This is a genomic window from Empedobacter sedimenti (assembly GCF_030005555.1).
In the GTDB taxonomy this organism is placed as follows: Bacteria; Bacteroidota; Bacteroidia; order Flavobacteriales; family Weeksellaceae; genus Empedobacter; species Empedobacter sedimenti.
Window position 1 is genome coordinate 1 of record NZ_JASCQG010000017.1, and the last position, 47,820, is coordinate 47,820.

Consider the following 47,820-nt stretch of genomic DNA (forward strand, 5'->3'; position numbering starts at 1 on the left):
AAATTGCTCTGTTTCATAATTATCCCTAAGTTAATAAACTATATTTTTAAACGGTCCGGTTTTTAGGGAAGATTACACTTGCTTACTACAAAACTTAGAAGCTGAGTTAGTTTTATATAAAACATGTAAAATAATTGCTAAAAATAGACCTGATATTCCTATTTTCACTTTACATGATGCTATTATCACTACAGAACCAAACAAAGAGTATGTTTATAGTGTACTTCATAAAGTTCTAACAGAAAATATTGGTATTGAGCCTACTATAAAATTTGAATCTTGGGTTTAAATAACAAAAATGAGTAGTATATACTACTCATTTTTCATTCAGTTTTATTTCTAATGTATTAATATGTTCACTTACTTTTGATTGAACTACTTTAGCATAACTTTCTTGTGTAGTACTAATTTTACTATGACCCAATAATTCAGACACTATTTCCATAGGTATGTCATTGTATAATAGTATTGTAGTTGCAAAAGTTTTCCTTGCTACATGATGAGTAAGATTCTTTTCAAATCCTACTACATCAGAGATTTCTTTTAGATAAGAATTAAACTTTTGATTACTGATAATAGGCAAAAGCTTGAGATTTTCACTTTCCTGGTATTTCGCTAAAATTTCTTTTGACTTAGCTAATAGTGGAATTGATATTTCTCTTTTTGTTTTCTTTCTTGTCATCTTAATCCAATCATTACCATCAAAACCTTTGTGTATATGAGAACTCTCAAGACTTGCCATTTCATTATATCCTAAACCTGTATAACAGCAGAAGATGAACATATCAGCTACTTGTTGTATTCTTTTTTGGATAAACTTATGATTTTCTAATTCTGTCAATTCTTCCTTTGTTAAATAAACAATCTTCTTTTCAACTCTTTTTGGATGATAAAGTATAAAAGGATCTCTTGACAAGTAACCTTCACCAAGAGCAAGTTTGATGATTTTCTTTAATCTCTGAATAGTTTTATTGATTGTAATTTGTTTGTGATTCTTTTCTGTTTTTAGATAGAAATCAAAATCATCAATAAAATTGAGCTTTATAGATTCAAGTAAAATATCATTCTTATTGAACTTAAACTTGATAAATTCATAAGTATGTTTCCTTGCTTCTTTTAACTTGATGTATGTGGACATTGAATATTCTTTGCCTACCAATTTGAGAAATCTCTGATTGTGAATATCAAACACTTCTAATAAATATTTTATTTTCCTGGTATGGTCACCTGAGTACTGAATGTATATATCTTCTACATCAAATTGCTTCTCATTCATTTGCAGGTACAAAAAAGCCTGATTAATTTTAGATTTAATCAGGCTGAGTTGATTGTTTACATAATTACAATCTTTATCTGTGGATTTCATTTTTTGAAGCTTAGAGTTCCATTTTTTAGGGTTTACATTCAAGCTAATAGAAAAAACTTTTCTTTTTTGTTGGTAAGTCAACCTACATCTAATAGGAGACAAACCTTTCTTATTTGTTTTAAGTATATCCAAAACAAATAATATATATAATTTACTGTTATTCATTATTTTAAACTTAATTTTTGGGGTACTTTTAATTTGAATAGTATGCCTTTTTGTATGCCTTTCACATTTAGTGTATATGCCTTAAAGTATGCCTCAGAAGTGGAGATGATTAATTTATTGAAGTTGAATAGAATAATCTATATTTTACTATCATAATGAAGAAAGGATAGTATTTTATCAATAGTTTATCCAATCTTAATTCTCAGTTAAAGACATAAAAAAAGAGAGCTTCTTGTTAGAAACTCTCTTTGTAGTAGCGAGGACCGGACTCGAACCGATGACCTTCGGGTTATGAGCCCGACGAGCTACCTACTGCTCCACCTCGCGATTTAGTAGCGAGAACAGGACTCGAACCTGTGACCTTCGGGTTATGAGCCCGACGAGCTACCTACTGCTCCATCTCGCGTTATTGGACTGCAAATATACGTTCATTATTTAAAATACCAAACTTTTTACAATTTTATTTTATATCAACCAGATATAAAATAAACAAAACACATATAAAAAACTGTATCAAAGCCTTTTATACGTGTTTAATTATTTTAAAAATAATTCAGAAGCTACTTTAATTAGCTTTTATTGGAGGATGACTTTCAATAAAATCGATTGCCAAATCTGCACTATCCGTTAAAAATAATAACTCTTTATATGGTCTTCCTGTTGCTAATTGATGCAAGACAGAGTAAATCGCTGTATCTTCTACATATCGCTTCTTACTCAAAAATATCATTGGACTATAATACCCCGAAGTACCATAATGGTTTTGCGCTGCTTCCTGAAAAATTTCTTGAGTTGTTCCTGCACTTCCAGGCGCATAAACCAAACCAAAAAGACTAATTGTTAGCAACATATCTTCTCTGATACTGTTCGAAAAATATTTCGCAATATTCGTCGCAAATAAATTACTCGGTTCGTGACCATAAAACCATGTCGGTATAGCCAAGCTCTCTGCTCCATTCGGATAAAGCTCCAAAACTTTTTTGGCATTCGTCATATAATTCGTTGCTAAATATTCGGTTTTATTTTCATCTATAAAATCTAAATCAGCCAAAATATTAATCGCATTCATCAAATCTTCTTCCGAATAATTTGCCATATAAGCTCCTAAATTAGCAGCTTCCATAATTCCAGGACCTCCACCAGAAACAACAAAATAACCTTTCGCAGTTGCTAATTTCGCCGCTTTCGCCGTTTCGTTATAAAACTCGGAATTGCGCGCAGTAGAATGACCTCCCATAAAGCCAACTACTTTTTTCTTCGTCATTCCATTATCATCGTACTCCAAAATTCGACGCAAACCATCATCAATAGACAAATCATGTAAACGTTGCGCCAAAGCTTCTGAAACTGATGGATTATATTTATGTTTTTTAAAATGTTTATAAATCTTAAGATCAATACTTTGATCATCAATGGGATCATAACCTTGCATCAACTCTTGCCAAGTGTACAATTTTCCTCGATAAGGATTATAAGGAACAGCTTCGAATTTTGGATAAACAAATGCCCCTTTTTCGATTAAATATATCGCTTCATGTTGTTTAAACTTACATCCCAAAAAAGATGTATTGCACAAATTGTATTCTTCCCAATTAATTTCTTGACGTAAAAAATTAATATCTTGAACAACTTTATTGGTTAAATCTTTGGTTTGACAGACCAATTCATTCCATTCTGATAGATTATGAACTAGATCTTTGATTGGTTTTATTTTCATCCTTATTTCTTACTTCATTAAAAATTCTGAAATTGAATTTACACGAATTATTCCAATTGGACGAATTCGCGACAATAAATCTTAAAATTTCACTTTTCTCATTTATATTTGCAGAATATTAGAACTCAAATTATTGGGGAATCGTGTGCAAATCATGAGCTGTCGCGCAACTGTAAATCATTTTTTGATAAGCCAGAATGCCATTAGATTGAGTAATTAAGAAAAATCACTTTCGCGGAAAAAGTTAAAATTATGTTCTATGAAATCATCAAACCACCACAAAAAACATTATCAAAACAAAGAATAATTAAGAAAAGTAACGTGTAAATATATGATAATGGAAGTGGAAAAAACACCAAGAGAAGAGTTGATCGAACAACGTATCATCAATTCTGAAACTCGCATTTTTAAAGCTGTTTTTCCTGGAGATACAAACCACCACAACACCATGTTTGGAGGATCGGTAATGTATTTGATGGACGAAATTGCTTTTATGACAGCAACTCGTTTTTGTCGTAAACCTATTGTTACAGTAAGTAGTGACAAAATTGATTTTAAGCATTCTATTCCCGCAGGAACAATTGTTGAATTTGTAGGAAAAGTTGTTCGTGTAGGACGCACAAGTTTGGACGTGCAAATTGATGTTTATATCGAAAGTATGTACCGTGATGGTCGCGATAAAGCAATCTCTGGAACTTTTACGTTAGTTGCAATCAACGAAAATAAAAGACCTGTTCCTGTTATTGATTAATAGCGGACTATAGAAATTTTTATAATCCTTTATCTTTTTGATAGAGGATTTTTTTATGAATTTCAATTAATAGTTGATAATATTCTAAAGGTTTTCTTAGTTTTACACTAAACACAAAAAAATGGAATTACCTTTTGCCGAACCATTTCGCATAAAAATGGTCGAAGAAATTTATCAATCTACTCGTGAGGAACGCGAAAAGTGGATCGAAGAAAAAGATTACAACCTATTTAACCTAGAAAGCCACAAAGTATTTATTGATTTATTAACTGATTCGGGAACTGGAGCAATGTCCGACAAACAGTGGTCTGCAATGATGACTGGAGACGAAAGCTATGCTGGTTCTCAATCTTTCTTAAAACTGAAAGAAACCATTAATACCATTACTGGATTTGAGTTTCTTTTACCTACGCATCAAGGTCGTGCAGCGGAAAATGTATTATTTTCAGCTCTTGTAAAAGAAGGTCACGTTGTTCCTGGAAATTCGCATTTTGATACCACAAAAGGTCATATCGAATTTAGAAAAGCGCACGCAATTGATTGTACTATTGATGAGGCTTTTGACAGCGAATTGATTCATCCTTTCAAAGGAAATATCGATTTACAAAAGTTAGAAAATGTCTACAAAGAATACGGAAAAGAACAAATTCCGTTCACATTGATCACTGTTACGTGCAATTCTTCTGGCGGTCAACCTGTATCGATAGAAAATATTCGTCAAGTTCGTGAATTGTCTAATAAATATGGAATTCCAGTTTTTTTTGATGGCGCTCGTTTTGCGGAAAATGCGTATTTCATCAAAGAAAGAGAAGAAGAATTCAAGACGAAAACGATTAAAGAAATTGTTTTAGAAATGTTTTCTTACGGTGATGGAATGACAATGTCTGCGAAAAAAGATGGTTTGGTAAATATTGGTGGATTTATTGCACTGAATAACGAAGAGCTATATAAAATTTGTGGAAATTTCGGAATTATATACGAAGGATATTTAAGCTATGGCGGTTTAGCTGGACGTGATTTAGCGGCTTTAGCACAAGGTTTACAAGAATCGACAGAATATTCTTATTTACAATCGCGCATCAAACAAATTGAATATTTAGGGAATAAATTAATTGAATTTGGAATTCCAATTCAGCAACCAATCGGTGGACACGCTATTTTTGTAGACGCTGTAAAATTTTTACCAAATGTAAAACGTGAAGAATTTCCTGCACAAACTTTGGGAATCGAATTGTATAAAGAAGCTGGAATTCGTGGTGTAGAAATCGGAACTATTTTGGCAGATCGTGATCCTGAAACGAGAGAAAATCGTTATCCAAAATTAGAATTATTGCGTTTGGCAATTCCAAGAAGAACTTATTTTCAAAGTCATATGGATTATATTGCAGTAGCTTTGAAAAATATTTTTGATCGACGAAATGAAATTAATTCAGGTTATGAAATTTCGTGGGAATCAGAAATTTTAAGACATTTCACTGTAAAATTGAAAAAGAAATAAATAAAAAATCCTTCAGAAATTCTGAAGGATTTTTTTGATATTACCATCTCCAATCGCCCGAAATACGAAGTGGAGTTTCTAAATTTCCTTTGATTAAGGCTTCCTTAATTTCTTGTTCGTTCCAACGTTTTGAAGGAATTTCTTTCAAATTACTCAAACGATACAACAAATAGGTTTCCAAAATCACATTATTTTTCAAACCAATTTCTTCTACATAATCAAATGTATCGCAATTTGCGTGGTAACAATTTAACGCTCCTTTTGTAAATTGACTATCCGAAAGCCCAATAATAGGCACGCCTTGCAACATAAACGGTTGATGATCTGAATGTAAATCTACACTCGCAAATGTTTTCAATTTAAAATCTGGAATCACTTTTTGTACATCATTCGCATAATCAGTTAAAATAGGCAAATTACTTTCCATTGTCGAATAATACGACTTTGGATTTGTTGTCATATCCATATTCGACATTGCTTTGATTTGATTGATAGAACCATCTTTCAGTGCTTGATTGACGTAATACTTAGAACCTATCAAACCAACTTCTTCGCCCATAAATAAAATAAACTCAATAGTTCGATCATTTTGAAGATTTAACTTCTTATATGTTCTCGCAATATCCATCACAGAAAAACTACCAACACCGTTATCAATCGAACCTGTAGCCAAATCCCAACTATCTAAATGTCCTCCAAGAACTATTTTCTCGTTTGGAAATTTAGAACCGATTTTTTTTGCAATAATGTTGCGACCCTTCATTTGTCCAACATCATTTTTCATTTCGATTTTAGCGATTTCTTTTCCTTTTGATAGATTTTCTTTGATTTTCAATCCATCTTCTAAACTGATATTAATTGCAGGAATTTTAATAATTTCTCCCGTCACAGAGGCCGTTCCTGTCAATAGAATTCCTCCAGCAGGACGATTAAACAAAATAATTCCTTTCGCTCCGTACTTTTCTGCTAAAGCTGTTTTTTCGGAACGATGCAGATTCTCGATTTCTTTTGGCGTTCCTTCCAACAAACCAAGCGCAGCAAAAACAATCTTTCCTTTTACTTTATCACCAATCTTTTTGTAATCTTCTTCCAGTCCATTTCCTAAATCAATCAATTCTCCCGAAAGACTAACATTAGCTGGCGAATGTGCCAAAGCAACTGCTTTTATAAGTTGATTATTGATTTTTAGATCTAAACTTTTGCGATTCCATCCACTAAATGTAAATTCTTGAAAAGACACATCATAACCATACGAACGCAACAAATTAGCAGCATATTCTTCTGCTTTTCGTCCATTTTCTGTTCCTGTAGCACGATGTCCAATTGTTTCGGTTGCTTTTTTTAATTGTTGATAAGCTTCAGAATTTTGTTGTACTTCGTTGTTAATCAAGTCTAAAACTTGTTGATTTGTTTGAGCTGACAAGCTAAGACTTGCTGTAAATAAACCTAGTGTTAATAAAAATTTCGATTTCATGTGTGAGTATTTCTATAAACTTAAAAATGTTTTGTGAATTTTTCTCCATCAACACTAAAAAAATTGATCAAAAAAAATAGTCCTCAAAAATTGAGGACTATTTATATGAAATGATAAATTATTTCTTAGTGAGCTGGTACAAAACGCTCTCTTGCATCTTGTAATAATTGTTCCGCTTCTGCTTTATCACCGTACCCTTCTATTGTTGTTGTTTTATTTTCTAAGTCTTTATAAACTCTGAAAAAGTGCTCAACTTCTTTCAATGTATGAGGATTCATATCAGTGATGTTTTCTAATTGGTTCCATGTTGGATCAGCAACTGGTACACAAATTAATTTTTCATCTTGACCTTTGTCATCAGACATTTTAAGAACACCGATCGTTTTTACCTCGATCACACATCCAGGAACTGTAGGTTCTGTTAAGAAAACTAATACGTCAATTGGATCTCCGTCTAACCCTAATGTATTTTCTACGAAACCGTAATCAGCTGGGTAAAACATTGGAGAGTATAAAACACGATCAAAACGGATTCTTCCTGTTTCGTGATCCATTTCGTACTTGTTGCGAGATCCTCTTGGGATTTCGATGATTGCATCAAAAGTCATTGTAATATTCTTTTTTTTATTATTTATTTTCTAAAAATTCCAATCTAATCCGATTGTGATGCCAAATTTACGAACATCTGGCAAATTATTATAATTTCCGCGCCAATTAAAATCAACTCGTATTGGTCTAATGTTTCCAAAACCAATGTTTTCGATCCCAAACCCGTACTCATAGTAGATTTGTTGATTAGGGGCAAAATATTGAATTGTCGAATGATTGATTGCTTTGCTTTTCTCCGAAATATCTCCGTAAGCAGCTCTCAAAAATCCTACTTCTCTTAATTTTAATTTTTTGATTAAAGGAATTTTGTTCAAAATCCAACCATTAAAGTGGTGCTCCCAGTTTAAAGTTGCATATTCGTCTGTTACAAATTCATAATAATCTAATTGTGAAAAAGTTCCATAAACTTGTCCGTAACTCTCATTTCCAGGAATTGCGCTCATTAATGATAAAGGAACACCTTGAAATGTTTTTCCAGCTTCAACTGTCACCAATGATTTACCAAAAGATCCAATTAAAATTGGTTGCGTATATAAAAATTGTAATTTATCATATTCAAAATCTGAATTAATTACACCTTTCAACCCTTTTGTATAACGTAACATCAACGTTGGTGCGAGTGTAGACATTTCGTAACGATCAATCCCATATTGCGAATATTTCGCACCTGGACGCGCAATTACTGAAACACTAACGCTTGTGTTTGTCAACGTTTCTTTTATTTGTCCATCTTTTTCGTAACCAATTGAGAAATGTGAAGTATCAGCAGGTTTAATCAATTGATAGTTCCCATCAACACGAAATGTTACATTTTTCCATGGTTCTATCGACGCATAGACATTTGTCAAATTATTATTACTCAAAAATGTATTATCTCCTTGATTGATGATTGATGACGAAGCAAAACTACGCGTCATAATTCCGTCCGAAGCTGTTAAAGTAGCTGCTAATTGTTCAACATCTCGTTTTGTTCCTATACCGACTTGAAAACGATTGTATTTATTGAACATATAACGAAAATCTGCTCCATATTTGAATTTATCGTCTCCAAAACCATACGCCAAGAAACCTTGCGCACGCCACATATCATTTTGTGAAAAATAGGTACGAGCTCCAGCTCTTAAACGTAAACCTTCAATCTGGTTGTATCCAAAAGACGAATATAAATTTCCGATATCAATTGCGTTTCCGACATTGTAATATCCAGAACCAAAAATCTCAATTGCTTTGACGATATTATTGAATTTTGGAACTTTATTTAATTGTTCTAATGTTTCGTAAATCCCTTCTTGATCTTTTGTTAAAGCTTCGGGACGATTTTCTGCCCAAAACTGATTGTCTTTCTCGTTAAGTGCAGCTTTTGCAGGATCTAATTTTTCGTAATAAAACGCTTCGGGATGAGTAGAGTCAAAATCGTAATTGTAATAATTGACGGTTTTATGGGCAAAAATTCCTTTTGCACTTTCCTTTTTACTCAACAACGACATATCCAACATGGCGTATTCTTTCTTTGGATAGAAGATAGAATCGTTTGGAATATCATATTGTAAACTCATGAAAATGTTTCGTACAAAATTTACGTTGATTTCTTTCGTTGTTTCCATCACAACTTCTTTCACCGCGTAAGCATCTTTCGAAATGTATAATTCTCCTTTAAACGTCAATTCTCCTTCGCGACGAGGATAATATTTGATTCGATAAGATTCTACTCCATCAACATCAACTGTATCTTTCAATTCGTAATCATAAACAGCGAAACCGTCTGTCGCAATTGGACTCACAAATTTGATGTCTAAAATATTAACACGGTTATCGTAAATATCAATGTCTCGGAAAAGATTTTTCACTGTAGAAGCAACTACTTCATTTTTCTCAAAACCAGATGTTTTATTTGCTAATAATTCGCGACGCTCTTTAGTAGAAGGCTGATTAATCCCAGCAACTTTATAAATTGACTCGTTCAAGAAAGCGGGTAAATATGTTTTCCCGTTAATAGAAGAAGTATCTACTTTCTCAAAAACGAACTCCATTCCTTTAAAGATCTTACGTTTCATAAAAGTTGAATCGATATTACTGATATCAAATTGCAACTTTTCATATTCATCGTACTGATAGTGAGGAACTAATTTTAATCCATTTTTCTTTTTACGTTTCCAAACTTCGCGCAAAATAGCATAAGCAGGATTTTCTTTCTTTTTAAGACGTTTTTTCTTTGCCGAAACAACTGCTGTTTCTAAATCAACCGTACCATTATCATCTGTTGTTTCTTCTTCAGCTACAAATAATTGCGCTTCAAAATTATAGTCAACTTTGTTTTCTAACACAAAGTTCGCTACTTCGTAGCCCGATTTTGATACAACTAATTTTGTTGAATTTCCTTGAGATTCTATGTAAAATGTCCCATCAGAATTTGATGTTGCACTTACTTTTAATTCGGGTAATTTAATATCCGCGTACGGAATTGGCTTCAAGGTTTCAGAATCAATTACTTTACCTTGTATTTTTACTTGCGCTTGAATAAACACACAAACAACTAATAATAAAGCTGTTATATAAATTTTCATTGTTGAGATATGGTTAAAAAAATAAAGCCTAGCAAATTGTGTGCTAGACTTTACAAATATAGTTTATAAATCTTAATTATTTATACATCACTGCTTTTACAGCTTCAACTACATCTTTTGCATTAGGAATCCAAGTCTCATACAAGTTTGGAGCATAAGGCGCTGATGTATCTTTTGTTGTGATACGTTTGATTGGTGCATCTAAATAATCAAATGCTTTTTGTTGAACCATATACGTAATTTCTGAAGCAACTGAAGCGAATGGCCAAGCCTCTTCTAAAACTACCAAACGATTTGTTTTCTTAACAGATTTGAAGATTGTATCATAATCTAATGGACGAACTGTACGTAAGTCGATTACTTCTACAGAAATTCCTTCTTTTGCTAATTCATCAGCAGCAATGTAAGCTTGCTTAATGATTTTCCCGAAAGAAACTAATGTTACATCTGTACCTTCTCGTTTAATTTCTGCTTTACCAATTTCGATTGTATATTCTTCATCTGGCATCTCCATTTTATCTCCATACATCTGTTCAGACTCCATAAAAATTACAGGATCGTTATCACGAATTGCAGATTTTAATAAACCTTTCGCATCGTAAGGATTTGAAGGAACAATTACTTTAAGACCTGGTACGTTTGCATACCAATTCTCGAAAGCTTGTGAGTGTGTTGCACCTAATTGTCCCGCAGAAGCAGTAGGTCCTCTAAATACGATTGGACAGTTAAATTGTCCTCCCGACATTTGATAAATTTTTGCAGCGTTATTGATAATTTGGTCAATAGACACTAATGAGAAGTTGAATGTCATGTATTCTACGATAGGACGACATCCTGTCATTGTAGATCCAATAGCAATACCAGAAAAACCAGCTTCTGCAATTGGCGCATCAATTACACGCTCAGGTCCAAATTCGTCTAACATTCCTTTCGAAGCTTTGTAAGCTCCATTGTATTCTGCTACCTCTTCTCCAATTAAAAATATAGATTCATCGCGACGCATTTCTTCACTCATTGCCTCTGCGATTACTTCTCTAAATGTTTTTATAGCCATTTTATGCGATTTCGTTCTTTATTATATTTTTCCTAAAGCAAATGTAATAAAAAACTTGCTAATTATTTGAACCGAATTTGTTCAATAAAAAAATCTCAAAATAAACAGATGTATTTTGAGATTTAAAAATATTTAAAAGAATGTAATTTCTACTTAAAACCAACCTTTGTGTCCTTTTACATAAGTTTCATCAAATTCTTCATCAGATTTTGTTAAATACATAATTCCTTCAATTAATCCAATAAGTCCCCCTGCTCCACACGTAACAAGACCAATGATTAACTGAATAACACCTTCTTTTGTGTAGCCTAAATAAAATTTGTGAACACCTAAAGTTCCTAATACTATCGCTAAAATTCCGGCAATAAGTTTTTTCTCTGATTTGTATGGTTGATTGTTTTCCATAGTCTTTAAAGTTTGAATAATTAATTGTTTTTCTTGATTACAAATTTATATACTGTAACATTTATAAAAATCACTAGATATAATGATTTTGAATATTGTACAAATAAAATAAATCTGATCTTAATTTAAGGTTAACGATTTAACAATCTACTTATTATATTTTTAAGTGCTTTTCTTTACATTTGCACAAAATGGTGCTCAACGAGTGAGTTAAAAGGGAATTTGGTTCAATTCCAAAACTGTCCCCGCAACTGTAAATTCTAAATTACTTTTTGTACAAGAATAAGTCAGGAAACCTGCCATTGCTAACAAATTAATAGAAAATGTTTTCGGAGGAAAAACAGATCTTAGTATGAAAAAACTTTTTCTTTGTTTTAATCTTATCGCAGGAATTGCCTTTGCGCAGACAGATACAATCAACTTGAAACCTTTGACTTTGAATGATGCTTTTCTCAAAAATCATTACAAATCTCAAAGTATTATCAAACTTAATGATAGTATTTTAGAGCAAAATCCTAATCAATTGACGCAAGTTTTACAAGCGCAAACGCCAATATATTTTAAAGAAAATGGACGAGGAATGGTTTCTTCACCTTCGTTTCGTGGAACTTTAGCTTCGCATACAGCGGTAATTTGGAACGGAATTAATGTCAATTCGCAAACAACAGGACAAACTGATTTTAATTTATTTGCAAGCAATTCGTTCGATGGAATTTTGGTAAAACCAAGCGGTGGAAGTATTGCGTACGGAACAGGTTCTATCGGTGGTACAATTCATTTGTTAAATAAATTTGAGTATGATAAAGGTCTGCAACAGAAAATTAATTTAGGATACGGAAGTTACGATACATGGTCGGGAAAATATCAGTTAAAATATAGTACAGAAAAATTTAGTTCTTCAATCGATTACGAACGCAATCAATCTGATAATGATTACAAAATTCCGAATCATATGAAGAAGAATTTGAACGGAAAATATTATTTCAATACAATTAATGGAAATTTTGGTTATAAAATCAATCCTAAAAATGAATTGAAACTTTATTCGATGTTCAATTTCGGAAAGCGCGAATTTCCTTTGGTTGACATTGGTTCAACGCCTTCTGGCTACGAAAATCAGGATTATCGTTTGATGACAGAATGGAATTTTAATCCAAATAAAAAATGGCAATCACAGTTAAAATTAGCTTATATCAGAGAAGAAAGCAGTTATTTCAATAATATTCACAAATCTTATTCGGACGATTTGCAGGTTGATAATTATATTTTAAAATATTATCTGAATCATCAAATCACGAATAATTTTGAGCTTTCGCTTTTATCTGAAGCTAATTATAATCAAGGAAGCGGAAATAATTTGACCAAAAGTGATCAAAATTCAATCAATTTTGCCTTAATCGCGAAGCATAAATTATCAGATGTTTTGGAGTATGAAGCGAGTATTCGCCATGATTTTTCTGATACGTACGAAAATCCATTTATTTATTCGTTAGGTTTTAATTATCGTCCGATCAATTCGTATCAATTAAGAGGAAATGTTTCGAAAAATTTCAGAAATCCAACCTACAATGATTTGTTTTGGAAAACGGGTGGAAATCCAAATCTGAAATCAGAATCAGCTTATCAATTTGAGCTTGGAAATGATTTTATCGGCAAAAATTTAAACATTCAAACAACTATTTTTTATAATAAGTTGAGTGATATGATACAATGGATTCCCAGTTCGCAAAACAGTTATTATTGGGTTCCTGTAAACATCAACAAAGCAGAAACCTATGGTTTTGAAATGATTGGCAACTATAGATGGAATGCGTTTAGTTTCAATACAACTTATGCATACACCAAAACAAAAGATAAATTTAAAAATAAAGAATTGATGTATTCGCCAAATCATAAATGGACGGCGAGCGCACAATACACATACAAGCGTTTATCTGCTTTTGTTCAAAACATTTACACAAGTAAAGTCTTTACTGATTCGGAAGAAGAAAGAACACTTGATGGTTTTTGGCTAACGAATTTAGGTTTAAATTATACGATTTCACCACTTTATAGCGTTTCTATGAAAGTGAATAATTTGTTTAACCAAAAGTATCAAACGCAAGAAAATCGTTGGCAAACAGGCACAAATTATAACATACAAATACAAATAAAATTTTAGAACTATGACTAAATTTAAATCAATTGCACTTATCGCATTGGCTGGAGTTTTTTTACAATCTTGTTCAAATGATGATGATGGTCCAAATAATGATCCAGAAAATGGAAACTACTCGAAAGGAGTTTTTGTTTTGAATGAAGGAGATTTCAATTCAGCAAATGCAGAGATTACCTATTTTGATCCAACAAAAGATGCAAGTACAACAAATCCTATTCAAGAAATTTTCAAAAAAGCGAATTCTGGAGCACAATTAGGTTCTGTAGCGCAAAGTATGTTTGTAAAAGGAAATAAAGCATATATCGTTCTTAACGTTTCTAATAAAGTTGAAGTTGTTGACAATACAACTTTCAAAAAAATTAGTACAATTCCATCTTCAGCAAACATGAGCAATCCGCGCTATATTGTTTCTGATGATCAATTTTTATATATCTCAAACTGGGGAGATCCAGAAGTTAAGACAGACGATTTTATTGCAAAATACAAAATCAGCGATTTAACTTTTGTAGAAAAATATAGTGTTGATGAAGGTCCTGAAAAAATGGTTCTTGAAAACAACAAACTTTATGTTGCACAAAAAGGTGGTTGGGGAATTGGTAAAACTGTATCAATCATCGATCTTAAAACAAAAGACAAGAAGAGTATAAATGTAGGTGATGTTCCTACGGATTTAACAATTCAGAACGGAAATTTATTTGTGCTTTCGCAAGGTGTTTCTTGGGAAACTAGTTCAAAAGGAAAATTAGTTCGTTATAATTTAACTTCAGAAGATAAATTAGAAATGAATTTTGCTGCTGGACAATATCCTAATTTCTTAGTTGCGGAAAATAGTAAATTATACTACATTCTTAATAATTCTGTTTACTCTATGGCTACAAATGCAACAGCATTACCTACAAAAGCAGATTATATAACTGGAGCAGAAAATGTATATGGATTTAATGTAAAAGGTGACACGTTTTACGTTTTAGATTCTAAAGACAACAAATCTAGTGGGCGTTTATTTATTCAGAATGCACAAGGAGGTCTTAAATATCAAACAATCGTTACTGGTTTATTTCCAAACTCAGTTTACATCAAATAATATTTCTTGAAAATTTTTATAAAAAAAATCTGAAGTTTACACTTCAGATTTTTTTATGTTTTTTAATTTGAAAATCGTTTGTGAATTGAACACGACAATTGCGAGCAAAATCAAACTGTAACCAATCATTTGCATTGACGAAACAGCTTCTTTGTAATAGAAAATTGCCAAAACGAAATTCATAATTGGATTCAGATAAATTAAAATCCCAACCGTTGAAGAATCAATTCCTTTTAAAGCAAAATTGTTCAAAAACATTGGAATAATCGTAAACAAAACTACAATCATCATAATACATTGGTAGAAAATTGTTTCAGTCGGAATTGGTCCTGAAAAGATGAAAACCAATGGTAACATCAGAATGGCTACGATTAATAATTGCGTCATCAACAAATTAAAACTATCAAAAACATTTAAACTTCTCTGAATGATGATATACAGTGCAAATGTACACGCAACAATCAAACTATAAACCAAGTCAATCAAATGACCTATAGAAAGAACTAAACATGCTAAAAGGCTAATACCAACTGCAATCCATTTTATTTTGGTCAAATGTTCTTTCAGAATAAAGAAAGCCAAAACGGTCGTTATAATCGGACAAACCAAGTACGAAAGTGATGCAGCTTGCACGCTAATATGATTCATCACGATAATAAACATCAACCAATTTGTCATCAAAATCAACGATCCACCAACAATTAAACTTCCTAATTTTTTTTGTTTCTTTTTATCAAATGAATTAAACAAATCATAATCAGCTTTCATTTTATTGCGACGAAAACCAACGTTAATCACAACCAAAAAGAACACGGAAACATACAATCTAAAAAATAAAATATCCAAAGGTGGATATCCTGCGATTGGTTTCAATCCGAAACTAAAAAATCCCCACATAAAATAGGTGATGATGGCTGCGATGATATATTTTGATTGATTCATAAAAAGTGGCGTCAATTTGTGCAAATGTATCGAATATCCAAGTTGGAAATGATTATTTTTGCCTTAAATTTTATGGAAATGGAAAATCTTTTTACAGACGAATATTTTATGCGAATTGCTTTTAACGAAGCAATTACAGCTTTCGAGCGCGACGAAATTCCGGTTGGAGCAGTTATTGTTTGCAACAACAAAATTATTGCGAAAGCACATAATTTAACTGAAACCTTGACGGATGTTACAGCACATGCAGAAATGCAAGCGATTACGTCTGCAGCAAATTATTTGGGAGGAAAATATTTGCAAGATTGCACATTATACGTGACTTTAGAACCTTGCGTGATGTGTGGTGGCGCATTGTATTGGAGCCAAATCTCGAAAGTGGTTTATGGTGCTTCGGATGAAAAACGTGGTTTTAAAGCAAAAATTGGCGAATTACATCCAAAAACTGAAATTGTTTCGGGAATTATGGAAGACGAATGTGGTCAATTGATGAAAGAATTTTTTCTACGCAAGCGTTAAATTGATTTTAAAATTGATAAAACTTCGCCGTAATTTTCTATAAAAGCCATGTGTCCGCCATCAAATTTGTACAAATGAATGTTAGGCAAATCTGGAATTAGAGTTAAAAATAATTCTGGATTAACTGTTTCATCATTCATTCCAACAATAATATAGATTCCACCTTTGAAATCATACAAAATTGACGAACGATCTGGACGCTCTCGCATCCCTTTCAAAGCTGCACAAACGCCTTCAATTGGTGTTTTTAAAGCAATTTCTTTAATAAATTGTAGATCCTCTGTAAAATTATCGCGATGATGTGTTGCAAATAAAGCTGGCATACTAAAATTCACCAAAGCATTGAAATTTTTCTTTGCCGTTTCACAAGCACGTAAACGTTGTTTCTTCTTCGCTTCATCATCTGGCAAAGTCGAAGAATTGACCAAAACAATATTTTCTACACATTCTGGAAAAAGATCTGCCAAAGCACACGCAACATAACCACCCATGGAATGACCGATAAAAGTTGCTTGTTCAATTTTTAACTCATCTAATACTTCGATCACAGCCTCAGCCATCGTTTCCATTGTAGTTGTTTCATCAGCTACAGGCGAATTTCCATGACCTGGTAAATCAATTGTTACAATTTGTGCATCATTCTCAAGATTTTTTCTTAAATTATTCCAAATTAAATGACTCTCTAAAAAACCATGTAAAAACACAAATGACTTTCCTTTTCCTTCTACTTCAAAATACAACATACATTTTGGATTAAAATTTGCTAAGCGTACTCTACAAAATTACAACAATGAAAAAATATATTCCGCTACTTATACTAATTATTGCAATAATCGCAATTTTGAGTTATTGTCTTAAAAATAGTAATGCAATTAATTTACCTATTGATGAGGAAATAACAAATAAAGTTCCTGTTGAGTTCCCTATTCAAATTGAAAATAATAGTGTATTGAATTTTATTAACGGAAAAGGAGAATATACAACAATAAAAAAAGCAAAAGAGGAGCAAACATTTAGTTTCAGAAACAACTCGGCTAAACAAATTGAAATAGAAATTATTCCAGAAAATGATTCAGCTAACTTAAGAATCAATCAAATTATTTTACCAAACGGTGAAAGTGATGGGCCTTTTGGACGAAAATTATTGTACGATTTGAGAGGAAAAGGATTATATCAAATCAAAATTGGAGAAAGTTTGATGCAAGGCGAACCATTTGAAGGAAAATATACCTTGAAATTGCAGTTAAAATAGTTACTTTTACAACAGAATTTTTCTGTTATGAAATGGACTTTTATCGCTTTTGTTACATTAATTACACTTATTGGTTGTGAAGACAAATCTACGCCAACCATCTATCCAAGCAAAGTTGGAGTAGATTCTGCGTACAAAGATTTGATCAAAAAAGATAAACCAACAACAGAAGATGTGATGAAAGAGGAAGTAGTGAAAACAACTTCTCCTCAGAAAAAAGTTGCTATAAAACCTCAACCAAAAATTGTTTCTAATACAGATAAAATTATTCCATTAAGTGCTAATAACACAACCGAAAATTTGGAAGTTAGTTATGCAAAAGCAAAAGCGGAACCAACTAAAATAGCAGGACAAACAAATACATTTACATTTAATGCAGATTCTGCTAAGAAAGTTTGGATCAAAATTTCGGCGCAAGATTCTACAGCAAATATCAGAATTAATCATATCAAAGGACCTATGGATTCTATAAAAGGTGGACCTTTTGGTAAAGAAACTATTTTCGAATTACCTGCACGCGGTGTGTATCAATTCTCGATTTCGGAGAAACCTACAAACCCAAAACCATACGCTGGGAAATATAAAGTGGAACTGAAATTATTGTGGAAATAAATTTCTATTTGTAATAGATTTTGTAGTTGAGAGAATGATTGTTGAACGTATTAGTTTTCATCAATTTTGAATTTTCATATGACACAAAAATATATATATTGGAAGCTTCTTTCACGCTTAATGAATCAAAATAGGAATATTTTTCTTTACAAGAATTATCATCACTACTGGTTTGAATTCCCAATAAAAAACTGTTAATTTCTGATGTCTTAATTTTAATATTAACTGGAAAAATGAATTTTCCTTTATAATCTTTTTTAACACTAAATATTTTCTCTTCAATCAAATTTTCATTTGGATTTACCTCTTTTACTATTTTAGGAGAAAAATAATAAACTTCACTACAAACATTTCTTTTACCTCTTTTAGACTCAAATAAAAATTCAATTGCTACTATTTCAACTACATCTTGTTTTGGTAATTGAAAATTAGAAAGCAACATCATTTCATTTTTAGAACTCATGAAGTGCGGTATAACTTGTTTATACTTCGGTCGAAATTGTTTATACTTAGAATAGTCTACTAAAGCGACTTCTTTTAGGTTAATTGTATCAATTCCCTGGGCAAAACTAAAAATTGAAATAAAGAAAAGTAGAGAAAATAATTTCATAAATCACTTATTTATAATAAATAACGTAATTTAAAGCATAATTACCAAATAATTCTTGTTTACGAAAACCTGAGTTTGGTTGATCTTTAAAATGAACAAAAACATCTGATTTTTTCTTCGTTTCAATCAAATCAAAATAACCATTTTCTTCTGGACAAAAAGAATTTTCATAAAACGTTTCTAAGCCAATAATATAGTTTTTAGCTTCGGAAAGTTTTAGTTTTAAATGAATCGGAAAAATATATTTGCCTTGATAATCTTTATCGACCGAAAACCATTTTTCGTCAATTAAACTTGTCTTATTATCTACTGATTTTGTAATAATTGGTTTGAAATAATAATATTCGTTGCAATAATTTTTCTTCTTCACTTTAGATTCGAACAAAATTTCAATCGCAACAATTTCGATTTCTTTTTCATTTGGAAGTAATAAATTCGAAAATATTTTTAGTCCAGAACTTGTGTGATCAGTCAACTGAACAACTTTCTTATATTTTGGTCGAAATTGTTTGTACTTAGAATAATTCATTACCTCAACTTGATTGAGATTAATGGTATCCAACTTTTGAGCAAAACTCATCACAGAAAGTAAAAAGAGAATTAAAAACTTCATATTGTAAAAATAGAAAAAGTTTTCAGTAAACAATTTTCACGATTCATCATAAAAAATCAACAATTCGTAAACATATATTTATACAAGTCTTTTACTAACGATAGTTTTGATAAAAATTAACAACATGAAAACACTTATCAAAATTCTAAAAATCTTCATTATTGCTCTTATTTCAATAATTACACTTACTTTCTTGTATTTATTTATTAGCAATAAAATTTTCTTAGCATCAAAAAATCAAACAAATATTGACTATCTAAAAAATAACCAAACAACAATTGGCAATAACTTTAATACTCAGATTTTTGATAATAATGTCAACACTTCAAATGTTATTCTATTAGGCGAAATTCATGGTTTTGCTGACAATCAAAAACTAGATGAATTTATGTTTAAATATTTGAATAAAAATCTTGGTTTCAAGTATTACATTGCCGAAATGGACAGTTTAAATTCTAAAAAATTAAACACATTTCTAAGCTCTGATATTAAAAATGAAAAATTATTAAAAGAAGTTGTTTTAGCTATTAAGAAAAGAATTCCTCAACAATCAAGTCAGGAGTTACTAAAAAAATGGAATAACTTGTATGATTACAATAAAACATTAAATGATTCTTCTAAAATTGTCGTTTTGGGTATTGATACAAACTTTGATGATTCTAATGGCAAAATTTCAAGAGATTCTGCAATGATTGAGAATTTTAATCATATCATTTCAAAGAATCATCTACAAAATGAAAAATTCTATGGATTATTTGGTCTTTTTCATACTCTTCAAAAAAGTATGAATGATAAAGAAAAGCCTTTTGCAGAAAGACTTTTAGAGAATAAATATAAAGTAACAAGCATCGTAAGTTATACATTGGATAGTGAAATGTATTTACCTAAAAATGACCAATTTCCTACTCCAGAAAATCAAAAAATAAACTGGGTAAATGCTGATGGACCAATGATGTTAATAAAAGGTATTCTTGATTTTAAAGAACTTGCAGAACCTAATTCCATCTCAATTTTTAATCTTAATGTGAAAAATTCACCATATAAATCTTCTCAAAATTTAATTCAAATAAAATCAAGATTATTTGGAGAAAACTTTACGCCAAAAGAAAATTTAAAAACAACTGATTATTTTCAATACGTTGCAATTCTTCGTAATTCTGAAGCATTAACTCCAATTCAATAAATAAAAAAACGGAATCTATAAGATTCCGTTTTTTTATTTTCCTTTTATCGATTAAATCAAGTTTAAAACTTGTTCTAAATCTTCTAATAAATCATCTATATCTTCGATACCAACAGACAAACGAATTAAATCATCTGTAATACCAATTTCAGCACGTTTTTCTGCAGGAATAGATGCGTGTGTCATCGTAGCTGGATGATTTGCTAACGATTCAACTCCTCCTAATGATTCAGCCAAAGTGAATACTTTTAAGTTTTCTAAAATTTTGAACGCATCTTCTTTTTTCCCAGAAGTCAACGTAAACGTTACCATTCCTCCGAAATCTTTCATTTGCTTTTTCGCAATTTCGTGTTGTGGATGATTTTCTAAACCAGGATAATAAGTATGCGCTACTTTTGGATGAGCTTCTAAAAATTGTGCGATTTTCATTCCGTTTGAACAGTGACGATCCATACGAACAGCCAATGTTTTGATTCCACGTAAAACTAAGTAAGAATCTTGTGGTCCTAAAATTCCTCCTGTTGCAAATAAATTGAAGTGAACATCTGTCGCCAATTGTTCCGAGTTTACCACAATTGCTCCAGCAACTAAATCTGAGTGACCTCCTAAATATTTCGTAGCCGAATGCATCACGATATCTGCTCCCAACTCGATTGGACGTTGTAAATACGGTGAAGCAAATGTATTATCAACCGCTACTAAAATATCAGCTTTTTTTGCTTTTGAAGCATCATTTACAGCTTTGATATCAACCACTTTCATCAATGGATTTGTAGGCGTTTCAACCCAAACCATTTTTGTATTATCATTGATTAAAGCAACAACAGCCTCAACATTTGTCATATCTACGAAATGGAATTTCAATCCGAATTTTTCGTAAACACGTGTAAACAAACGATAAGAACCTCCGTATAAATCATCCATCGCGATGATTTCATCACCTGGTTTGAACAATTTTAATACACCATCGATTGCTGCTAAACCAGAACCAAATGCAAAACCTGCAACTCCTCCTTCGATAGATGCTAATGCATTTTCTAAAGCTGTTCTTGTTGGGTTTGCGCCACGAGAATATTCGTATCCTTTATAATCTCCTGGTGATCTTTGCGCGAATGTTGATGTTTGGTAGATTGGAGTCATTACAGCTCCTGTAGAAGGGTCATGTTGTTGACCTCCGTGTATCGCTTTTGTATTGAATTTCATTGTGAATGCTTTTAACTATAGCAAATATATGGAGTTTTATTTATTCTTTGTTTTAAAGATTTGTTAGAATTTATTTCGGGAGATTTTTGGATTCAATTAGAACATTCTCCACTACATAAATATTAAAAATAGATGGTTTAGCTTTTACAATTGCATGATTTTTATATAAATCAGCATTTTCTAATTTTTGAAATGCATCTTTATCTAAATTTATAGACTCTTCGTATCCTTTGAAATTGATATTAATATCATATGAATAACGAGATTCCTTCAATTTTAATATCTCGCAATTTTCTATAATTATTGGTTCTTTTACTAAATCATTCACAATATATTTCAATCCATAATAAAATGATATTGAGAGAAAAATCGAATAATAAATGGAAATTAAAACAATATCTTTCCAATATCCCGTTTCTACTAATTTACGTTTAAGTATTGGTATATTTAATATTACAAAAATTAAGATCAGCGAAAATGTAAATAAGATAAGATAACACCACCATCCTACATTAAATAATATTACTTCATCTTTCTTATACAAAATCAAAGCAATGGTCAATAATACAATTGAAATTATTTTAGAACTTTTAGTAGAAATAAACTCTTTTTTTGAAGTATTTATTGCTATATCTTGATTTTTTGATTTTTTATTCTTTCTTCCCATTAACTAAACAATTCGTGTAAAACTTGTAATGATTTAGGCTTTTTGAAATTATTAGTGTGAATTTGATAATACTTCACTAAAATTTCGAGTAAGAGAGAACGTTGTGATTGATTGAATGTATTTTTGGAATCTTCGGAAAAGTGTAATTCTAATAATTTTTTGAACAAAACGGTCTCATCTGCTTTCAACATATTGATGGATGAATTTGAATTGGTAAAAAATCCATTTTCTAAATCGAATAGATTTCCGTCAATTTCTAAATTTGGATAAAACCCAAGAAAATGTGATAATTGAAGTAAGAATATCAAATGAAAATCTGCAAAATCGTCTTTCTTTTGATCAAATTCTTTTAGCGAATGTTCGATGTAAAAATATAATTCTGGATTATCTGATTCTTCTTTTAACACTAAATTCAGAATCTCAGCTAAGAAAAAAACAATCGCTGATTTGATAGGATGAAAATGCAAGGATTCGTAATAATGCGAAGTCTGCGCTGATTTTAAGAAAACCAATTGTTGTTCATTAGATTTCGGTTGAAAGCTCAAATCGATTTCTGCTAGCGGAAAATACAACGAAGTATTTCGCTTTTTTTTGGAGAAAACTCCTTTTGCGATAAATGATTTTAAGCCAAAACTTTGGGTATAACAACGAATAATTAAACTCGTGTCACCATATTTTAAAGAAGAAAGGACAATAGCTTTAGTTTCTAAAATTTTCATTAACGGACAACTGCAATTTTCAATGTTTTGGTTTCTGTACCATCTGCATTTGTCATCAAAACTAAATAAATTCCTGAAGCTACTGGCTTTCCTTTTGCATTATTTGTGCTCCATTCTACTATTCCTCCATCTGCTTTTGACTCAAAAACCAAATTTCCTACAACATCTGTTATCTTAACAATTGCTCGATTAGGAAGATTCTTTATCGTGACATTTCCTTTATATTCTGGTCTATAAGGATTTGGATATGCAATCGCTTGACTAAAATCTGAAGCCTCAGAAGAAACATCACCATTATAAGCCACCACACCTTTTTCTGTTGCAAAATAAACTGTACCCGTTGTTTCGTCTACAGAAACATCGTACACAACATCCGATGGTAAAGGTGAATTTTTAGTTGTAAAATGTAATTTTGTTTGTTCTCCATTATCCGAAATATAATAAACGCCTGCTCCATTTGTTGCAATCCATTTTCGGTTTGCATTATCTACTTTTATCGAATAAATGCCCACATCTGTTAACAAAGCTTCAGGTATGCCATCTTGCATAATTACAATTGGTTCTACCTTTACATTGTTTGATTTTACTGCAGTATCAGCACCATATAAAACAACTAAACCTTGTTCTGTTCCAATCCATAAATTATTATATCGATCATTTGCAACTGTCAAAACATTATTGACAGGTAATTGATTCGCCGTTGTAATATCACTGGCTAGTTGATAGTTTTTATTCAAAACCATTACTCCTCCACCTTCTCTACCATTAGGATAATAAATATATTCATCAGAAATAGAAGGTGATAAGGTAACAACAGGCGAATTACGATCTATTCCTAGTTGTTTCCACGTTCCATTTGCATTTCTCTCTACATAGTAAGTGTACTCAAAATCTGGACTTTGTCCATCTGGGTAAGAAGCACCAATATGTAAGTTGCCTAATTTATCGTAGGCTAATCCAGAAATTCTTGAGCTTGGAAATTGATTTGAAATTATTTTTTTAGGAACTAAATCATTTCCAAATTCTAACAAATCTGTACGCCCATTTGTATCTCGTGCATATTTATTGAAAGATGAAACAATAAATGTATTATTGTCTTTATCTGGATGGGCAACAATTTTTAAAATATCGCGAACATAAAAAATATCTTGAGAACTAAAGTTATTCCACTTTTTAGCATCATAATAATAAAACCCATCATTATTCTCTAACACATTTGCATAAGCTTCTGTACCGCCTGGAGCAATCCAAACTTTACCATTTTTTGAAGTAACTGACCACGATTTGTTGTTATATGGTCCGTCAGGAAAAAATGCTTTATTCTCTTTTATACGAATAATTCCTTTTGTCGTTGTTCCTCCATAATATTCTCCATCCACAAAAATCCCTTCATTAAATCCTACAAAATTATCTTCTGCAATATTTCCTGATAAGTTTGAAATACTATTATTTTGAGTAATGATTAACTGATCATTAGAAGCTTTCAGATTCTTAATTTCAGTTGTAAAACTTCTTGAAGTTGAAGTTAAACTTTTCAATTCATTTCCAATTGAATAATATACTTCATTCTTAAACAACTCTATGTTCGAAATATCTCCAGTTGTAACAGTTGTCCAACTATTAAAATTATTGTTATTTAATTTTTTTGAAGATAATTCGCTCGAATATATTCCTTTATCCGTACCTATATAGAGTTGATTTCCTAAAACGGCCGCATCCTTTACAATTGTTCCATTTGTGCGTGTAGTTTCTTTAAACTCTTGATCTTTTATATGATACGAAACAATTCCGAAAGCACCCGAAATAAAAGCAATTCCATCATTTATCAAAATATGATTAATCTTTTTATTTCCTGCAAAACCATACCAATTTATATCCAACACCATCGTAGATTCACCTGAATGCAATAAATCTAAACCTCCATTTTCATAACCTACCAAAAGAGCATCAGAAACCGGATCATAAGCCATCGCAGAAACTCCAACGTTGTTTAAATAGTTAGTTTTATTCAGTTTTATCCAGTCAGAAGTTGGTGATTTCGGATTAAATAGAAATAATCCATTTTCGGTTCCACAATAAATCACACCTTTTACTTCTTCTAACAACTTTGCATTATTGTAAGAAAATAAATCTTTCCAACGCGCTTTATTATTTTGCGCATTCAAGCTGGTGAAAATCATTGCTATGATCAAAAACAATTTTGTCTTCATAAGTCACAAAAGTACTGTAATTTATAACAAAATTTTAGATGAAAAATTGTACAGATTACTAGATAAGATCAAAAAACTTACCTGGAAGTGTTGCAATAACTTGCTTTAACTCTAAATCGAGTAAAGTTGGCATCAACTCATACGTTTTCAAATTTAGGTCAAGAGACATTTTATCGATGTGTTGTTTCCCATTATTTTTTAGATAGTTGATAATGATTTTTTCTTCATCAGAAAACTCTAAGAACAAATCCAATTGATTCGGTTTTTTCTTAATATCAAAGTTAAAATACTCAATAATATCTTTTGAACTTTCAATTAAATAGGCTTGTTGCGACTTGATCAAATAATTACAACCAACACTTAACGAATCTGTCGTTTTTCCTGGTAACGCAAAAACTTCACGATTATATTCGTTCGCAAATTTTGCTGTTACTAAACTACCTCCTTTAAAAGCAGATTCTACAACAATTGTAACATCAGCTAAACCTGCAATAATTCTATTTCTTTGCAAAAAAGCTTCTGGAACAACAGCCTTAAAACTTGGTTGTTCTGTAATCCAGCCTCCATTAGTTAACATTTCATGGGCTATTTTTTTATGAGAAGCAGGATAAATTCGATCAAAATTTGTTCCCATCACCGACCACGTTTGTACTTTATTTTTGAGCGATTGTGCATGAGCTTCAATATCGCAGCCATAAGCTAATCCACTTATAATCGTTGTATCAAATTCAGCAATTCCTTCAATCAATTCCGTAATAAAATTCTTCCCATAATTGGTCATCTTGCGCGTCCCGACAATCGATATTTTTTTGTTATTGAATTGATTAAATTCTAAATTTCCTTTTGTAAAAAGCACAATTGGAGCATCTAAACACTCTTTTAATAAATTTGGATAAGCTTCATCGTAAATAGTTAAAATATTGATTTCATTGTTTTTACAATATTCAATTTCGTTAAATGCTAAATCTAAATACTTTTTATTGGCAAAATCTTTGCTAATTTGTAGTCCAATTCCCGAAATTTGCATCAAATCTTTTGGTTTGCAAGTCCAAGCGGCTTCAGCAGATCCAAAAAATTGGATAATTTTTCGAGCTGTAAAATCGCCAATTCCTTTCTGAAAAGATAAAGCTAAAATGTAGGGTAAATCGGTTTACATAGTGTTAAATTATTAATATTAAACCAACTAAGCAGAATTTTAAGTATTTATTTTTTGCTAAATCTAAAAAAAATGTTAATTTCGTATAATGAGGTTAGAAGAGCATATTAGTCAATTATTATTTCAGCACGATTGTGTAATCGTTCCAAATTTTGGTGCGTTTATCTCAAACACTGCAAATGTGACGTTTGATGAGCAAACGAATACATTTATTTCACCAAGAAAAGAGCTTTCATTTAATTCTTCATTAACAAAAAGTGATGGAATTTTAGTGAACAAAATTGCGCACGATGAGCCTATGGCTTTTGATAAAGCGCAAACTTATTTGGATGAACAAGTCTATTTTTGGCAAGAACACTTGAAGAATGGAAAAATCCTAACCTTAAAAAATATTGGTGAAATACAATTTAACGAAGCTGGAAAAATTGATTTCAAACCAGAAAATGCTCAAAATTATTTCATTGCTGCCTACGGACTTTCTAATTTACAAGCCAATTACATTTTAGATTCGTCTAAAACAAAAACTTCTAACAAACACATGTCAAAATTTTTAGCCGCAGCCTCTTTAATTCCGATTATTGTTGGTGGCTTCCTATATTTTAATACGCCACAACCTGTTCAACAGTTTGTAACAGAACAATGGAGTGGCTTAGTATTACCAATGATTGGTAATTCTGACGCTAAAACAGATGACAAAGCTGTGCAATATGATGTGTATAACACACCTCAAAATATTGATGAGCCATCATTAGTTGAATACCAAATAGCTGAAACAGTTACGAAAACAGACACAATTGAAACACCTAAAAAAGTTGAAATTACCGTAGTTAAAGAAACGAAGATTAATGAAAACGAAAAAGAAGTTACTGCAATTGTAAAAGAAAAACCTGCTACTAAAGAAGCTGTAAAAACAGAAACTAAAAAGATTACAAAAGTAGAAAACGCGAAGGTTGAAGAGAAAAAATCGACAAAAGTAGATGCTAAAACTACTTTGAAATCAGATAAAAAAGAACCTATCGTTATTGCTAAATCTACAGCAAAAAAATATCAAGTTATCGCTGGTTCTCTACGTCGTTCAGAAGATGCTGATCGTATGTTAGCAGATTTAAAGAAACAAGGTTATAAAAATGCAAGTGTTTCGTATGTAAAAGGTCGTTATTATTATGTCAACTACGGAAGTTTTAATGATATGACAGAAGCGCAAAAATACATGAACGAAATGAATAAAAAGAACCCTGGAACTTGGGTTAGAACTGAAAATTAAACGATTTTAAGTTAATATAAATCGAAATAAGCTGTCCAAATTGGACAGCTTATTTCTTTTGTTAGAATGAAATATGAAAACTACTTCCAGCCTCCGCCTAAACTTTTATATATAGCGACAACTGTACTTAATTGTTTTTCTTTTGTTTCGATTAATTGCATTTTCGTTTCCAATAAATCGCGTTGCGTCATCAAAACTTCAAGATAATCTGCACGATTATTTTTAAATAATTGATTAGCAATATCAATCGATTGTACTAATGCATCAGATTGTTTTTGTTTAAAAGCATAACTTTTCTCCAAATTATCAATCTTCGACATTTGATTTGCAACTTCTAAATAAGCGTTTAATACTGTTTTATCATACTCGTATAATGCCTGAATTTGTTTCGCATTTGCTGTATTAAACTCTGCTTTTATCGCACTCTTGTTAATTAATGGTGCAGCTAAATCTCCAGCCAAAGAATACAAAATAGACTCAGGCATTTTAACTAAATATGATGGTTTGAATGCATTCAATCCCAATGAAGCTGAAATATTAAGCGATGGATAAAACTCAGCTCTTGCCACCTTCACATCTAAAGCAGACGCTTTCAACTCTAATTCTGCTTGTTTTATATCAGGTCGATTAGCTAACAATTGTGATGGAATTCCTGCATTCATCGTCTGTGGAATCATATTCGTAAATTCAGAATTATCGCGTTTTATTGGTTGTGGATAACGTCCCAATAATGCATTCAATCTATTCTCTGTTTCAGTAATATTTTGACGAATATCATATTCTTCACTTTCAGATTTTAACAACTCAGCTTCAAATTTCTTCACCGCTAATTCAGTTTCACGAGCGGCTTCTTTCTGAATTTTAACTACACGCAACGCATCTTTTTGTAACGCAATATTTTGATGAATATAATCTAACTGCGTATCCAACGAAAGTAATTCGTAATAAGACGACGCAATCTCTGCAATCAAATTAGAAAGCACAAAATTCTTCCCTTCTACTGTTGATAAAAAACGAGCTACTGAAGCTTCTTTAGAATTTCTCAGTTTTTTCCAAATATCAACTTCCCAATTCGCCGAAAATCCAGCCATATAATCCATCAAAGGGTCAGGCATTTCTTGTCCAGGTTTAATTTCTGTAGACGCGTCACCAGCTCCTTGACTTGTATAACGTCCTACTTTTTCAACACCAGCACCCAATTTAGCTTCGACAGTTGGTGTAAGTTTTCCATTTTTGTACATCACTTCATTCTTCGCGATTTCAATTTCTTGAAGCGTAATCATCAATTCTTGGTTATTTTTTAATCCTTCGTCAATTAAAACAACTAAGTTAGGATCTGTAAAAAATTGTTTCCAAGGTGTTAATCCAGAGTTTAAAGACGCATCATTATTCTGAATATTTTCAAAATTCGCTGGAAGTTTTGGTGCTTGATGATTTTCAATCTCTTGACTTACTGCTGGCGCTTTACAACTCCAAATCATTGTTCCAAAAACACCTATTGCTATTATATTTTTGATTGTATTATTCTTCATCTTCTACAATTTCTTCAGTTAAAGGATTTTCATCTTCGTATTTTACCAATTGCATTTTATCCGCTAAAGTTCCGAATGCAACATACAAACCTGGCACAATAAATAGCCCGAAAATAGTTCCGAACAACATACCACCAGCGGCGGCTGTACCAATCGTTCTATTCCCAACAGCACCAGGCCCTGAAGCCATTACTAATGGAATAAGACCAGCAATAAAGGCGAACGATGTCATCAAAATTGGACGAAAACGAACTCCAGCTCCTTCAATTGCTGCTTTTACAATTGAATAACCTTCGTTATGTTTTTGTACCGCAAACTCAATAATCAACACGGCATTTTTTCCAAGAAGACCAATCAACATCACCATTGCAACTTGTGCATAAATGTTGTTTTCTAATCCTAATAATTTCAAGAAGAAAAATGCTCCAAAAATTCCGGTTGGTAATGAAATAATAACTGGTAAAGGCAGAATAAAACTCTCGTATTGTGCTGCTAATATCATGTAAACGAAAATTAAACAAATGGCGAAAATAATCACCGCTTCATTCCCACGAGAAACCTCATCCTTTGAAATTCCAGCCCAATCTATACCAAAACCACGAGGTAATGTATTTTTTGCCACTTCATTAATCGCTGCAATCGCTTGTCCACTACTGTAACCTTGCGCAGGTGTTCCACTAATTTCTGCTGCATTATACATATTGTGACGCGTAATTTCTGAAAGTCCATACACTTTTTCTATTTTCATGAAAGCTGAATACGGAACCATTTCTCCTTGATCATTTTTGACATATAATTTCAATAAGTCCTCTGGCAACGCTCTGTACTGAGGAGCTGCCTGAACCATAACTTTATAAGGTCGATCATATTTAATGAAACTTGTTTCGTAATTAGAACCAATTAAAGTCGAAAGATTATCCATTGCATTTTCTATCGAAACACCTTTTTGTTCTGCAATATCATTGTCAATTTTCAACATATATTGAGGGAAAGATGCACTATAAAATGTGAAAACAGAACTTAATTCTGGACGACGACTCAATTCTTTAACAAAATCGCGGCTCACTTCTTCCATTTTATGATAATCTCCACTACCTGCTTTATCCAATAATCTCAACTCAAAACCACCAGCAGCACCATATCCAGGAACAGATGGTGGCTGAAAATATTCGATATTAGCACCATTAATATTACCCGCTTTCTCTTCTAACTCTTTGATAATTTCATCAGCCGATTTAGATCGATCTTCCCAACTTTTTAAGTTAATCAAACATGTTCCCGAATTGGCTCCAGTTCCTTCTGTTAAAATCTCATAACCTGCAAGTGATGAAACTGAAGAAACACCATCTATACCTTCTGCAATTTTTTGTAATTTTTGCGAAATATCATTTGTTCTTTCCAAAGTAGAACCTGGAGGTGTTTGAATGATTGCATAAAACATTCCCTGATCTTCGTTTGGAATAAATCCAGAAGGTAAACTATTATTGATAAAGAAAATTCCTGCACAAAACGCCAATAAAACACCAAATGTAACCGTACGTTTATTAACTGTTTTTGTTAAAACTTTCTCGTATTTAAATGATCCTTTGTTGAATAAGTGATTAAACTTTGTTAAAAATTTATTTAACATCGTTTTCTTTCTTGGTTGATCATGATTATTTTTCAAAATCATTGCACACAATGCAGGCGTTAACGTTAACGCTACAATACCAGAAAGAATAATAGACGTAGCCATTGTTATCGAGAATTGACGATAAAAAATACCTACAGGTCCAGACATAAACGCAACTGGAATAAACACGGCAGCCATTACAAATGTAATTGCGATAATTGCTCCACTAATTTCGCGCATCGCTTCTTCTGTTGCTCGTAAAGGCGAAAGATTTTTTTCTTCCATCTTCGCGTGAACAGCTTCGATCACTACAATTGCATCATCGACAACAACTCCAATTGCCATTACCAACGCGAATAAAGAAATCAAGTTTAATGTAATTCCAAAGAAACTCATTAACGCAAAAGTTCCGACTAACGAAACAGGAACCGCCAAAGCAGGAATCAATGTAGAACGCCAATCGCCTAAGAATAAAAATACCACAATTCCAACTAAAACGAAAGCTTCAAAAAGTGTGTGAACAACTTTTTCCATAGAAGCATCTAAGAATTTCGAAACGTCATAAGAAATTTCATACTCCATTCCTTTTGGTAAATTGTTCTCTTTCAGATCAGCCATCAACGATTTTATATTTTTGATAACCTCACTTGCATTACTTCCGTACGATTGTTTGATAACAATTGCAGCAGATGGTTTTCCGTTCAAAGTTGAGTAAATATCATACATTGAGCTACCAAATTCTATATCAGCAACATCTTTTAATCGTAAAATTTCTCCATCAGGATTTGAGCGCAAAATAATATTACCATATTGATCTTTTGTATTGTATCGTCCTGAATATTTTAACACATATTCAAATGCTTCTGAACGTTTACCTGAACTTTCTCCCGTTTTACCTGGTGAAGCTTCAATACTTTGCTCATTTAGTGCGTTCATAACTTCTTCTGCAGAAATATTGTACGCTTGCATGCGATCTGGTTTCAACCAAATACGCATCGCATATTCTCTATTTCCCAAAATATCTGCGTCACCAACTCCGTTGATACGTTTCAATTCAGACAAAATATTGATATCTGCATAATTATATAAAAACTGTTGATCTGCTTTCGGATCTTTACTATACAAGTTGATATACATTAACATATTTGATTCTTCACGCGTAATTTTTACACCTTCGCGAACAACAAGCGGAGGAAGTTTATTCACGACTGAAGAAACACGGTTTTGCACATTTACAGCAGCAATATTAGGATCGGTTCCTAAGTCAAAAATGACTTGAATAGATGCTTCACCATCATTTCCTGCATCAGATGTAATGTATTTCATTCCAGGAACTCCATTTAGTGCACGTTCTAACGGAATAACGACTGATTTAATCAATAATTCGTTGTTTGCACCGGGGTATTCTGCTGTAATATTCACCTTTGGTGGCGAAATTGCAGGGAATTGCGTTACAGGTAATTTGACCAATGACAAGATTCCTAAGAAAACAATAATCAACGAAATGACAATCGAAAGAACTGGTCTTCGAATAAATTTATCAAACATAATTTTCGTCTTTAATGATTAATTGGCTTTTAATTTTAGAGAAGCAAATACCTTGCGCGGCGCCATGAATTTAGTTTTGACTTTATCGTCATCTTTCACTTTCTGTACTCCTTCTAACAAAATTTGATCGTTCTCTGACAAACCACTTTCTACAACATACAAATCGGGCATTTCTGATCCTACAGTGATGTTACGAGATTTTACTTTCCCATTTTTATCTACAACAAAAACATATACTTTATCTTGAATTTCGTAAGTTGCTTTTTGCGGAATCAATAATACATTGTGCAACGGAACTGTCATTTGAACTTTTCCTGTTTCGCCGTTTCTTAACAAACGATTTGGATTTGGGAAGCGTGCACGAAAAGCTATATTTCCAGTTTCATTATTAAATTCACCTTCTATCGTTTCTACTTTTCCTTTCTCTGGTAAAGGTTGATTATTTGCTAAAATCAATGAAACAGCATTACTTCCACGATTTTGTATATTGGTTTGATAATCTAAATATTCTGGCTCAGAAACATTGAAGTAAGCAAACATTTGAGAGTTGTCTGACAAGTTTGTTAACAACATACCTTCATCAATCAAGCTTCCTAATTTCATCGGAAGTCTATCTATCACACCCGAAAATGGCGCACGAATATCCGTAAATGATAAATGTAATTGTGCTAATTGCATTTCTGCTTTTGACTTCTCTAAATGCGCTTGTGCAATAGCTTGTTCATTTTTAGAAACAACATTATTATCTGCTAATGTTTTCGAGTTTTGTAACTCTATTTGCATTTCTTTTACTTCTGCTTTCGCTTTTAAGTATTCTGCCTGATACATTTGTGGCATAATACGAAACAACAACTGTCCAGCTTGTACATATTGCCCTTCATCCACATAGATTTTTTGTAAAAATCCTTTTTCTTGTGCACGAATTTCGATGTTGCGAACTGATTTAATTTGCGAAACATAATCCTTGTTCAAGATTGTATCCATTCTAAGCGGAGTAGTTACTGGATAATCTTTTTCTTCTTCTTTTTCCTGTTTTTTTGATGAACAACTTGTTGTCAACAAAACAGTACTCAGAGCAACAAATAATGCGACTCTTTTCATAATTCTTCTAACTATTAAATGATAATTTGGTTTTAAAAATTTTTTGGCGAAGTAGTTGTACCAAAAAATATTACATACAAAAAAGCATCAACTTACTGTTATAAACGCCTAACAGAAGTTTTGTTTGTAATGTAATTTTAAAATTTTTAAGAAAATCAAATTCTGATTGTACGTAGCAAAATGTATTTACAACTCGAAAATTTGATGGTTTTATTGTAGAAGATGTTTTTCTTTCTTAATCCTTTTAATAAAAAAGTTAAGATTAAAACAACACTTAATAGTTTTGCACAAGCTTCTAAATCAATCTGTTTTGATAATTGTAAATCGTCATCCGATTGTTCAATACTTGGGCTTAATTCTTGTAGTTGAAATGTATGTGAAGTTGCCGAAAATTTAGTTTCTACAACTTTTCCTGCATGATAAAAATGAGTATTATCGTTAGCAACAGTTTGTGATGTAAAATTTTCTTGAGAATGTTGCGTACTAGCCAACACTTTAGTTTCCGCAAAAAACAGCAGAAATAAAGCAGAAAGTAGGTATGTAACAAATGTTCTCATAATTCTGTTCAAATGTAAGATTTGATTTTATACAACAAAGCGTATTAACATTTTTTAACTATAAATTTTTTGTTAACAAATTAGTTTACTTATTTACAGTTAGTTATTACTTTTTATTAAGTTTTTCTAAATCCGAATATTTTACAGAAATTTGCAACTCAACAAACAAAAGTTTATGGCGAAAGCAAAAACAGCAAAAGAATCGTTAGCGGTAATGACAAACTTAGTTTTACCAAACGAAACGAACAACTTAGGAAATATGTTTGGAGGCGAATTACTGGCTTCTATGGATAGAATTTCTTCTATTTCTGCAAAAATGCACGGAGGAAGTTTCTTAGTTGTAACAGCAAGTGTAAATCACGTAGCATTCAACATTCCAATTCCGATGGGAAGCACAGTTAAATTAGAATCTAAAGTAACTCGTGCATTTAATTCTTCGATGGAAGTTTATGTTGATGTTTATGTTTATGATTATGATAATTGTGTTTACAACCAAACAAATAGTGGGATTTACACATTTGTAGCTGTTGATAATGATAATAAACCAGTTCAAGTTCCGGAATTAATTCCTGAATCTGAGCAAGAAATAGAACGTTATGAAGCTGCTTTGCGTCGTAAACAATTAAGTTTGATATTAGCTGGAAGAATGAATCCTGCTGATGCACTTGAATTGAAATCGTTGTTTATTACAGAGTAATTCTTTTTTGAATAAATATCACTTAACTCGTTGAATTTTATCAATTAAATCAACGAGTTTTTTATGTTTTAAATTTTTTACTAACTTTATCTTATTCTAAAACAAAGCAATATGAATATCTCTGATTTAAAATTAGAACTAATTCTTCAAATTTCTAATCTGAATGATAAAATGAAATTGGAAGAAATTTTAGAATTATTAAAATTTCAGACTGAAAGTTCTATTTATGAAGTTTCTGAAGATGAAAAACTTGCAATAATAGAAGCTAAGAATCAAATTTTAAATAACAATGTTTTGTCAAATAATGTTGTTAATGAAGAAATGAATGAATGGCTGAAAAAGTAATTTGGACAACTCAAGCAAAAAATGAATTGTTTGACATTTTAGATTATTGGAAAAATCGAAACCAATCAATTCTTTATAGTCAAAAACTTTTTCAATTAATTCAAAATCAAATCAATCTAATTGTTTTATTTCCTGAAATTGGGCGAAAAACAAATTTTGAAAATGTTAGAATTAAAATCATTAAAGACTATCTTCTTTTTTATGAAGTAAAAAACTCAAAACTCTATATTTTAACAATAAAAAGTTCAAAACAGAACCCTAGTAAATTCAGAATAAAATAAAAAAGTCGAAACTAAGTTTCGACTTTTTCTATTAATATATTTTTTTTAACCTTTACCGGCTAAACGGTCAATCACGTATTCTATTTCAGTTTTCCCGTGTGCTATTGGTTTTCCATTTTCATCAAGATTAACCATTGTAATTCGATCAACTGTAATAATCGTTTCGTGTGTCATTTTATTTCGAACTTCGCATTGTAAAATCAACGAAGTTGTTCCAAATTTCACAACCTCTATTCCAATTTCTACAATATCACCTTCGCGTGCCGAAGCCATAAAATTAATTTCGGACATATGTTTAGTTACCACATGCGAATTTTCTAACTGTATGATACTGTATAATGCTGCTTCTTCATCAATCCAAGCCAAAAGTTTACCTCCAAAAAGTGTTTTATTTGGATTAAGATCTTCTGGTTTTACCCATTTACGAGTGTGAAATTTCATAGTTCTCTGTTTTTTGTTGACGTTTATTATTTTCTGCTAAACGATTAGCTTCAGAAATAAACTTGACCAAATTTACGGCATATTTTCCTTCGAGCAAAGATTCATTTTGAAGTGATAAAGCTTCAGAAACTTCTGCAATTGCATTTGGATGGAAATTTTTTTGTTCTGTCGAAATTTTATTAGAACAACATACATTTTTGAGATCAGAATAAATCATTTGATTAAGATACTGATCACCAATCTTGATGGTTCCTTTTTCTGCAATAATGGTAATGTTACTTTCGAAATTTTTATTAAAAACGGATGTAGTATAAATCATATGTCCAATTGCTCCATCGGCCGTAAAATCGACACAACCTGAATCGTCAAATTCTGTTATTTCTTGATGTGTAAAATTGAAACTTCTTGAATTTGTACAAATAACCTCATCAAACCAAAAATTCATGATATCAACAAAATGAGAGAATTGAGTAAACAAAACACCTCCGTCTAAATCTTGGATTCCGTGCCATTCACGTTGTTTGTAATAGCTTTTATTACGATTCCAATAGCAATTAATGTTTACCATAAAAATCTTTCCTAACGAATGATTATCAAGCAAATTTTTGACATATTGAACTACGGGAGAAAAACGAAGTTGCATAGACGTAAAAACTCTTAATTTTTTTTCGTCAGCAACTTTCAATATTTCCGTAACATCTTCTATCGTTAATGCAATTGGTTTTTCAATCAAAACATTTTTCCCAGCTTTTAAGCAACGAATCGCATGTTCTCGGTGCAAACCATTTGGCGTCGCAATTATTACAACATCTGTTTCTTGATCTTCTTTCAAGAAGCTTTCTAATGTCGAATAATTTTTTACAGAAAAATCATCGGGCAAATCAAAATCAATTACTGAGATTAATTGTGCATTCTCTGTTTCTTCTATCGCTTGTTGATGTACACGTCCAATATGACCGTAGCCTAAAATGGAAAAATTTTTCATTAAATTTATTTAATAATTTTTTCTAATATCTTTTGTGTAATAAGATACGTTGGTTTTACTCCAGTTAATCCTAAACCACCAGAAGCTAATGTACTTCCTGTTTCTAAAGGATTATCAGAAGCATAATATGCATACATTACTTTAACATCTTTATCAATGTGATGTCTAATTTTTGAAGCTACTTGAATTGCTTTTTGATAATGCGCACCTTCCATTTCTAATCCAATCGCTTGGAAAGACGAATTTTTAAAATATTCTAAAACGTCTTTGTTTTGCAACGATGTTCCTAAAACCGAAATCATTGGTCCTTCGTAAACACCTAAACCTTGTCCAGCAAAATCATCAGCAGTTAACTCGTTATCAAAAACATAATTATCTGTAGTTCCTTCGAAAACATGTGCAGTAGCAATCATAATATCACCTTTGATTCCTTCTAAGATTCCAGCTTTACCCATAATTGCAACAGATTTAACATTCATTTTGAATTTTACGTCTCCAACTCTATATGGTTTCAACAATTCATCCATTGCTTCGAAAGCTTGCTCTCCAAAAGCATAATCCATCACAATAATTACCTCGTTGTTCTTATCTTTTGCATAAGAAAACGCAGAATTTGTAACATTTACCTTAGATAAATCAATAATTTGAACATCGATATTTGTTCCTGATTGATCTTTGATGTAAACTAAACCATTCTGTTGTGTGTAATCATTTAACGATTCTCGCAACATTTTGTTGTTTGCTGCACTCAAATCTTCATAAATTTCTACACCATCATTTTTGTATTTTCTTTTCAAACCATCATACGCATACAACATGTTTGAAACACTGTGCATATTAGCAGAAATGATATGTATGTTTTTATCTTGAAGATTATTTTCGAATAATACACGTTTGATTTCATTTGCCCAATGCTCACCAATCATATGATGACCAATCGATTCGCGTAAAGTTGACGTAAATGTAATTTCACGTTTCTTTGTTCCGATACGATCTTGTTGGCTTGTGTAACCCATCCAATAAACTACTCGGAAAAAATAATCTTTATCAGTAGCTTTACTGAAATAATGATGAATTTCTTGTGTTTCTTCAAACGTTCTTCCTAAAATAGTCGATAAATGCATCAAAGCAACTTCGCGTTCTTTACGGGAAATTTCAACTTCATTGAATACAACATTTTCGATGAATTCCCACGCTCTACTTTTAGAAAGTGTTTCGTTACTGAATGCTCTATTTCTAATTTTATCCGCCTCATTGTATAAAAACGTTAAGTGCGTCAAAACATCATAAATATCAGAACGACCGCGAGATATTTCGATATTCATTTGATCATCATCAATTCTATAGCAAAAACGACGACGTTTTGCAGGAATAATTGGTGTAAAAATAGAACGATCATATCCTTCGTCAGATGTAAAAGACACATAAGGTGTTTCTACAATTCCTTCTGGTAAACGATCTAAAACGTACATCAATCCGCTTAATTCTACCTTATTTGGATCTGTCATTGATCCGTAGATTTCAGGATTGATTTCGAATAATAAATTTCTTAATATTTTTCCAGGTGCACCAGATGGACGGTACACTCCTCTATGAAATAAATGACGCATTGAGATATATAATCTTTCAATAGCGTCAGTAGATCTTCTTGCTCTTGTTATTGACATAAATTTTTTACTTTTTTTGGTTGTTTAATTCTTGTTGAATGGCCATTAATTCATCGTACCATTCTTGTCCAAATTTTCGGACTAACGAATCTTTTGCAAATGTTGCAACATTCACTTTCAATTCTTTTCCTAAGGTACAAGCATCCGAGCAGATATCCCATACATCATAGTTAACAGAAGTGAAATTTGAATATTCCTTAACACGAACTGGATACAAATGACATGAAATCGGTTTTTTGTAATCGACCTTTCCGTCTTCATATGCTTTTTCAATTCCACATTTCGAAAAACCATTTTCTTCGAAAACTAAATAAGCACATTCGCGATTATTGACCAATGGAGTTACCCAATCGCCGTCAGTATCCATTGTGTATTTACCTTCTTGCTCAATCACCGCAATTCCTTCGGGACGCAAATAAGGTTTTACATCTTCATAAATATCGTCTAATACAGTTAGTTCGTCATCATTCAAAGGTGCGCCAGCGTCACCTTCTACACAACAAATCCCTTTACATTTGTTCAGATTACAAACAAAATCTTCATTCAGTAGTTCTTCAGATACAAGGGTTTTTCCTATTTGGAACATGTTACATTAAATTTTGTAACATGCAAAGGTACGGAGAATTCCTCAGAAAAATGTAATTTTGTAAAAGAATAATGGATAGTCTACTTTCAAAAATCAATCATCCTAAGGAACTTAGGACTTTTGAAGCATCTCAATTAAATGCTTTAGCTCACGAGATGCGCGAGTTTATTTTGGATACTTTGAGTGTAAAACCAGGGCATTTGGGCGCAAGTTTAGGTGTGATTGAATTAACGATTGCATTACATTATCACTACAATACTCCTCAAGATTTGTTGATTTGGGATGTAGGTCATCAATGTTATCCTCATAAAATTTTGACTGGTCGTCAAAAAATTTTCGATTCACTTCGTCAAAAAGACGGTATTTCTGGCTTTCCAACACGCATCGAAAGTGAATATGATACATTCGGAACGGGACATTCTTCTACCTCTATTTCTGCAATTGTTGGAATGGCAACTGCAGATAAAATCAATCAAATTGACCGAAAACATATTGCAATTATTGGTGATGCATCGATTACTTCTGGAATGAGTTTGGAAGCGTTAAATCATCTTGGATCAACAGATTTGGATGTTTTAGTGATTTTGAATGATAATGATATCGGAATTGACCCTTCGGTTGGTGGTTTGAAAAAACATTTTAAATCATTAGAAAATCAATCCGAAAATATCTTTACCAATTTCGGTTTAAATTTTATTGGAACAATTGACGGACACAACTTTGATGAATTATTGAATGCTTTCAATAAAGCTGACTTAATCAAAGGTCCAAAAGTTTTACACATCAAAACAATAAAAGGAAAAGGTTACGAGCAAGCCGAAATTGACCAAGTAAAATGGCATGCTCCAGGTTTGTTCGATAAAGAAACGGGCGAAATAAAATCAAAGAAGAAAGAAAAATCGTATCAAGATGTTTTTGGTGAAACCATGCATCAATTACTTGAAGATAACTCACAAATCGTTGCGATAACGCCTGCGATGATCACGGGAAGTAATTTGGTAAAATGTCATCAAGATTTTCCTGAACGAGTTTTTGATGTCGGAATTGCAGAGCAACATGCGGTGACTTTTACAGCTGGTTTGGCTACGCAAAATACCATTCCGTATTGTGTGATTTATTCCACATTTTTACAGCGTGCGTACGACCAAGTGATTCACGATGTAGCGTTACAAAATCTACCTGTTGTGTTTTGTATTGATCGTGCAGGATTTGTTGGTACAGATGGCGCGACGCATCATGGTTATTTTGATATTCCGTATTTGCGCGAAATTCCGAATATGATTGTGTCTTCGCCTCGAAACGAGAAAGATTTTAAAAATCTATTGCACACAGCTCAGTTTACAACTCAACCTTTTGCGATTCGTTATCCAAAGAATAATATCCAAACTAATAATTCTAAAGCAGAAAAAATAGAAATCGGTCAATCTGAAATTATTTTTGAAGGAAAACAATTAGCAATTCTTTCAACTGGATTAATTAGTTCTCGAATTGAAGAAATTATCATTCAAAATCATCTTCAAGATAAAATTGCTTTGATTGATTTTCCATTCATAAAACCATTAGATGAATCTCGCTTAAAAGCTATTTCATTGAAATATTCTACCATTCTAACTTTTGAAGATGGAATAAAAAAAGGTGGTTTTGGAAGTGGAATTTTAGAATTTTTAAATTCTATTCATTACAAAGGAAATATCACCATCAATGGATATCCTGACGAATTTATCGAACATGCTTCAATTTTTGAATTAGAACAAATGGTTGGTTTAGATGATTCGTCGATTTTGGAAATGATTTTTAGTTATTTGTAATTTTCGGTACGAGAGTTGTAATAGCTTTCTCTGATTTATAAACACACAACTAATGAAAAAAATAATCGGTTTATCTTTTATAGCAGTATTGTTAACATTGCAATCTTGCGGTACAACAAGCAACATGCAAGAGTTCTACACAAAATACGACAATCAATCTACTGTAATTCCTTTACCTTCTTTTGCGTTGAAATTAGCTGGAAAAGCTGGTGGAACAGATTTATTTAATTACTTAAAATCGGCAAAAGTTTTTGTTGTTACAGATGCAGGACAAGGAAAGCAAAAAAGAATCATGAATGATTTGCAATCGTCTATGCGTGGAGAAAAATACGAAAACTTGGTAAAATTCAAAGCGAAAGACAGCCGTTTGAATATTTCATTACAAGAAGATGGCGGACGAGTTAAGAAAATGATTTTTGGAATTAATGGTTTGCGAAATGTATTGGTTATCGATTCTAAATTAGATATTCCAAGAGCAGATTTAGACAAAGTTTTGGACAAAGTTTCAGCTGAAGATATTGCAGATTTAGCAGATATTTTGAAATAATATAAGAAGCCAGCTAATTAGCTGGCTTTATTTTATACACGATTTTAATCAGTTTTCCTTTAAAATTATATTCTCTATAGGAAACTATTGCTTGATGGTTTATAAATAATTTTTGATTATCATAAAAAGTTCTAAAATCAAATTTACTATCATCTAAAATGTATAAATCCTCACAACCTTTTTCTGTATAAAGTGAAGTCGTAAAATTTCTCTTCGATTTTTTAGTTGTTTCAGCTAAATAATCTTGTTCATCATAATTTAAACAAGATTTTCCAAAATCTATTACAACAATCATTTCAGTTTTGGCTTCAGGTGGCTTCACCATCAAGCAGCTGTTTAACATAAAAAAGAGGATTATAGGCCAAAAAAATCGGTAGTTTTTCATCATAACCAGATTAGAGTTATACATTAAAGATAGATAAATTTTATCTCAAAACAATTCTTCTTAACTTTGTCGTATGAGTGGAAAATTATATTTGGTTCCGACGCCAATCGGAAATTTGGGAGATATTACATTTAGAGCGGTTGATGTGCTAAAAGAATCGGATGTGATTTTGGCAGAAGACACGCGAAATAGTGGTATTTTACTGAAACATTTCGAAATTTCTACTCCAATGCGTAGCTATCATATGCACAACGAGCATCAAGCAACCGAAGATATTATTCGTCAGTTAAAAGATGGTCAAATCATTTCGATTATTACAGATGCCGGAACTCCAGGTATTTCTGATCCAGGTTATTTGTTAGCCAAAGAATGTGTGGCAAATAATATCGTAATCGAATGTTTACCAGGCGCAACCGCTTTTGTTCCTGCATTAGTTGTTTCTGGATTACCAAATAACGAATTTACTTTTGTCGGATTTTTACCTGTAAAAAAAGGTAGAAAATCTAAATTAGATTCATTAGTAGAAGAAAAGAAAACGATGATTTTCTACGAATCACCTCATAAAATTGGTCGTACGTTGAAAGATTTAGCAGAAGCTTTTGGAGCGGAACGTAAAGCAAGTTTGTCAAGAGAAATCTCAAAGAAATTTGAAGAAACATTACGTGGAACTTTGACTGAATTAGCCGAAATAGCCGAAAAAAGGAATTTAAAAGGTGAAATGGTTTTGGTTGTAGAAGGAAATCATTAATCGTTGAAGCGAATATCTTTAATATTTAATTGCCAAGTTCCTTTTCCTTGCCAATAATTCATTCCGATTGTGTAAACCATATCAAACGATTGACCTTTCTCTAAATTTGGTCCAAATTTCCCCAATTTGAAACCAATTGCAGGAAAAGTAATACGTGTATCGCGTTGATGTACGTACAAACGAGCGTGTTCTTTACCAACTAATCGGAAATCAGTTGCCAATAAATCTTTCGAAATAAAAACAGGATTCATATTTTCTGGTCCAAATGGAGCCATTCTCATCACCGATTCTAAAAAAGAACGTGTCATATCGTTAAAAGAAATCTCTTTATCTATCAGAATTGAAGGAGTAAAATGCTTTCCATTCGACATTTCTCTCACTGTTTGATCAAAATTTAATTTAAACTGATCAAAATTTTCTTCTTTCATTGATAAACCAGCAGCAGCCATATGTCCACCAAACTGCGTCAATAAATTAGCATTCTTCTCAATCGCTGAATGAATATCAAACTCTTGTATTGAACGGGCTGAACCTACAATTTCACCTTCATTATTTTTTGTAAAAACAATGGTAGGTTTGTAATAAATATCAACCAAACGAGAAGCTACAATTCCAATTACTCCTTTGTTCCAAGTAGGATCGTAAACGATTGTAGAAAATTTTTCTTTTGTATTAATTTTATTTAATTGATCTAAAGCACTTTCAGTAATATCAACATCAATCAACTTTCGTTCGTTATTTAACGAATTGATATCATTCAAGTATTTTTTACAATCTTCTTCATCAGTACTCAACATAAAACGAACTGCTTCTGAGCCGTGTTTTATGCGTCCGGCAGCATTAATTTTAGGCGCTATAGAAAAGACTACATTCGAAATATTCACATTATTCTTAATATTAACCGGAATCAATTGTTGAAAAGCCAAACGAGGCTCTGAATTTAATCTTTTCAACCCTGCATAGGCTAACACACGATTTTCTCCAGTTATAGGAACAATATCTGCTGCAATACTTACTGCAACTAAATCGAGAAGAGGATAAAGATTTTCTTTAGGAAGATTGAATTTCTCGGTATATGCTTGTGCCAATTTAAAACCAACACCACAACCGCTCAATTCTTTGTAAGGATAACGACAACCTTTTTGTTTTGGATCTAAAACCGCATAAGCTTTTGGTACAGAACGATCTGGCAAATGATGATCACAAATAATGTAATCAATCCCTTTAGATTGGGCATATTTAATTTGCTCATGTGCCTTAATTCCACAATCTAAAACGATTACAACTGAAATATCATTCTCTATAGCGAAATCTATACTTTGTTGAGAAATTCCGTAACCTTCGTTATTTCGATCAGGGATATAAAAAAAGACTTTCGAGTAGATGGAAGTCAGAAACTCATAAAAGAGTGTTACTGCAGTCGTTCCATCTACATCGTAGTCTCCAAATATTAAGATATTTTCTTCGTCATCAATTGCATTTTTAATGCGGGAAACAGCATCTGCCATTCCTTTCATCAAAAATGGGTCATGTAAATCATCTAAAGTTGGATTAAAAAATGATTTTGCTTGATCAAAAGTTTCAATTCCACGTTGGGCTAACAAAATAGCAAGTGCCTCAGAAATGTTTAGTGACTCTTGCAAACCGCTAATTATTTCAGTTGAGGGTTGTTGTTTTATTTCCCAAGTTTTTTCCATCTCTTTAATTTACATAAAATTTAATTAGAGAGAAAGGTAAAGCGAAATCTTATTTAGATTTGTTTGCTTCTTTCACGTATTTGTCTAATGCCATAGTCATAGAAGGCGTTTCTTTTGTTGGCACTTCTATATCTACACGTAATCCCATCTCTTTTGCTTGATCAACTGTCGATTTTCCAAAAACGGCAATTCTTGTATTATCTTGTACAAAATCTGGAAAATTCTCGAACAATGATTTGATACCAGAAGGTGTAAAAAATACTAAAATGTCGTATTTTACATCTGATAAATCTGATAAATCACTTGAAACAGTTCTGAACAAAGTTGCTTTCTGCCAATTTAAATTTAAACTATCTAATAATTTTGGAACATCAGGTTTCAAAACATCAGATGCAGGTAACAAGAAACTCTCGTCTTTGTGTTTTTTAAGCAATGGAACTAAATCGGCAAATACTTTTTCGCCAATGTAAATTTTACGTTTTCTATACACAATGTACTTTTGTAAATAAAAAGCAATGGCCTCTGATTCACAAAAATATTTCATCGAATCTGGAACGGTAAATCTCAATTCTTCTGCTAAACGGAAAAAGTGATCAATAGCATTTCTACTTGTAAAAATGACTGCTGTTACCTTTGTAAAATCGATTTTTTGTTGTCTAACTTCTTTAGCATCAATTCCGACAACTTGGATAAATGGTCTAAAATCAATCTTGATTTTGTTACGCTTTTCAATCTCGTAGTAAGGCGAGTTTTCTGCCTGAGGCTTAGGTTGTGATACTAATACTGATTTAACTTTCATAGTAATTTTAGATTACCTTACCTACAGTTAATAGTTTTGCTAAAACCATAATGGGTAAAATTTCTAGGGTGCAAAGGTACAAAATATTATAATACCAAATTGATTTATTGCTACTTATTTGTTTTGCGTAAATATGATAAATTTCGAATATTCTATTCAAAAACAACAATATAAAACCTCCCATCATCAAATAATCTTTGTTAATAGTGGTGTAATAATATAGAAAACAAATAACTAGTAAAAGCAAAACATTCTTCGCATTGACGAAGCTAGAACTTTTCATGAAATACGAAATTGTACTCGATTCATAAAACACTCTATAAAACGTAACTTCTATTAATAATCGGAATAACATAATAAGACTTATGAAGCCAAATGTTATTGCTACCCTGGATAAAAAATAGAACTTAAAATTAATGAAATGTCCGTATGTAATATTAAAATAGGATACCAATAACAAGCTTATTAGCAATACCGTAATTCCGTTCACAACAAAGCTGAACAAGGTAGTGTTATCATCTGTAAAACTCATATACTCCGTTTTATTATCGAGTGTTTTAAAGTTCTTTGCAAACAAATACTTTGATGCACACACCAATAACAAACATACAATCAAAACGATAAGCACGGTATCGTTTCCAAGTGTATTTCTTCCTATCGAAATTAAATCGTTTGTTTTCATAATTTTGTCAAAAATACAAAACCCTAACAATCTTATAACTATCTTTATGCCCACAAAATAATAATTATGTCGGACAAATTAGTCATCATCCCGACTTACAACGAAAAAGAAAATGTAGAAGCCATTATACGTGCCGCACTATCAGTTGACGGAACGTTTGATGTATTGATTGTTGACGATAGTTCGCCAGATGGTACAAATGATATTGTGAAACGTCTGATACCAGAATTTAACAACCGCTTACATTTAGAGATTCGTACGACAAAAGATGGTTTAGGTCGTGCTTATGTACATGGTTTTAAATGGGCATTAGCCAATCACTACAAGTTTATTTTTGAGATGGATGCCGATTTTTCTCATAACCCAAACGATTTGCCTCGTCTTTATGATGCTTTAGCTAATGGAGCTGATGTTGCAATTGGTTCGCGTTATTCTAATGGTGTTAACGTGGTAAATTGGCCAATGAATAGAGTTTTGATGTCTTATTTTGCTTCGAAATATGTCAAAATCATCACAAATTTACCTGTACATGATGCTACAGCAGGTTTTGTTGGCTATCGAGCAAATGTATTGGAAACATTAGATTTAGATAAAATAAAATTCAAAGGTTACGGTTTTCAAATTGAGATGAAGTATAAATCTTGGATTAAAAAATTTCAATTAAAAGAAGTTCCAATCATTTTTACTGACCGAACTTTAGGCGAATCTAAAATTAGCTCAGATATTATCGGAGAAGCAGTTTTTGGTGTAATTACATTACGATTAAGAAATATTTTCGGAAAATTATGAGAACACTATTTTTTACTTTCATTTTATTAATCGGAACGATTATTAGCTGTACACCAAAAAATTATGAAAAACCTGATAATTTGATTGGTAGAAGTGATATGATTGAGGTTTTATCTGATTTATATATAAGTCAACAAGGAATACAAATGTATCCTGTTCAAAACGAAGATCAAACACTTAGTTTAGCCAAAGATGCTTCGGATATCTTAAAAAAACATCAAATTAAATATTCGGATTTCGAAAAAAGTTATCAATATTACTTAATGCAACCCGAGTCATTCAAAGAAATGCTTGATGATGTAAAAAGTAAACTTTACGATCAGCTATCTGATGAAGAAAAAAAACGCCAAAAAGATCAAACCAACAACCTTGGTGTTGACAATAAAAATAACAAATAGTTCAGTCCCCAAGATTGAACTATTTTTTTTTATTAAGAATCTGAAAACTAATCGCCTTTTTAAAATTTTGTATTAGAGAAAATTTTATCTTTACGTAAATATAAATCCCTACTTATGCCATCAAAAAGAATAAGTAAATCAAAAAAGGTAGGATTTGGCTCGAGATCTATCCGATTAGTCGATATTTTTGTTCTTGCAATCATCATAATTGTTGTTGCTACAATTTTGTTAGGTTATCTGAACAAATAATCAAATCCTTTTTTACTTATTAAAGAAAGTCAACTTTTCTCAAAAGCATTTAGTAACACTACCAAGTGTAGTTATATTTTAGTATCTGTCAAAAGTCTTTCAACTTGTTTGTGAGACTTTTTTTATGAAGTTATTCGATCATTATTTTTAAAAAGGACAATCATCTTCTTCTTTTACAAAATCAAATGAAATGTATTCCTTTCCATCATTGAAATAAGCTTGAAAAAACAATTCAAAATCTTCAATTTTCCTTTGGAATTTTCGAAAAATCACATCATTACTTTTTGACTTGTTAATAAACTCTCTTAATTTAAATAATTCATTATCAAAAACAAAATCTAATATTTCTTTTCCTTTATCAACAACTCCAATACCATAAAAAGTTTTACCATTTACTTGTTTTTCATTAATTAATAAATCTAAAGTTTTTTCAAAATTATTTGCAAGAATTGTAATCTTCCCCTTGTTAGGAACATTTAAAAGTATAGTTTTTATTTAATATTATTGTATTATTATTTTGATTAATTTGAAATGTAGGAAAATCATTAGGATTTTTGACCTTACCATATTT

The 47,820-nt window shown here is 31.7% G+C and carries 45 protein-coding genes, 2 tRNA genes and 2 riboswitches; of the genes, 17 read left to right on the forward strand and 30 right to left on the reverse strand.

What is annotated here, in order from left to right; all coding sequences use genetic code 11:
• Positions 1–316: 316 nt before the first annotated feature.
• From QHG34_RS14155 to QHG34_RS14170, 4 genes are all read right to left on the reverse strand, one after another.
• The gene (locus tag QHG34_RS14155; RefSeq protein ID WP_282630884.1) at positions 317–1,531 is read right to left on the reverse strand and encodes a site-specific integrase; all 1,215 of its coding nucleotides are present in this window, start codon (positions 1,529–1,531) and stop codon (positions 317–319) included.
• 254 nt (positions 1,532–1,785) lie between these two features.
• Positions 1,786–1,858, reverse strand: a tRNA-Met gene (locus QHG34_RS14160).
• Positions 1,859–1,864: 6 nt separating this feature from the next.
• A tRNA-Met gene (locus QHG34_RS14165) sits at positions 1,865–1,937 on the reverse strand.
• A gap of 159 nt (positions 1,938–2,096) precedes the next feature.
• Positions 2,097–3,248, reverse strand: coding sequence for an LOG family protein (locus QHG34_RS14170; RefSeq protein ID WP_282630885.1), 1,152 nt, complete (start codon positions 3,246–3,248; stop codon positions 2,097–2,099).
• A 120-nt stretch (positions 3,249–3,368) separates the two neighbouring features.
• Positions 3,369–3,459: riboswitch (adenosylcobalamin-variant (AdoCbl-variant) riboswitch) on the forward strand.
• Between the two features lie 126 nt (positions 3,460–3,585).
• Here QHG34_RS14170 and QHG34_RS14175 point away from each other — a divergent pair.
• Complete coding sequence (locus tag QHG34_RS14175; protein ID WP_282630886.1) at positions 3,586–3,999, forward strand: acyl-CoA thioesterase; 414 nt, start codon at positions 3,586–3,588, stop codon at positions 3,997–3,999.
• A gap of 121 nt (positions 4,000–4,120) precedes the next feature.
• Positions 4,121–5,497 (forward strand): tryptophanase, encoded by a 1,377-nt coding sequence (locus tag QHG34_RS14180; protein ID WP_282630887.1) that lies wholly within the window; start codon positions 4,121–4,123, stop codon positions 5,495–5,497.
• A 40-nt stretch (positions 5,498–5,537) separates the two neighbouring features.
• Here QHG34_RS14180 and QHG34_RS14185 read toward each other — a convergent pair whose 3' ends face one another.
• The 5 genes from QHG34_RS14185 to QHG34_RS14205 all read right to left on the reverse strand — a co-directional run bounded on the left by QHG34_RS14185 (position 5,538) and on the right by QHG34_RS14205 (position 11,603).
• Positions 5,538–6,971, reverse strand: coding sequence for a M28 family peptidase (locus QHG34_RS14185; protein WP_282630888.1), 1,434 nt, complete (start codon positions 6,969–6,971; stop codon positions 5,538–5,540).
• A 125-nt stretch (positions 6,972–7,096) separates the two neighbouring features.
• The gene (locus tag QHG34_RS14190) at positions 7,097–7,579 is read right to left on the reverse strand and encodes an inorganic diphosphatase (RefSeq protein WP_038336778.1); all 483 of its coding nucleotides are present in this window, start codon (positions 7,577–7,579) and stop codon (positions 7,097–7,099) included.
• Positions 7,580–7,609: 30 nt separating this feature from the next.
• Positions 7,610–10,144: a DUF5686 family protein gene (locus QHG34_RS14195; protein WP_282630889.1), complete on the reverse strand. Its 2,535-nt coding sequence runs from the start codon at positions 10,142–10,144 to the stop codon at positions 7,610–7,612.
• Positions 10,145–10,220: 76 nt separating this feature from the next.
• Positions 10,221–11,198 carry a pyruvate dehydrogenase complex E1 component subunit beta gene (locus QHG34_RS14200; protein ID WP_282630890.1) on the reverse strand — a complete coding sequence of 326 codons (978 nt, stop codon included), beginning with the start codon at positions 11,196–11,198 and terminating at the stop codon, positions 10,221–10,223.
• Positions 11,199–11,351: 153 nt separating this feature from the next.
• A complete protein-coding gene (locus tag QHG34_RS14205; RefSeq protein WP_125349960.1) occupies positions 11,352–11,603 on the reverse strand; it encodes a TM2 domain-containing protein in 252 nt (83 codons plus the stop codon).
• 175 nt (positions 11,604–11,778) lie between these two features.
• Positions 11,779–11,921, forward strand: a riboswitch (cobalamin riboswitch).
• A 34-nt stretch (positions 11,922–11,955) separates the two neighbouring features.
• Between QHG34_RS14205 and QHG34_RS14210 the strand changes: the two genes are divergently transcribed.
• Both QHG34_RS14210 and QHG34_RS14215 read left to right on the forward strand, forming a co-directional pair.
• Entirely contained in the window at positions 11,956–13,764 is a 1,809-nt protein-coding gene (locus QHG34_RS14210) for a TonB-dependent receptor plug domain-containing protein (RefSeq protein ID WP_282630891.1), read from the forward strand.
• A 4-nt stretch (positions 13,765–13,768) separates the two neighbouring features.
• Positions 13,769–14,845: a DUF5074 domain-containing protein gene (locus QHG34_RS14215; protein ID WP_282630892.1), complete on the forward strand. Its 1,077-nt coding sequence runs from the start codon at positions 13,769–13,771 to the stop codon at positions 14,843–14,845.
• A 36-nt stretch (positions 14,846–14,881) separates the two neighbouring features.
• On the opposite strand, the gene QHG34_RS14220 is transcribed toward QHG34_RS14215, so the two are convergent.
• Positions 14,882–15,787 carry an EamA family transporter gene (locus tag QHG34_RS14220; RefSeq protein WP_282630893.1) on the reverse strand — a complete coding sequence of 302 codons (906 nt, stop codon included), beginning with the start codon at positions 15,785–15,787 and terminating at the stop codon, positions 14,882–14,884.
• Positions 15,788–15,865: 78 nt separating this feature from the next.
• Here QHG34_RS14220 and QHG34_RS14225 point away from each other — a divergent pair, with 78 nt between their 5' ends.
• Entirely contained in the window at positions 15,866–16,306 is a 441-nt protein-coding gene (locus QHG34_RS14225) for a nucleoside deaminase (protein ID WP_282630894.1), read from the forward strand.
• Here QHG34_RS14225 and QHG34_RS14230 read toward each other — a convergent pair.
• Positions 16,303–17,049 (reverse strand): alpha/beta fold hydrolase, encoded by a 747-nt coding sequence (locus tag QHG34_RS14230; protein WP_282630895.1) that lies wholly within the window; start codon positions 17,047–17,049, stop codon positions 16,303–16,305. The two genes, QHG34_RS14225 and QHG34_RS14230, sit on opposite strands and share 4 nt — an antisense overlap.
• Before the next feature lie 47 nt (positions 17,050–17,096).
• Between QHG34_RS14230 and QHG34_RS14235 the strand changes: the two genes are divergently transcribed.
• Both QHG34_RS14235 and QHG34_RS14240 read left to right on the forward strand, forming a co-directional pair.
• Positions 17,097–17,558: a hypothetical protein gene (locus QHG34_RS14235; protein WP_282630896.1), complete on the forward strand. Its 462-nt coding sequence runs from the start codon at positions 17,097–17,099 to the stop codon at positions 17,556–17,558.
• Positions 17,559–17,585: 27 nt separating this feature from the next.
• Complete coding sequence (locus QHG34_RS14240) at positions 17,586–18,170, forward strand: hypothetical protein (RefSeq protein WP_282630897.1); 585 nt, start codon at positions 17,586–17,588, stop codon at positions 18,168–18,170.
• A 4-nt stretch (positions 18,171–18,174) separates the two neighbouring features.
• Here the strand turns inward: QHG34_RS14240 and QHG34_RS14245 are convergent, their stop codons facing one another.
• Both QHG34_RS14245 and QHG34_RS14250 read right to left on the reverse strand, forming a co-directional pair.
• Positions 18,175–18,780: a hypothetical protein gene (locus QHG34_RS14245; RefSeq protein WP_282630898.1), complete on the reverse strand. Its 606-nt coding sequence runs from the start codon at positions 18,778–18,780 to the stop codon at positions 18,175–18,177.
• A 7-nt stretch (positions 18,781–18,787) separates the two neighbouring features.
• On the reverse strand, positions 18,788–19,393 hold the full coding sequence (locus QHG34_RS14250) for a hypothetical protein (RefSeq protein ID WP_282630899.1): 606 nt from the start codon (positions 19,391–19,393) through the stop codon (positions 18,788–18,790).
• 124 nt (positions 19,394–19,517) lie between these two features.
• Between QHG34_RS14250 and QHG34_RS14255 the strand changes: the two genes are divergently transcribed.
• Positions 19,518–20,576 carry a hypothetical protein gene (locus tag QHG34_RS14255; RefSeq protein WP_282630900.1) on the forward strand — a complete coding sequence of 353 codons (1,059 nt, stop codon included), beginning with the start codon at positions 19,518–19,520 and terminating at the stop codon, positions 20,574–20,576.
• Positions 20,577–20,627: 51 nt separating this feature from the next.
• Here the strand turns inward: QHG34_RS14255 and QHG34_RS14260 are convergent, their stop codons facing one another.
• From QHG34_RS14260 to dprA, 5 genes are all read right to left on the reverse strand, one after another.
• Complete coding sequence (locus tag QHG34_RS14260; protein ID WP_282630901.1) at positions 20,628–21,779, reverse strand: cystathionine gamma-synthase; 1,152 nt, start codon at positions 21,777–21,779, stop codon at positions 20,628–20,630.
• Between the two features lie 70 nt (positions 21,780–21,849).
• Positions 21,850–22,446, reverse strand: a complete 597-nt coding sequence (locus QHG34_RS14265) for a hypothetical protein (protein ID WP_282630902.1) — start codon at positions 22,444–22,446, stop codon at positions 21,850–21,852.
• Positions 22,446–23,165: a DNA repair protein RecO gene (gene recO / locus QHG34_RS14270; protein ID WP_282630903.1), complete on the reverse strand. Its 720-nt coding sequence runs from the start codon at positions 23,163–23,165 to the stop codon at positions 22,446–22,448. Before recO ends, QHG34_RS14265 begins: the two co-directional genes overlap by 1 nt.
• Positions 23,165–25,375, reverse strand: a complete 2,211-nt coding sequence (gene porZ, locus QHG34_RS14275) for a type IX secretion system anionic LPS delivery protein PorZ (RefSeq protein WP_282630904.1) — start codon at positions 25,373–25,375, stop codon at positions 23,165–23,167. The genes recO and porZ overlap by 1 nt, the downstream gene beginning before the upstream one ends.
• Before the next feature lie 58 nt (positions 25,376–25,433).
• Positions 25,434–26,402, reverse strand: coding sequence for a DNA-processing protein DprA (gene dprA, locus QHG34_RS14280; RefSeq protein ID WP_282630925.1), 969 nt, complete (start codon positions 26,400–26,402; stop codon positions 25,434–25,436).
• 217 nt (positions 26,403–26,619) lie between these two features.
• Here dprA and QHG34_RS14285 point away from each other — a divergent pair, with 217 nt between their 5' ends.
• Positions 26,620–27,795 carry an HU domain-containing protein gene (locus QHG34_RS14285; RefSeq protein WP_282630905.1) on the forward strand — a complete coding sequence of 392 codons (1,176 nt, stop codon included), beginning with the start codon at positions 26,620–26,622 and terminating at the stop codon, positions 27,793–27,795.
• Between the two features lie 80 nt (positions 27,796–27,875).
• Here the strand turns inward: QHG34_RS14285 and QHG34_RS14290 are convergent, their stop codons facing one another.
• The 4 genes from QHG34_RS14290 to QHG34_RS14305 all read right to left on the reverse strand — a co-directional run bounded on the left by QHG34_RS14290 (position 27,876) and on the right by QHG34_RS14305 (position 34,145).
• Entirely contained in the window at positions 27,876–29,327 is a 1,452-nt protein-coding gene (locus QHG34_RS14290) for a TolC family protein (protein WP_282630906.1), read from the reverse strand.
• The gene (locus tag QHG34_RS14295; RefSeq protein ID WP_282630908.1) at positions 29,317–32,487 is read right to left on the reverse strand and encodes an efflux RND transporter permease subunit; all 3,171 of its coding nucleotides are present in this window, start codon (positions 32,485–32,487) and stop codon (positions 29,317–29,319) included. Before QHG34_RS14295 ends, QHG34_RS14290 begins: the two co-directional genes overlap by 11 nt.
• 18 nt (positions 32,488–32,505) lie before the next feature.
• On the reverse strand, positions 32,506–33,588 hold the full coding sequence (locus QHG34_RS14300) for an efflux RND transporter periplasmic adaptor subunit (RefSeq protein WP_282630909.1): 1,083 nt from the start codon (positions 33,586–33,588) through the stop codon (positions 32,506–32,508).
• 155 nt (positions 33,589–33,743) lie between these two features.
• A complete protein-coding gene (locus tag QHG34_RS14305; RefSeq protein ID WP_282630910.1) occupies positions 33,744–34,145 on the reverse strand; it encodes a hypothetical protein in 402 nt (133 codons plus the stop codon).
• 175 nt (positions 34,146–34,320) lie between these two features.
• Here QHG34_RS14305 and QHG34_RS14310 point away from each other — a divergent pair, with 175 nt between their 5' ends.
• From QHG34_RS14310 to QHG34_RS14320, 3 genes are all read left to right on the forward strand, one after another.
• Entirely contained in the window at positions 34,321–34,842 is a 522-nt protein-coding gene (locus QHG34_RS14310) for an acyl-CoA thioesterase (RefSeq protein ID WP_282630911.1), read from the forward strand.
• Positions 34,843–34,953: 111 nt separating this feature from the next.
• On the forward strand, positions 34,954–35,187 hold the full coding sequence (locus QHG34_RS14315) for a hypothetical protein (RefSeq protein WP_282630912.1): 234 nt from the start codon (positions 34,954–34,956) through the stop codon (positions 35,185–35,187).
• On the forward strand, positions 35,172–35,468 hold the full coding sequence (locus QHG34_RS14320) for a type II toxin-antitoxin system RelE/ParE family toxin (RefSeq protein WP_282630913.1): 297 nt from the start codon (positions 35,172–35,174) through the stop codon (positions 35,466–35,468). The genes QHG34_RS14315 and QHG34_RS14320 overlap by 16 nt, the downstream gene beginning before the upstream one ends.
• A 45-nt stretch (positions 35,469–35,513) precedes the next feature.
• Here QHG34_RS14320 and QHG34_RS14325 read toward each other — a convergent pair whose 3' ends face one another.
• From QHG34_RS14325 to QHG34_RS14340, 4 genes are read right to left on the reverse strand one after another with little or no spacing between them, the layout of a single operon-like run.
• On the reverse strand, positions 35,514–35,909 hold the full coding sequence (locus tag QHG34_RS14325; RefSeq protein WP_282630914.1) for an acyl-CoA thioesterase: 396 nt from the start codon (positions 35,907–35,909) through the stop codon (positions 35,514–35,516).
• Positions 35,890–36,894 carry a Gfo/Idh/MocA family protein gene (locus QHG34_RS14330; protein WP_282630915.1) on the reverse strand — a complete coding sequence of 335 codons (1,005 nt, stop codon included), beginning with the start codon at positions 36,892–36,894 and terminating at the stop codon, positions 35,890–35,892. Before QHG34_RS14330 ends, QHG34_RS14325 begins: the two co-directional genes overlap by 20 nt.
• Positions 36,895–36,899: 5 nt before the next feature.
• Positions 36,900–38,561 (reverse strand): DUF6909 family protein, encoded by a 1,662-nt coding sequence (locus tag QHG34_RS14335; protein ID WP_282630916.1) that lies wholly within the window; start codon positions 38,559–38,561, stop codon positions 36,900–36,902.
• Positions 38,562–38,568: 7 nt separating this feature from the next.
• Positions 38,569–39,147 (reverse strand): DUF3109 family protein, encoded by a 579-nt coding sequence (locus tag QHG34_RS14340; protein WP_038336749.1) that lies wholly within the window; start codon positions 39,145–39,147, stop codon positions 38,569–38,571.
• A gap of 71 nt (positions 39,148–39,218) precedes the next feature.
• Here QHG34_RS14340 and QHG34_RS14345 point away from each other — a divergent pair, with 71 nt between their 5' ends.
• Both QHG34_RS14345 and QHG34_RS14350 read left to right on the forward strand, forming a co-directional pair.
• Positions 39,219–40,955: a 1-deoxy-D-xylulose-5-phosphate synthase gene (locus tag QHG34_RS14345; protein ID WP_282630917.1), complete on the forward strand. Its 1,737-nt coding sequence runs from the start codon at positions 39,219–39,221 to the stop codon at positions 40,953–40,955.
• Between the two features lie 52 nt (positions 40,956–41,007).
• Complete coding sequence (locus QHG34_RS14350; protein ID WP_282630918.1) at positions 41,008–41,502, forward strand: DUF4252 domain-containing protein; 495 nt, start codon at positions 41,008–41,010, stop codon at positions 41,500–41,502.
• 13 nt (positions 41,503–41,515) lie between these two features.
• Here the strand turns inward: QHG34_RS14350 and QHG34_RS14355 are convergent, their stop codons facing one another.
• Positions 41,516–41,845, reverse strand: a complete 330-nt coding sequence (locus QHG34_RS14355) for a hypothetical protein (RefSeq protein WP_282630919.1) — start codon at positions 41,843–41,845, stop codon at positions 41,516–41,518.
• A 115-nt stretch (positions 41,846–41,960) separates the two neighbouring features.
• Between QHG34_RS14355 and rsmI the strand changes: the two genes are divergently transcribed.
• On the forward strand, positions 41,961–42,635 hold the full coding sequence (gene rsmI / locus QHG34_RS14360; protein ID WP_282630920.1) for a 16S rRNA (cytidine(1402)-2'-O)-methyltransferase: 675 nt from the start codon (positions 41,961–41,963) through the stop codon (positions 42,633–42,635).
• Here the strand turns inward: rsmI and recJ are convergent.
• The 3 genes from recJ to QHG34_RS15865 are packed head-to-tail and all read right to left on the reverse strand — an operon-like array spanning position 42,632 to position 45,813.
• On the reverse strand, positions 42,632–44,332 hold the full coding sequence (gene recJ / locus QHG34_RS14365; protein ID WP_282630921.1) for a single-stranded-DNA-specific exonuclease RecJ: 1,701 nt from the start codon (positions 44,330–44,332) through the stop codon (positions 42,632–42,634). The genes rsmI and recJ overlap by 4 nt on opposite strands.
• 49 nt (positions 44,333–44,381) lie before the next feature.
• Positions 44,382–45,131 (reverse strand): uroporphyrinogen-III synthase, encoded by a 750-nt coding sequence (locus tag QHG34_RS14370; protein WP_282630922.1) that lies wholly within the window; start codon positions 45,129–45,131, stop codon positions 44,382–44,384.
• A 7-nt stretch (positions 45,132–45,138) separates the two neighbouring features.
• On the reverse strand, positions 45,139–45,813 hold the full coding sequence (locus QHG34_RS15865) for a DUF4271 domain-containing protein (RefSeq protein ID WP_407080917.1): 675 nt from the start codon (positions 45,811–45,813) through the stop codon (positions 45,139–45,141).
• Positions 45,814–45,879: 66 nt separating this feature from the next.
• On the opposite strand from QHG34_RS15865, the gene QHG34_RS14375 reads away from it, so the two are divergent.
• Both QHG34_RS14375 and QHG34_RS14380 read left to right on the forward strand, forming a co-directional pair.
• Positions 45,880–46,602 (forward strand): polyprenol monophosphomannose synthase, encoded by a 723-nt coding sequence (locus QHG34_RS14375; RefSeq protein ID WP_282630923.1) that lies wholly within the window; start codon positions 45,880–45,882, stop codon positions 46,600–46,602.
• A complete protein-coding gene (locus QHG34_RS14380; protein ID WP_282630924.1) occupies positions 46,599–47,000 on the forward strand; it encodes a DUF4296 domain-containing protein in 402 nt (133 codons plus the stop codon). Before QHG34_RS14375 ends, QHG34_RS14380 begins: the two co-directional genes overlap by 4 nt.
• Positions 47,001–47,820: the final 820 nt, after the last annotated feature.

Coding starts and splice junctions, on each gene's coding strand:
- QHG34_RS14155 (WP_282630884.1), bottom strand. CDS start 1,531: ATGAATAACAGTAAATTATATATATTATTTGTTTTGGATATACTTAAA.
- QHG34_RS14170 (WP_282630885.1), bottom strand. CDS start 3,248: ATGAAAATAAAACCAATCAAAGATCTAGTTCATAATCTATCAGAATGG.
- QHG34_RS14175 (WP_282630886.1), top strand. CDS start 3,586: ATGGAAGTGGAAAAAACACCAAGAGAAGAGTTGATCGAACAACGTATC.
- QHG34_RS14180 (WP_282630887.1), top strand. CDS start 4,121: ATGGAATTACCTTTTGCCGAACCATTTCGCATAAAAATGGTCGAAGAA.
- QHG34_RS14185 (WP_282630888.1), bottom strand. CDS start 6,971: ATGAAATCGAAATTTTTATTAACACTAGGTTTATTTACAGCAAGTCTT.
- QHG34_RS14190 (WP_038336778.1), bottom strand. CDS start 7,579: ATGACTTTTGATGCAATCATCGAAATCCCAAGAGGATCTCGCAACAAG.
- QHG34_RS14195 (WP_282630889.1), bottom strand. CDS start 10,144: ATGAAAATTTATATAACAGCTTTATTATTAGTTGTTTGTGTGTTTATT.
- QHG34_RS14200 (WP_282630890.1), bottom strand. CDS start 11,198: ATGGCTATAAAAACATTTAGAGAAGTAATCGCAGAGGCAATGAGTGAA.
- QHG34_RS14205 (WP_125349960.1), bottom strand. CDS start 11,603: ATGGAAAACAATCAACCATACAAATCAGAGAAAAAACTTATTGCCGGA.
- QHG34_RS14210 (WP_282630891.1), top strand. CDS start 11,956: ATGAAAAAACTTTTTCTTTGTTTTAATCTTATCGCAGGAATTGCCTTT.
- QHG34_RS14215 (WP_282630892.1), top strand. CDS start 13,769: ATGACTAAATTTAAATCAATTGCACTTATCGCATTGGCTGGAGTTTTT.
- QHG34_RS14220 (WP_282630893.1), bottom strand. CDS start 15,787: ATGAATCAATCAAAATATATCATCGCAGCCATCATCACCTATTTTATG.
- QHG34_RS14225 (WP_282630894.1), top strand. CDS start 15,866: ATGGAAAATCTTTTTACAGACGAATATTTTATGCGAATTGCTTTTAAC.
- QHG34_RS14230 (WP_282630895.1), bottom strand. CDS start 17,049: ATGTTGTATTTTGAAGTAGAAGGAAAAGGAAAGTCATTTGTGTTTTTA.
- QHG34_RS14235 (WP_282630896.1), top strand. CDS start 17,097: ATGAAAAAATATATTCCGCTACTTATACTAATTATTGCAATAATCGCA.
- QHG34_RS14240 (WP_282630897.1), top strand. CDS start 17,586: ATGAAATGGACTTTTATCGCTTTTGTTACATTAATTACACTTATTGGT.
- QHG34_RS14245 (WP_282630898.1), bottom strand. CDS start 18,780: ATGAAATTATTTTCTCTACTTTTCTTTATTTCAATTTTTAGTTTTGCC.
- QHG34_RS14250 (WP_282630899.1), bottom strand. CDS start 19,393: ATGAAGTTTTTAATTCTCTTTTTACTTTCTGTGATGAGTTTTGCTCAA.
- QHG34_RS14255 (WP_282630900.1), top strand. CDS start 19,518: ATGAAAACACTTATCAAAATTCTAAAAATCTTCATTATTGCTCTTATT.
- QHG34_RS14260 (WP_282630901.1), bottom strand. CDS start 21,779: ATGAAATTCAATACAAAAGCGATACACGGAGGTCAACAACATGACCCT.
- QHG34_RS14265 (WP_282630902.1), bottom strand. CDS start 22,446: ATGGGAAGAAAGAATAAAAAATCAAAAAATCAAGATATAGCAATAAAT.
- recO (WP_282630903.1), bottom strand. CDS start 23,165: ATGAAAATTTTAGAAACTAAAGCTATTGTCCTTTCTTCTTTAAAATAT.
- porZ (WP_282630904.1), bottom strand. CDS start 25,375: ATGAAGACAAAATTGTTTTTGATCATAGCAATGATTTTCACCAGCTTG.
- dprA (WP_282630925.1), bottom strand. CDS start 26,402: ATGCAAATTTCGGGAATTGGACTACAAATTAGCAAAGATTTTGCCAAT.
- QHG34_RS14285 (WP_282630905.1), top strand. CDS start 26,620: ATGAGGTTAGAAGAGCATATTAGTCAATTATTATTTCAGCACGATTGT.
- QHG34_RS14290 (WP_282630906.1), bottom strand. CDS start 29,327: ATGAAGAATAATACAATCAAAAATATAATAGCAATAGGTGTTTTTGGA.
- QHG34_RS14295 (WP_282630908.1), bottom strand. CDS start 32,487: ATGTTTGATAAATTTATTCGAAGACCAGTTCTTTCGATTGTCATTTCG.
- QHG34_RS14300 (WP_282630909.1), bottom strand. CDS start 33,588: ATGAAAAGAGTCGCATTATTTGTTGCTCTGAGTACTGTTTTGTTGACA.
- QHG34_RS14305 (WP_282630910.1), bottom strand. CDS start 34,145: ATGAGAACATTTGTTACATACCTACTTTCTGCTTTATTTCTGCTGTTT.
- QHG34_RS14310 (WP_282630911.1), top strand. CDS start 34,321: ATGGCGAAAGCAAAAACAGCAAAAGAATCGTTAGCGGTAATGACAAAC.
- QHG34_RS14315 (WP_282630912.1), top strand. CDS start 34,954: ATGAATATCTCTGATTTAAAATTAGAACTAATTCTTCAAATTTCTAAT.
- QHG34_RS14320 (WP_282630913.1), top strand. CDS start 35,172: ATGGCTGAAAAAGTAATTTGGACAACTCAAGCAAAAAATGAATTGTTT.
- QHG34_RS14325 (WP_282630914.1), bottom strand. CDS start 35,909: ATGAAATTTCACACTCGTAAATGGGTAAAACCAGAAGATCTTAATCCA.
- QHG34_RS14330 (WP_282630915.1), bottom strand. CDS start 36,894: ATGAAAAATTTTTCCATTTTAGGCTACGGTCATATTGGACGTGTACAT.
- QHG34_RS14335 (WP_282630916.1), bottom strand. CDS start 38,561: ATGTCAATAACAAGAGCAAGAAGATCTACTGACGCTATTGAAAGATTA.
- QHG34_RS14340 (WP_038336749.1), bottom strand. CDS start 39,147: ATGTTCCAAATAGGAAAAACCCTTGTATCTGAAGAACTACTGAATGAA.
- QHG34_RS14345 (WP_282630917.1), top strand. CDS start 39,219: ATGGATAGTCTACTTTCAAAAATCAATCATCCTAAGGAACTTAGGACT.
- QHG34_RS14350 (WP_282630918.1), top strand. CDS start 41,008: ATGAAAAAAATAATCGGTTTATCTTTTATAGCAGTATTGTTAACATTG.
- QHG34_RS14355 (WP_282630919.1), bottom strand. CDS start 41,845: ATGTTAAACAGCTGCTTGATGGTGAAGCCACCTGAAGCCAAAACTGAA.
- rsmI (WP_282630920.1), top strand. CDS start 41,961: ATGAGTGGAAAATTATATTTGGTTCCGACGCCAATCGGAAATTTGGGA.
- recJ (WP_282630921.1), bottom strand. CDS start 44,332: ATGGAAAAAACTTGGGAAATAAAACAACAACCCTCAACTGAAATAATT.
- QHG34_RS14370 (WP_282630922.1), bottom strand. CDS start 45,131: ATGAAAGTTAAATCAGTATTAGTATCACAACCTAAGCCTCAGGCAGAA.
- QHG34_RS15865 (WP_407080917.1), bottom strand. CDS start 45,813: ATGAAAACAAACGATTTAATTTCGATAGGAAGAAATACACTTGGAAAC.
- QHG34_RS14375 (WP_282630923.1), top strand. CDS start 45,880: ATGTCGGACAAATTAGTCATCATCCCGACTTACAACGAAAAAGAAAAT.
- QHG34_RS14380 (WP_282630924.1), top strand. CDS start 46,599: ATGAGAACACTATTTTTTACTTTCATTTTATTAATCGGAACGATTATT.